This window comes from Mycobacterium sp. G7A2 (assembly GCF_041902445.1).
Lineage (GTDB): Bacteria > Actinomycetota > Actinomycetes > Mycobacteriales > Mycobacteriaceae > Mycobacterium.
In genome coordinates this window covers 114804-172239 of sequence record NZ_CP169251.1, presented here as the reverse complement: position 1 = coordinate 172239, position 57436 = coordinate 114804, and the positions used below count along the sequence as shown (strand labels likewise).

Annotated in this window: 51 protein-coding genes (2 of these 51 only partly in view); 25 read left to right on the top strand and 26 right to left on the bottom strand. The window is 68.6% G+C overall.

Features of this window, described 5'->3' with window-relative positions; genetic code table 11:
- Positions 1-990 carry the 3' portion of an aromatic acid exporter family protein gene (locus tag ACEWX3_RS00775; protein ID WP_374158454.1) on the top strand. 204 nt of this gene lie to the left of the window's left edge, so only the last 990 of its 1194 coding nucleotides appear in the window; its start codon lies beyond the left edge, outside the window; the stop codon is at positions 988-990.
- Between the two features lie 23 nt (positions 991-1013).
- Here ACEWX3_RS00775 and ACEWX3_RS00770 read toward each other — a convergent pair whose 3' ends face one another.
- The gene (locus tag ACEWX3_RS00770) at positions 1014-1529 is read right to left on the bottom strand and encodes a nitroreductase (protein ID WP_374158453.1); all 516 of its coding nucleotides are present in this window, start codon (positions 1527-1529) and stop codon (positions 1014-1016) included.
- A 204-nt stretch (positions 1530-1733) separates the two neighbouring features.
- Positions 1734-2567, bottom strand: a complete 834-nt coding sequence (locus ACEWX3_RS00765) for a lysophospholipid acyltransferase family protein (protein WP_374158452.1) — start codon at positions 2565-2567, stop codon at positions 1734-1736.
- A gap of 108 nt (positions 2568-2675) precedes the next feature.
- On the opposite strand from ACEWX3_RS00765, the gene ACEWX3_RS00760 reads away from it, so the two are divergent.
- On the top strand, positions 2676-5828 hold the full coding sequence (locus tag ACEWX3_RS00760) for a cytochrome P450 (RefSeq protein WP_374158451.1): 3153 nt from the start codon (positions 2676-2678) through the stop codon (positions 5826-5828).
- A gap of 9 nt (positions 5829-5837) precedes the next feature.
- On the opposite strand, the gene ACEWX3_RS00755 is transcribed toward ACEWX3_RS00760, so the two are convergent.
- Complete coding sequence (locus ACEWX3_RS00755; RefSeq protein ID WP_207066142.1) at positions 5838-7319, bottom strand: hypothetical protein; 1482 nt, start codon at positions 7317-7319, stop codon at positions 5838-5840.
- 5 nt (positions 7320-7324) lie between these two features.
- A complete protein-coding gene (locus ACEWX3_RS00750; RefSeq protein ID WP_207066143.1) occupies positions 7325-8488 on the bottom strand; it encodes an NAD-dependent epimerase/dehydratase family protein in 1164 nt (387 codons plus the stop codon).
- A gap of 90 nt (positions 8489-8578) precedes the next feature.
- Here ACEWX3_RS00750 and ACEWX3_RS00745 point away from each other — a divergent pair, with 90 nt between their 5' ends.
- Positions 8579-9298: a bifunctional 2-polyprenyl-6-hydroxyphenol methylase/3-demethylubiquinol 3-O-methyltransferase UbiG gene (locus ACEWX3_RS00745; RefSeq protein WP_207066144.1), complete on the top strand. Its 720-nt coding sequence runs from the start codon at positions 8579-8581 to the stop codon at positions 9296-9298.
- Complete coding sequence (locus tag ACEWX3_RS00740) at positions 9295-9759, top strand: GtrA family protein (protein WP_374158450.1); 465 nt, start codon at positions 9295-9297, stop codon at positions 9757-9759. Before ACEWX3_RS00745 ends, ACEWX3_RS00740 begins: the two co-directional genes overlap by 4 nt.
- Here ACEWX3_RS00740 and ACEWX3_RS00735 read toward each other — a convergent pair.
- The 4 genes from ACEWX3_RS00735 to ACEWX3_RS00720 form a co-directional block, all read right to left on the bottom strand.
- On the bottom strand, positions 9707-10498 hold the full coding sequence (locus tag ACEWX3_RS00735) for a glycosyltransferase family 2 protein (protein WP_207066146.1): 792 nt from the start codon (positions 10496-10498) through the stop codon (positions 9707-9709). The two genes, ACEWX3_RS00740 and ACEWX3_RS00735, sit on opposite strands and share 53 nt — an antisense overlap.
- On the bottom strand, positions 10495-11424 hold the full coding sequence (locus ACEWX3_RS00730) for an NAD-dependent epimerase/dehydratase family protein (RefSeq protein WP_374158449.1): 930 nt from the start codon (positions 11422-11424) through the stop codon (positions 10495-10497). Before ACEWX3_RS00730 ends, ACEWX3_RS00735 begins: the two co-directional genes overlap by 4 nt.
- A 21-nt stretch (positions 11425-11445) precedes the next feature.
- A complete protein-coding gene (locus ACEWX3_RS00725; protein WP_374158448.1) occupies positions 11446-12108 on the bottom strand; it encodes an NAD(P)H-dependent oxidoreductase in 663 nt (220 codons plus the stop codon).
- A gap of 83 nt (positions 12109-12191) precedes the next feature.
- Positions 12192-14537, bottom strand: a complete 2346-nt coding sequence (locus ACEWX3_RS00720) for a sulfatase-like hydrolase/transferase (protein WP_374158447.1) — start codon at positions 14535-14537, stop codon at positions 12192-12194.
- A gap of 148 nt (positions 14538-14685) precedes the next feature.
- On the opposite strand from ACEWX3_RS00720, the gene ACEWX3_RS00715 reads away from it, so the two are divergent.
- Complete coding sequence (locus ACEWX3_RS00715) at positions 14686-15324, top strand: TetR/AcrR family transcriptional regulator (RefSeq protein ID WP_207066150.1); 639 nt, start codon at positions 14686-14688, stop codon at positions 15322-15324.
- A 50-nt stretch (positions 15325-15374) separates the two neighbouring features.
- Here the strand turns inward: ACEWX3_RS00715 and ACEWX3_RS00710 are convergent, their stop codons facing one another.
- Positions 15375-16190 (bottom strand): pyridoxamine 5'-phosphate oxidase family protein, encoded by an 816-nt coding sequence (locus ACEWX3_RS00710; RefSeq protein ID WP_374158446.1) that lies wholly within the window; start codon positions 16188-16190, stop codon positions 15375-15377.
- Between the two features lie 26 nt (positions 16191-16216).
- Positions 16217-16762 (bottom strand): carboxymuconolactone decarboxylase family protein, encoded by a 546-nt coding sequence (locus tag ACEWX3_RS00705; RefSeq protein ID WP_374158445.1) that lies wholly within the window; start codon positions 16760-16762, stop codon positions 16217-16219.
- Positions 16763-16844: 82 nt separating this feature from the next.
- Here ACEWX3_RS00705 and ACEWX3_RS00700 point away from each other — a divergent pair, with 82 nt between their 5' ends.
- On the top strand, positions 16845-17450 hold the full coding sequence (locus ACEWX3_RS00700) for an ABATE domain-containing protein (protein ID WP_374158444.1): 606 nt from the start codon (positions 16845-16847) through the stop codon (positions 17448-17450).
- A gap of 13 nt (positions 17451-17463) precedes the next feature.
- Here ACEWX3_RS00700 and ACEWX3_RS00695 read toward each other — a convergent pair whose 3' ends face one another.
- The 4 genes from ACEWX3_RS00695 to ACEWX3_RS00680 all read right to left on the bottom strand — a co-directional run bounded on the left by ACEWX3_RS00695 (position 17464) and on the right by ACEWX3_RS00680 (position 20273).
- The gene (locus tag ACEWX3_RS00695; protein ID WP_207066154.1) at positions 17464-18456 is read right to left on the bottom strand and encodes a glycoside hydrolase family 6 protein; all 993 of its coding nucleotides are present in this window, start codon (positions 18454-18456) and stop codon (positions 17464-17466) included.
- Positions 18457-18504: 48 nt separating this feature from the next.
- Complete coding sequence (locus tag ACEWX3_RS00690; protein ID WP_221361867.1) at positions 18505-18924, bottom strand: hypothetical protein; 420 nt, start codon at positions 18922-18924, stop codon at positions 18505-18507.
- A gap of 82 nt (positions 18925-19006) precedes the next feature.
- Complete coding sequence (locus ACEWX3_RS00685) at positions 19007-19441, bottom strand: MarR family winged helix-turn-helix transcriptional regulator (RefSeq protein ID WP_207066156.1); 435 nt, start codon at positions 19439-19441, stop codon at positions 19007-19009.
- Positions 19442-19493: 52 nt separating this feature from the next.
- On the bottom strand, positions 19494-20273 hold the full coding sequence (locus ACEWX3_RS00680) for an alpha/beta fold hydrolase (protein ID WP_374158443.1): 780 nt from the start codon (positions 20271-20273) through the stop codon (positions 19494-19496).
- A 112-nt stretch (positions 20274-20385) separates the two neighbouring features.
- Here ACEWX3_RS00680 and ACEWX3_RS00675 point away from each other — a divergent pair, with 112 nt between their 5' ends.
- From ACEWX3_RS00675 to ACEWX3_RS00640, 8 genes are all read left to right on the top strand, one after another.
- On the top strand, positions 20386-20625 hold the full coding sequence (locus ACEWX3_RS00675) for a hypothetical protein (protein ID WP_207066158.1): 240 nt from the start codon (positions 20386-20388) through the stop codon (positions 20623-20625).
- Positions 20626-20752: 127 nt separating this feature from the next.
- Positions 20753-21001 carry a BatC protein gene (locus ACEWX3_RS00670; RefSeq protein ID WP_207066159.1) on the top strand — a complete coding sequence of 83 codons (249 nt, stop codon included), beginning with the start codon at positions 20753-20755 and terminating at the stop codon, positions 20999-21001.
- Positions 21002-21011: 10 nt separating this feature from the next.
- A complete protein-coding gene (locus ACEWX3_RS00665; RefSeq protein ID WP_374158442.1) occupies positions 21012-22226 on the top strand; it encodes a cupin domain-containing protein in 1215 nt (404 codons plus the stop codon).
- Positions 22223-23113: a sucrase ferredoxin gene (locus ACEWX3_RS00660; RefSeq protein ID WP_374158441.1), complete on the top strand. Its 891-nt coding sequence runs from the start codon at positions 22223-22225 to the stop codon at positions 23111-23113. Before ACEWX3_RS00665 ends, ACEWX3_RS00660 begins: the two co-directional genes overlap by 4 nt.
- A 24-nt stretch (positions 23114-23137) precedes the next feature.
- A complete protein-coding gene (locus tag ACEWX3_RS00655; RefSeq protein ID WP_207066162.1) occupies positions 23138-23836 on the top strand; it encodes a proteasome protein in 699 nt (232 codons plus the stop codon).
- Between the two features lie 12 nt (positions 23837-23848).
- The gene (locus ACEWX3_RS00650) at positions 23849-25240 is read left to right on the top strand and encodes a hemerythrin domain-containing protein (RefSeq protein ID WP_374158440.1); all 1392 of its coding nucleotides are present in this window, start codon (positions 23849-23851) and stop codon (positions 25238-25240) included.
- A gap of 164 nt (positions 25241-25404) precedes the next feature.
- Positions 25405-26070 carry an SDR family oxidoreductase gene (locus ACEWX3_RS00645; RefSeq protein ID WP_221361857.1) on the top strand — a complete coding sequence of 222 codons (666 nt, stop codon included), beginning with the start codon at positions 25405-25407 and terminating at the stop codon, positions 26068-26070.
- 142 nt (positions 26071-26212) lie between these two features.
- Entirely contained in the window at positions 26213-28267 is a 2055-nt protein-coding gene (locus ACEWX3_RS00640) for a DUF1214 domain-containing protein (protein WP_374158439.1), read from the top strand.
- A gap of 4 nt (positions 28268-28271) precedes the next feature.
- Here ACEWX3_RS00640 and ACEWX3_RS00635 read toward each other — a convergent pair whose 3' ends face one another.
- Both ACEWX3_RS00635 and ACEWX3_RS00630 read right to left on the bottom strand, forming a co-directional pair.
- Positions 28272-29183, bottom strand: a complete 912-nt coding sequence (locus ACEWX3_RS00635) for an NAD-dependent epimerase/dehydratase family protein (RefSeq protein ID WP_374158438.1) — start codon at positions 29181-29183, stop codon at positions 28272-28274.
- Between the two features lie 43 nt (positions 29184-29226).
- Positions 29227-29427 (bottom strand): zinc-ribbon domain-containing protein, encoded by a 201-nt coding sequence (locus tag ACEWX3_RS00630; protein ID WP_374158437.1) that lies wholly within the window; start codon positions 29425-29427, stop codon positions 29227-29229.
- Between the two features lie 115 nt (positions 29428-29542).
- On the opposite strand from ACEWX3_RS00630, the gene ACEWX3_RS00625 reads away from it, so the two are divergent.
- The 3 genes from ACEWX3_RS00625 (at position 29543) to ACEWX3_RS00615 (ending at position 32210) form a co-directional block, all read left to right on the top strand.
- A complete protein-coding gene (locus tag ACEWX3_RS00625) occupies positions 29543-30574 on the top strand; it encodes a fused (3R)-hydroxyacyl-ACP dehydratase subunits HadA/HadB (protein ID WP_374158436.1) in 1032 nt (343 codons plus the stop codon).
- Between the two features lie 109 nt (positions 30575-30683).
- Positions 30684-31529 (top strand): SDR family oxidoreductase, encoded by an 846-nt coding sequence (locus tag ACEWX3_RS00620; RefSeq protein WP_374158435.1) that lies wholly within the window; start codon positions 30684-30686, stop codon positions 31527-31529.
- 78 nt (positions 31530-31607) lie between these two features.
- Entirely contained in the window at positions 31608-32210 is a 603-nt protein-coding gene (locus ACEWX3_RS00615; RefSeq protein ID WP_221361850.1) for a helix-turn-helix domain-containing protein, read from the top strand.
- Here ACEWX3_RS00615 and ACEWX3_RS00610 read toward each other — a convergent pair.
- Positions 32154-33167, bottom strand: a complete 1014-nt coding sequence (locus tag ACEWX3_RS00610; protein WP_374158434.1) for an NAD-dependent epimerase/dehydratase family protein — start codon at positions 33165-33167, stop codon at positions 32154-32156. The genes ACEWX3_RS00615 and ACEWX3_RS00610 overlap by 57 nt on opposite strands.
- Positions 33168-33202: 35 nt before the next feature.
- Between ACEWX3_RS00610 and ACEWX3_RS00605 the strand changes: the two genes are divergently transcribed.
- Positions 33203-34402 (top strand): NADH:flavin oxidoreductase, encoded by a 1200-nt coding sequence (locus ACEWX3_RS00605; protein ID WP_374158433.1) that lies wholly within the window; start codon positions 33203-33205, stop codon positions 34400-34402.
- On the opposite strand, the gene ACEWX3_RS00600 is transcribed toward ACEWX3_RS00605, so the two are convergent.
- The 5 genes from ACEWX3_RS00600 to ACEWX3_RS00580 are packed head-to-tail and all read right to left on the bottom strand — an operon-like array spanning position 34378 to position 44280.
- Positions 34378-35214 carry a class I SAM-dependent methyltransferase gene (locus tag ACEWX3_RS00600; RefSeq protein ID WP_207066173.1) on the bottom strand — a complete coding sequence of 279 codons (837 nt, stop codon included), beginning with the start codon at positions 35212-35214 and terminating at the stop codon, positions 34378-34380. The two genes, ACEWX3_RS00605 and ACEWX3_RS00600, sit on opposite strands and share 25 nt — an antisense overlap.
- Before the next feature lie 30 nt (positions 35215-35244).
- The gene (locus ACEWX3_RS00595) at positions 35245-36093 is read right to left on the bottom strand and encodes an ABC transporter permease (RefSeq protein ID WP_207066174.1); all 849 of its coding nucleotides are present in this window, start codon (positions 36091-36093) and stop codon (positions 35245-35247) included.
- Positions 36093-36929 carry an ABC transporter ATP-binding protein gene (locus ACEWX3_RS00590; protein ID WP_207066175.1) on the bottom strand — a complete coding sequence of 279 codons (837 nt, stop codon included), beginning with the start codon at positions 36927-36929 and terminating at the stop codon, positions 36093-36095. The genes ACEWX3_RS00595 and ACEWX3_RS00590 overlap by 1 nt, the downstream gene beginning before the upstream one ends.
- Positions 36926-42475 (bottom strand): type I polyketide synthase, encoded by a 5550-nt coding sequence (locus ACEWX3_RS00585; protein WP_374158432.1) that lies wholly within the window; start codon positions 42473-42475, stop codon positions 36926-36928. The genes ACEWX3_RS00590 and ACEWX3_RS00585 overlap by 4 nt, the downstream gene beginning before the upstream one ends.
- Positions 42476-42516: 41 nt before the next feature.
- Positions 42517-44280 (bottom strand): NAD(P)/FAD-dependent oxidoreductase, encoded by a 1764-nt coding sequence (locus ACEWX3_RS00580; protein WP_374158431.1) that lies wholly within the window; start codon positions 44278-44280, stop codon positions 42517-42519.
- A gap of 302 nt (positions 44281-44582) precedes the next feature.
- Here ACEWX3_RS00580 and ACEWX3_RS00575 point away from each other — a divergent pair, with 302 nt between their 5' ends.
- Both ACEWX3_RS00575 and ACEWX3_RS00570 read left to right on the top strand, forming a co-directional pair.
- Positions 44583-45416 (top strand): MOSC domain-containing protein, encoded by an 834-nt coding sequence (locus ACEWX3_RS00575; protein ID WP_374158430.1) that lies wholly within the window; start codon positions 44583-44585, stop codon positions 45414-45416.
- Positions 45417-45460: 44 nt separating this feature from the next.
- Positions 45461-46675 carry an FAD-dependent monooxygenase gene (locus ACEWX3_RS00570; protein ID WP_374158429.1) on the top strand — a complete coding sequence of 405 codons (1215 nt, stop codon included), beginning with the start codon at positions 45461-45463 and terminating at the stop codon, positions 46673-46675.
- Here ACEWX3_RS00570 and ACEWX3_RS00565 read toward each other — a convergent pair.
- Positions 46645-47883: a cation:proton antiporter gene (locus ACEWX3_RS00565; RefSeq protein WP_374158428.1), complete on the bottom strand. Its 1239-nt coding sequence runs from the start codon at positions 47881-47883 to the stop codon at positions 46645-46647. The two genes, ACEWX3_RS00570 and ACEWX3_RS00565, sit on opposite strands and share 31 nt — an antisense overlap.
- 90 nt (positions 47884-47973) lie before the next feature.
- Here ACEWX3_RS00565 and ACEWX3_RS00560 point away from each other — a divergent pair, with 90 nt between their 5' ends.
- The 3 genes from ACEWX3_RS00560 (at position 47974) to ACEWX3_RS00550 (ending at position 51232) form a co-directional block, all read left to right on the top strand.
- Positions 47974-48615, top strand: coding sequence for a TetR/AcrR family transcriptional regulator (locus tag ACEWX3_RS00560; RefSeq protein ID WP_374158427.1), 642 nt, complete (start codon positions 47974-47976; stop codon positions 48613-48615).
- Between the two features lie 116 nt (positions 48616-48731).
- Positions 48732-50612: an alpha/beta fold hydrolase gene (locus ACEWX3_RS00555; RefSeq protein ID WP_374158426.1), complete on the top strand. Its 1881-nt coding sequence runs from the start codon at positions 48732-48734 to the stop codon at positions 50610-50612.
- Entirely contained in the window at positions 50609-51232 is a 624-nt protein-coding gene (locus tag ACEWX3_RS00550) for a DUF3159 domain-containing protein (RefSeq protein ID WP_374158425.1), read from the top strand. Before ACEWX3_RS00555 ends, ACEWX3_RS00550 begins: the two co-directional genes overlap by 4 nt.
- 84 nt (positions 51233-51316) lie before the next feature.
- Here the strand turns inward: ACEWX3_RS00550 and ACEWX3_RS00545 are convergent, their stop codons facing one another.
- Positions 51317-52714, bottom strand: coding sequence for an NAD(P)/FAD-dependent oxidoreductase (locus ACEWX3_RS00545; protein ID WP_374158424.1), 1398 nt, complete (start codon positions 52712-52714; stop codon positions 51317-51319).
- Positions 52715-52840: 126 nt separating this feature from the next.
- Between ACEWX3_RS00545 and ACEWX3_RS00540 the strand changes: the two genes are divergently transcribed.
- Positions 52841-54490 (top strand): DASS family sodium-coupled anion symporter, encoded by a 1650-nt coding sequence (locus ACEWX3_RS00540; RefSeq protein ID WP_374158423.1) that lies wholly within the window; start codon positions 52841-52843, stop codon positions 54488-54490.
- 14 nt (positions 54491-54504) lie between these two features.
- Here ACEWX3_RS00540 and ACEWX3_RS00535 read toward each other — a convergent pair whose 3' ends face one another.
- Both ACEWX3_RS00535 and ACEWX3_RS00530 read right to left on the bottom strand, forming a co-directional pair.
- The gene (locus tag ACEWX3_RS00535; protein ID WP_374158422.1) at positions 54505-55965 is read right to left on the bottom strand and encodes a fatty acid desaturase; all 1461 of its coding nucleotides are present in this window, start codon (positions 55963-55965) and stop codon (positions 54505-54507) included.
- Between the two features lie 14 nt (positions 55966-55979).
- Positions 55980-57077, bottom strand: coding sequence for a ferredoxin reductase (locus tag ACEWX3_RS00530; protein WP_374158421.1), 1098 nt, complete (start codon positions 57075-57077; stop codon positions 55980-55982).
- Positions 57078-57265: 188 nt separating this feature from the next.
- Here ACEWX3_RS00530 and ACEWX3_RS00525 point away from each other — a divergent pair, with 188 nt between their 5' ends.
- Positions 57266-57436, top strand: partial view of a hemerythrin domain-containing protein gene (locus ACEWX3_RS00525; protein ID WP_374158420.1) — the start only. 501 nt of this gene lie beyond the right edge of the window; 171 of the gene's 672 nt are visible here — the first part of the coding sequence; its start codon is at positions 57266-57268; its stop codon lies off the right edge, out of view.

Genomic DNA, 57436 nt, shown 5'->3' with positions numbered 1-57436 from the left:
GCCGAGTCGGTGCAGAAGGCCGTTCACTACACCGGGGCGGTGCTCGTCGGGATCGGACTGGTCAGTGCCGTCGCGCTGCCGTGGGGTCCCGGCCTGTGGCTCTTCCCGCTCATCCTCCTGGCGAGCATGCTGATCGGCCGCTGGTATCGGCTCGGCAGTCAGGGCTTCAACGTCACGGTCGCCGCCGTCTTCGCCTACGGCGTGGTGGCCATGCCCGACGCGGGCACGTCACCGCTGATGCTGATCGGCGATCTCGCGGCCATGGTCCTGCTGGGGGCGGGCATCGCGGTCGGCACCAACCTGCTGATCGCCCCGCCGCTGCGCTATCGCAGCGCCGAAGACGCAGTCGCCGCGTACTGCCAGTCGGTGGTCCAGCTGCTCGACGACATGGTCGCCGGGTTGGGCGACGGGGCGCCCGACGACGACCAGGCCAGGGACTGGCGCAGGCGCAGCGACGAACTGCCGGGCCTGTCCGCTCAGCCCCGCAGCACCATCGACCACGCCCTCCAGACGTCGAAGTTCAATCCGCGAAGGCTGGTGACACGCGGCAGCCCAACGTTCGACGGACACCGGGTCACCGTGCACGTCGTCGAACGGATCTCCCAGCAACTGGTGTTCGTGTGTGCCGGGCTGCTGCGCTTCACCGGGTCCGACGAGGACGAGTCGGCCGGTCGCCGCGCCCGCACGGAGTTCTTCGGTCAGTACGCAGCGGTGCTGTCGGCGGTACGGGACGCGATCGCCGAGAGCGCGTCGCTGCACTCCATGTCGGACCTGCGGGCCGGGACCGCATTGAACACGGTGAACGAGCAGTGCCTGTCGGCGCTGCACACGCTCAGCAGCGCAGCCGCGGTCGACGGTGAGCACGACGTTCCACGGCAGTGGGCATTCTTCGGCGCCCTGTATGCCGACGCGCAGCGCATCTGCGAAGAGATCGAATGGGCCGACGACCAGTTCCAGCAGCTGGCCCGGTCCTCGGCCGGCCGCTCCTGAGAAAGGTATGACGTCGCGGGTCCTCAGTCGTCGAGGATCTCGACGTTCTGCGCGAGCGGATTGCGCGGAACGGCCAGGTGATTGGCGGCAAAGTTCGGGTCGGCGTAGCCGATGCACACTCCGCACAGGACGCGCAGTTCATCCGGTATGCCCAGATGTTCCCGGACGATGTTGGGATACAGCGCGGTCGACACCTGTACGCAGCTGTCGATGCCGCGTTCGGTGAGCGCCAACAGCAGCGTCTGCAGGAACATCCCCACCCCGACCGCGTCGGCCATGCCGAGATCGCGGTGCATGGGATTCGGGCAGTCCATCGCCTTCGGCGGCTCGGCGCGCGCCGCGGCCACCATGGCGGCCGCCAGTCGGTCTCGGCGCTCCCCCACGGCGAGAAAGACCCGCCACGGCTGCACATTGGAGTTCGACGGTGCGCGCATGGCCAGAGTCAGCGCCTCGTTCAACGCGTCGGCGGGAACTGCTTTGTCCGGCAGGAACATCCGGGACGAACGCCGCCGGTTGATGATGTCGTCGAGCTCGGCCATTTCAAGGTCTCCCGTCAGATCGCCGTGCGGCCGCCGTCGACGCGCGCCGTGGTTGCGGTGATGACGCCGGCCTGCGTGAACCTGTCGTCCGTCATCGTGTTTCCTCTCGCGGCACGCGTGCTGCGTCGTCCCGACCTGACAGTGACACGGTCGGTCCGCCGGGGGAATCACGGAAAGTCCGTAGTTGTGCGCCGGGCAGCCGGACTACGGGGTCAGGGCAGCCGGCCAGCTCAGCGGGTTCAGCTGCCGGAACGGGTCCGCCGACCGGATCTGCTGCAGGTCCGCGAGTTCGGCCTCCAGCTGTCGCTGCACCCGCCCCTTGACCGCGGCAGTCCACCTGTCGTCGGCCTCCCCCTCGGTGTGGGTCGTGGCGATCGGCGGACCGAACGACAGGTACATCCGCTGCGGTCTGGGTACCAGGGTCGGGCCGATGCCCCGCACCAACGGTATCCCCATATCGGAGCGGCCACTGAGACGGTGGCTGAGCCACCTGCTGGCGCGACCGAGGCGGCTGTCGCGACTGACCATGCTGGTGTACACGTCGTCGCCACCGACGAGCGCCGCGGTGACGATGGGATAGCCGTGCTCGATCGCGATCCGCGCGAAGCCGTCTCGGTTCTGCCAGCTCAGCATGTACTCCTCGCCTTTGTACTTGGCGATCTCCCGGGCTCCACCGGGGAAGACCAGGATCGTCTCGTCCTGGTCCATCAACCGGTGGGCGGTGTCGGGAGTGCCGACCACCGCTCCGTAGGCGGTGACGAGGTCGGCCTGCAGTCCGCGCATCCGCCCGAACTGCCGGTCCGCCAGCGGGCGGACCCGGGTTCCGATGTGGCTGCGCACGTAGTACGGGATCAGGAGCACCTCGGACGAGTTCTGGGTGTGGTTGCCCACCAGCAGGAATCGGCCATCGGCCGGCAGATTCTGCAGTCCACGGACATAGGGGCGGTACAACCGCATCAGCGGCGACAACGCGCCCGTCGCGGTCTCCAGCAGGGTCTCCAACGCGCGCACGCTCGGCGAGATGGCGGGCTCGGTCATCGGGCGGCGGTCCTGTCGTCTGGGGTCACTTCCGCCATTGTCCACACCGTGGGCACCTGCCTCGCTGATCGCCTTCGGCGACGCAGCGACCGGATTAGGCTCCACCGCATGCAGCCTGGACCGTCCGCACCACCCGAGCTGACCGACGTGGCCTCGGCAGAAGGCCCCCTGCCCGGGCCGGAACTCCTGGCCGGGCGTCCCTACGCACTTCCAATCGATCTGCTCGCAGAACTGCACGGGCCCCTGTTCTACGCCGACTTCAACGGCGAACGGAAGCTCTACGCGTGCTCGGCGGAACTGGTCGAGGAACTCTGTGACGAGACCCGTTTCGCCAAGAACCTGACCGCGTCGCTGGCCAGGATCCGCCCGCTGGCCGGTGACGGGCTGTTCACCGCGTTCTACGGCGAATCGAACTGGCAGAAGGCCCACGATGTCCTGCTGCCGGGCTTCAGCTATGCGGGGTTGCGCACCTATCACTCCGCGATGCTCGACATCAACGCCCAGCTGATCAGCCGGTGGGACGCCGCCGCGGGACATGACGCGGTCGACGTGTCCACCGATCTGCAGAAGCTGGCGATGGACACCGTTGCGCTGGCCGGTTTCGGTGCCCGGTTCGAGTCGTTCGATGTCGACGGTATGGCGCCCATCCCGGCGAGTTTCACCGCAGCGCTGGGCGAAGTCTTCCAGAACGGGGTGACGCCGGCGTTCACCGGCGAGTTGACCACCCTGCACACGTTCTTCGACGAGTTGATCGCCGGCCACCGGTCGGGGCGCAGCGACGATGTCGACGACCTGTTGTCGGTGATGCTCGGCCACGACGCCAACGGCGCCCCGTTGCTCGAACCGGACAACGTCAAGAACCAGATCATGACGTTCCTCATCGCCGGTCAGCTCACCACCTCCGAGCTGATGCCCAACACGCTCTACAACATCGTGCGACACCCCGCCGTACTGGAACGCGTCCGGGCCGAGGTGGACCAGGTGTTCGGCCCCGACGACGACTACCTGCCCAGCTACGACGACATCGGGAAGTTCGAGTATTTGCGCCAGGTCATCAACGAGACGCTGCGTCTGTCTCCCCCGGTGCTGCAGTTCGACCGGATGGCGTTGTCCGACACGGTCATCGGGGGCCGCTACCCGGTCAAGAAAGGTGAGGCGGTCAGTGTCCTCACCGGTGCGCTGCACCGCCAGCCCGGCTGGGGGGACAACATCGAGCTGTTCGACCCCGAGCGATTCTCCCCCCAGCGCAGCCAGTCGCGTCCGGCAAGCCTGTTCAAACCGTTCGGCACCGGCGCGCGCTCGTGCATCGGCCGCCAATTCGCGCTGCACGAGGCCACCATGGCGATCGCCCGAATCGTGCACCGCTACCGCATGATCGACTCGCGACACTATGTGCTGCAGTGGGACGGCCCGGGCAGCCGCCGCCCCGTGGGCTTTCACGTCGATCTCCTCCGGCGCACCGCGGACGAACGGGCGGTCCGACCGGCCCCCGACGCCGCTGGAGAGTCGCGGCCCACCACGGCTGCCGCGACCGCCGTCAAGGCGGGGACGACGCTGGCCGTACTGCACGGCTCGAATCTGGGCACCTGCCGGGCGCTGGCCGCGCAACTGGCCGAGGAAGCCGCCGACCACGGGTGCCTGGCCACGGTGGCGCCCCTCGACAGCGCGGCCGGCGCGCTGCCGTCGGCCGATGCCACTCTGATCGTCGCCGCGTCCTACAACGGACAGCCCACCGACGACGCCCGGGCGTTCATGGCGTGGTTGAACGACCCCGACGCCTCACTCTCCGAAAGCCCGCTGTTCGCGGTGTTGGGGGTCGGCGACCACAACTGGGCCGACACGTACCAGGCCATTCCGCAGCAGATCGAGGAACGCCTCACCGAGCTGGGCGCCACCGCCCTGGTTCCGCGAGCTTCAGCCGACACCTCCGGTGACCTCACCGGAACGGTCGAGGAGTTCTCCGCGAACTTCTGGACGGCAGTGGCACAGCGCTTCGGTGATCCGGACGCCGCGCCGGTCAGCGACGCCGACGAACCGCTCTACGAGCTGCGGACCATCGTCGGTCCTGTCACCAGCGCCATCGACGCCCGCTTCGGGGTGACCCCGATGACGGTTCTGGAGAACACCGAGCTGGTCAGCGACACCGCCTTCGGACAAGCCAAACGCTATGTGCGGATTGCGCTTCCGGAGGGCATCGAATACCACACCGGCGATCACCTCACCGTGCTCGCCGACAATCCTCCCGAATTGGTCGACACGGTGATCCAGTTGTTGGAGATCGAGCCGGACCTACGACTGTCGGTCAACCCTCGACGCAACTCTCGGCGGCTGATCGCGCTCGACCGGGAAGTCAGCGTGCGTGAGCTGCTCACCCATTTCGTGGAATTGCGCAAGCCGGCCAGCCGCAGTCAGTTGACGCGGTTGGCGGCGACGAATCCGTGCGCACCCGAACGACAGCGTCTCGAGCAGCTCGCCGCGGCAGCGGAGCCCGCCGTGCTCAGTCCGCTGGAGTGCCTGCTGGAGTTCCCGGCCTGTGAGATCACCGGCGCCCAGTTGCTGGAACTACTCGAACCGATGACGCCGCGGCACTATTCGATCGGCTCGTCGTCGCGCCTGTCTCCTCAGGTGGTCGGGCTGGTGGTCAGCGTGCTCGACGCACCGGCGCGCTCCGGCCGCGGACTGTTCCAGGGCGTGGCCTCCAATCACCTGGCGGCGGCCAAGCCCGGTCAGGTCGTGCGGGCCCGGGTGGACGCAGCGCGCCAGGCATTCCGGGCGGGCGCCGAACCCACCCGAAACGTCATCCTGGTCAGCGCCGGTACCGGTGTCGCCCCGTTCTGCGGTTTCCTGCTCGACCGCCTGGCCGCCCAGCAGGCCGGTGAGCCGTTCGCCCCGGCGCTGTGCTTCTTCGGCGTCCGAGATCCGGCGGTCGACTACATCTTCCGCGAGCAGTTCGAAGAAGGTGAGGCGCTCGGCGTCGTGCGCATGCGGCCGACGTTCTCGAGGGCGCCGCAGGACGGGGTGCGGTACGTGCAGGACCGCATCGCCGCGGACGCCGACGATGTCTGGGACATGCTGGGTGACCCCGCCAAGGACACCTACGTCTATGTCTGCGGGGACGGCGCGCGCATGGCGCCCGCCGTCCGCGAGGCGTTCACGGACATCTACCGGTCCCGCACCGGTGCCGACGCGGAGGCTGCACAGCGGTGGCTCACCGGGTTGGTCGAATCCGATCGCTACGTCGAGGACGTCTGGGCCGGCTGACCGACGCGGTCACCCGTCCGGCAGCCATGTGGTGCGGCGCTGCCACTGCCATTCACTCCCCACGGGAACAGGCGCCGGGGGCCGGCGCCGGAACGCCCGGATCCCGAGAACACCGGCGAACGGCAGCAGTACCAGCGCGGGAAGCTGGTAGCGCCAGGAGAATTCGAACGCGGCGGAGAGGACGAGCATGGTGAGCGCCATCCCCAGGGCCAGCGCGATCGCCGACCGCACGCCGCTGGTGCGGGCCCGGCCCACTCCCAGCACAGCGGCCAGGGCGATGAGCCCGAACACCGCCAGCAGTGGCCCCGGCGTGTAACCGACGCTGAGTTGGTAGCCGCGCAGGAACGCGGCCAGGCCCGGCACGGTGGTCGGGTCGCGCCCGCTGAACTCCTGGGATGTTCGCCTGGTGAGGTCCTTGTCGGCGTTGGGGTACTCCAGCTGGAACTGCCAGCGGCTCACCGGCACGTCGCCTTCGGCGTCGGTGCGGGTGGGGCGGAAGCCTTTTCCGAAGTCCACCGCGACCGCCGCGGCGAAATCCAGGGGTTGCTGGCCGATCACGGTCCAGCCGAACTCCCGCTGCACCTGGTAGAGATCCGTGCCCGGCGGGAATCGGTCGCGGAACCCCTTCTCCCGCTGGATGTGGGCGTAGTCGTCGAGGCGCCGGCGATCGTCCAACGGCTCGGTGGGACAGGCCCGCTCGAGCAGCGCATCCAACTCGAGGGTGTCGCAGTCGGCGATCACCGCGGCACGCCCGTAGAGCACCTGGCTGGTGGTGCGGGTCAAACCCCACTTGCCGGTCTCGGCGTGGAAATAGGTCGCGTACCCTCCGAGCACCGCGCCACAGGCCAACACGAAGGCCACGATGCGCAGGCCGACGGTCCGCCAGCCGGGTGCGGTGCGCAGCAGCCGCCACGCGCCGCCGGCGATGAGCAGATAGCCGAGGATCGGAACCACCAGGGCCAGCGCCACCAGTCGCAGCATGACCGCCATTCCGACCAGCAACCCGGCCAGCGCCGCCCGGCGGGGGGTGGGGGCCCCGGTACCCAACAGCACCCACAGCAGTGCCACCAGCAGTACCTGTTGCCAGGCATCGGACATGATCAGCTGCTCGATCTGGATCTGATAGCCGTCGAGCAGCAGCGGTGCTGCGGCCGCCGCAGCCCACCAGCGGTTCACGCCGTAGCGCAGCGCCAGAGCCGACAGCGCGACGGCTGAGACGACCCCCGCGAGGTGCTGCACGGCGGTGACGAGCTCCAGTCCGCCGACCGCGAGCAGCGGAGTCAGGACGAACAGCTCGTATCCGATGGGGTTCAGACCGCTGGGATTGAACTCCCCGAGGTTACCCAGGTAGCGGAACGAGTCGACGAACAACAGCGCGGGCTGGTAGGCGAACCAGGACAGCACCCGCAGAACCACACCGGCGAATACCAGCGCGCTCAGCAGCCAGTGTCGGCGAATCAGCCCGCCGGCGCTGCCCAGGACGGCGACCACGCCGCTCAGTTGTTACCGGAGCTCGTCCACTGCACCGTCGGATACAGCTTCTCGGTGTCGACGCGGTGCTTGTTCTGCTCGACGATGGGGAACATCGACTCGATCAACACATCGGAGAGCAGGTGCGGGTCCAGACCGAGCTCGACGAGCCCGGTGTGTTTGACGTTGTAGTAGTGCTCCTGCAGCTCGATGCGCGGGTTGGTCAGGTGCTCGATCTGCACCGGGCCCGGGAACTGCGCCGACACGACGTCGGCGATCTGGCGCACCGACTTCGACTCGGTCATCTGGTTGAACACCCGGAACTCGCCGCGCTCGGCGGGGTTCTCCACGGCCAGCCGGATGCATTCCACGGTGTCGCGGATGTCGATCAGACCCCTGATCTGGTTTCCGGTGCCGTACACCGTCAGCGGCTCGCCGAGCACCGCCTGGATCACGAAGCGGTTGAGAACCGTGCCGAACACGCTGTCGTAGTCGAAGCGGGTGGCCAACCGCGGATCGAGCGCGGTCTGCGGCGTCGTCTGCCCGTAGACCACGCCCTGGTTGAGGTCGGTGGCCCGCAGACCCCAAGCCCGGCAGGTGAACTCCATGTTGTGCGAGTCGTGCACCTTGCTCAGGTGATAGAACGATCCCGGCCGTTTGGGGAACAGCACACGGTCCCTGCGCCCGTTGTGTTCCAGTTCCAGCCAGCCCTCTTCGATGTCGACGTTCGGCGTGCCGTACTCGCCCATCGTGCCGAGCTTGACCAGGTGGATGTCGCGGTCCAGCTCACCGATGCCGTACAGCAGGTTCAGCGTGCCGATGACGTTGTTGTGCTGGGTGTAGACGGCGTGGGCGCGGTCGATCATCGAGTACGGCGCGGCACGCTGCTCGGCGAAGTGCACGACCGCGTCGGGGGCGAACTCGCGCAGCGTCGCATACACGAATTCGGCGTCGAGCAAATCACCCACGTAGGTGGCGAGCCGCTTTCCGGAGTGCTCCTCCCAGGCGGCCACGCGGGTGGTCAGGTCCTCGATCGGCACCAGGCTGCACACGCCGAGTTCGTCGTCGTAACCGCGCCGGGCGAAGTTGTCGAGCACTGCCACGTCATGTCCGCGATCGGACAGATGCAGTGCAGTGGGCCATCCGAGGTATCCGTCACCGCCGAGCACGAGAACTCGCAAAACAGCCATCCCTTTCGCCGCTGGTGAACCTGAGCCTAAGACACGGGCACAACCACGTGCACAATTGCGGCAACACGCGCGATTCACAGGGAGGGTCATATGGCCGAGGACCGGGGGGCGTTCACAGCGGCCACGGGCCGTCAACTCGAGGCCGCCGGACGTGACAAGCCGCGGTACCGCCGCTACCAGTACGACCTGATCGCCCCGCACTGCGGCCGCACGATCCTCGAGGTCGGCGCCGGTCTCGGCGAGTTCGCCGAGCAGTTCGGCGACGTCGACCGGCTGGTGTTGACCGATGTCGACCCCGGCGCCGTCGAACTGATGGCGCGGCGCTTCGCCGGGCGGCCCGAGGTGCAGACCCGGACGTTGGCGCTGGGCGTGGCACCGGAGCTCGACGAGCCCGTCGCCTCCGTGGTCGCGATCAACGTGCTCGAGCACATCGAGGACGACGCGGGCGCACTGCGCTCGCTGGCCACCGCGGTGCAGCCGGGCGGCAGCATCGTGCTGTGGGTGCCCGGCTACCAGCAGCTCTACGGGGAGTTCGACCGCAAGGTCGGCCACGTGCGCCGGTACACACCGTCGACGTTGGCGAGCGCCGTGCGGCGCGCCGGCCTGGACGTCGAGCTGGTCAAGCCGGTCAATCTCCTCGGCGGCATCGCGTGGTGGCTGACGGTGCGCCGGGGTGGTTCGACGTCCCCGGATTCGAAACTCGTGGCGGTGTTCGACCGCTTCGTCGTTCCGGTGACGCGCGCGCTGGAGCGGGTGGTGCGCCCGCCCTTCGGGCAATCGGTGCTGTGCGTGGCCCGGGTCCGGGCGTGAGCCCAGATCTGCGCCGTCACCGCGTCCGGCTGTGGGGCCGCTACACCGGCGCCTCGGTCATCGCCGGCCTCATCAGTGAGGCGGTCTTCCTGCTCACCTACTGGCTGGCCGGGGCGCCGCTGCTGGCCAGCGTGCTCGCGTTCGTCGCCGGTGCGGTCCCCAACTACCTGATGAACCGGTACTGGGCGTGGCAGCAGCGGGGCCGCCCGCACCACCGCAGGGAGGTGTTGCCGTATGCCGTCATCGTCATCGTCACCGCCCTCACCGCGATCCTGGTCACCACCGCCGCCGACAACTGGGTGCGCGAGCACGTCGACTCGCATGCCTGGCAGGTCGTCCTCGTGGGAGCGTCGTTCCTGGGTACCTACGGCGCGATGTTCGTGCTGAAGTTCGTGCTGTTCGACCGGTTCATCTTCGTCGACCGCCGCGCACGTACTCCCGGAACCACGTCCGCACCATGACGCGGGCGTAGTTCGCGCCGTAGACGAGGTTGGCGCCCTTCTTGCTCGCCCCGTGTGCGCGCAGGCGCATCGTCATCGGCACCTCGGCCACGCGTGCGCCCCGGGCGGCGACCCCGACCAGCAGTTCCGAGGACTGGTACTGGGGCTCGGTCAGCGTCACCGACCGCGCCAGCTCGGCGCGCATCGCCCGGAAGCCGAACGAGGTGTCGGTGATGCGGCGCCACGTCAGCAGGCTGGCCAGTACCGCGAACACCCGCACGCCCAGCCAGCGGAAGCGGCTGTCGGATTCGTGGTGGCCCAGCCGGCGCGACCCGGTCACGAAATCCGCGCGGCCGTCGAGCAGCGGCGTCACCAGGGTCTCCAGTTCGGCGCCGTCGTACTGACCGTCGGCGTCGGTGGTCACCACGAAACGCGCCCCGTGCCGGGCGGCCAGCCGGTAGCCCAGCCGCAGCGCCGCGCCCTGGCCGCGGTTGCGGGGTGCGACGCAGGTGTAGGCGCCGTGCGCACGCGCCACCTCGGCGGTGGCGTCGGTCGCACCGTCGACGACGACCAGGACGTCCACCGGCATTCCGCAGCACCGTTTCGGCATCTCGGTCAGCACCGCGCCGATCCCGTCGGCCTCGTTGTACGCGGCGATCACCACGACCAGTTCGGCCAACTCCAGGCTCGGATAATGCCGGTCGAACTCCGCGACCGCACGCGTGTCGACATCGTCGGGGTAGTCGGCGAGCGGGGTCATGCCGTGCCGACCGTGTCGAGGAAGTACCGCCACGTGCCGGCCAGTCCGTCGGCCAGCGCGACGCTGGGGCGGTAGCCGATCGCCTCCGCGCTGTGTGACACGTCGACGACGACGGCGGGCATCTCGCCGCGCTGGGCGGCGACGTGTTCGGTGGGCAGCGGCCGGCCGGTGACGGCGCGGACGGTGTCGACGAGTTCGAGGACCGACACCGACCTGCCGGCGCCGACGATCGCGGTGCCGCTGTAGCTGCTCTGCAGGCCGAGCAGCACCGCGCGCGCCACGTCGTCGACGTGCACCAGGTCGCGACGCTGGGTGCCGTCGCCGTAGATGGTGACGGTGGAGCCGTCCAGGGCCGCGCGCATCAGCCGCGGCACGAAGCTGTCCTTGAGCGCCATCCCCGGCCCGTAGACGTTGCTGAAGCGCAGCGCGCACGTCGTCATCCCGTAGGCCCCGGCGTACCCGGACATCAGCATCTCGCAGGCGGCCTTCGTGGCGCCGTAGGGCGTCAGCGGGCGCAACGGCAACCGCTCGGTGATCGTCGCCTCACCGACGTCGCCCACGACGGCGTTGGTCGAGGCCAGCAGAAACTGGCCGACGTCACGGATGCGGGCCAACTCGAGCAGCTCCTGGGTGACGGCGACGTTGTCGGCATACGTCGGCGCGGGCCGCTGCACGGACTGCAACACCGAGGTCGCCGCAGCGAGATTTACGATCGCGGCGGTGCCCGGTGCCACCGCGTCGTCGCGCACGCCCGCGTCGGTCAGATCACCGACGACATAGCGCACGCCGTCGAGCGGACTGCGGGGCGGCGTGCGGTCCACGACGGTGACGCCCGCCCCGGCGTCCAGCAGCGCCTTCACCACCGCCGCACCGATGAAGCCGCAACCTCCGGTGACGAGCACCCGTCCCTGCTGTTGTGCACCCACGGCGGTCAACTTAGCGTGACGTCATCCGGCGCGACGGCGCAGATGCTCCTCCTTGGCGTCGCGCACCACCCGATCAGGCGCCAGGAACGCACGCCCGATTTCGGCGGCCTGCTGCAGCCCCTCGTCGCGCACTGCCGAATTGTGTTCCCCCTCAACGTCGTAGATGAGATGGCTGGTCACATCCGTGACACCGCAGTAGGCGAAGGTGCCGACGTCGATCTGGGTCCTCATCGCCTCGTCGTAGCCGTAGCGGTCGTACGTGCGCCGAGTCGACCCGCCGATGCCGATCAGCGTGGTGGGGATGTTGCCCAGCAGCGACGTCAGCGGTTGCTTGCCCCGGTCCTCGACGCCCTTGCCGTACTGGTATGCCCAGCCGACCGTGAACACGCGCTCGATCCAGCCCTTCATCATCGCCGGCATGCCCCACCAGTAGACCGGGAAGACGAACGCCATCCGGTCGGCGTCCTCCACTCTGCGGTGCATCGCGGCGATCTCGTCGGGAATGGGTCCGCCCCAGAAGTGCGCATGGTCCTCGGGGGTGAATCGCGGGTCGAAATCCTCGCTGTGCAGGTCCAGGACATCGATGGTGTGACCGGCCGCGCGCACCGGTTCGTGGAAGGCGTTCATCACCGCGGCCGGATACCTGTCGGTGAACGGGTGTGAGTACACGGTCAGTAGATGCATGCCTTGCACTGACGCGGGCGCGCCGCTGCTTATTCCGTCGGTTCGACTCAGTGCGTCGGTTCGGGTCGGTCCGTCGGTTCGGGTCAGTCCCGGGCGAACCCCAGCGCGACGACCGCGTCCTGCAGACTCTCGCCTGCCTCGAGAAAGTCCACAGTGACCTGCTCCAGGGTGGCCTGCCGCAACGGGTTCGGCGAGGCGTAGTCTCGCGACACCGAGTAGGCGACGCTGCGCCCGACCGTGACCGGCTGCATCGGATCGAAACCGGCCATCGTCATCCCGTGCAGCGCGCCGACGGTGCGACCGTCGACGATCAGCTCAAGGTTTCCGACCGCGTTGAGCGGTCCGTCGCCTGATCCTGTTCTACTGAAACGGATTTCGACGCCGTGCCGCCCCGTCGTGATCGGCCCTTCGGACGTCACGGCCTGCTCGGCTCCGCCGTGATTGCAGACGTAGCGCAGGTAGCCACCGGCGAGGAAGAGTGCGTGTCCACCCGACCGGCTGCCCTGGGAGAACAGCACCCCGGCCGCGTCGGAGCCGGTGACCGCCACCTCGGTGCGCAACACGAAGGACCGGCCTCGCACCATGCCGCTCATCGGAGTGTGCACCGCCGGGGTGCCCGGATAGAAGACCGCCCGCGGCGAGCCCCCGGCCAGATCGGCGACGCCGCGGCTGATGAGCTCGAACACGCTCAGATCGTTGAGCGGATAGGCGTGGCACCGCGTCGCCTCGTTCTGCCACAACGACTTGAGCTCTTCGAGCTTGTCCGGGTGTTCGGCGGCGAGGTCACGGATCTGGCTGCGGTCGCTGTCGAGGTGGAACAGTTCCCACCTGTCATGCGGGAACCGGGACCAGCCGGGCCGGCCGGGGACCGCGGACGTCGGTGGGTGCACGGCGCTGGCGAACCACCCGTCATGCCAGATGCCGCGAGTACCCATCATGGCGTAGAACTGGGTACTCTTCTGCCTCGATGCAGCCGGATCATGCAGCGTCGCAGCGATACTCACGCCCTCCAGCGGCCTCTGCGGAACGCCCTTGACCGTTCTCGCCGGTTCCAGTCCCAGCAGTTCGTACACCGTCGGGGTGATGTCACTGACGTGCGTGTATTGTTCGCGCACCTCTCCGCGGGCGGGCAGTCCGGCCGGCCAGGAGACGATGCACGGGTCGGCGATCCCGCCCTCGTGGGACGCGTAGCGCTTGAACAACTTGTACGGCGTGTTGAACGCCATCGCCCAGCCATTGGCGTAGTTCATCTTCGTGCCGGGTCCGCCGAACTCGCCCAGGCGGTCCAGCGTCGGCTCCGCCGACAGGCCGCCGCGAAGCGGCACGAACTCGTCGAGGGTGCCGGTGGGCCCACCTTCACCGCTGGCACCATTGTCGGACATGACGACGATGATCGTGTTGTCGAGCTGGCCGGTGCTGTCCAGATAGTCCACCACGCGGCCGATCTGGGCGTCGGTGTAGCTGAGGAACCCGGCGAAGACTTCGGCCATCCGGCTGGAAACCCGCTTCTGGTCCTCGGACAACGCGTCCCACGGGGTCACCGTGTCATGTTCCGGCCAGGGCAACCCGTCGGCACTGGTGCACTCGGCGTAGGGATTGATCGGTGACACCTCGGTCTCGCCGGGCAGCAGTCCGAGCGCCTTCTGGTTGGCCAGGGCGATCTCGCGGTAGCGCTCGTAGCCCTCGTCGAACCGGCCGCGATATCTGTCGGCCCAGGAGCTGTCGACCTGGTGCGGCGAATGGCCTGCGCCCGGGCACAGATACATGAACCACGGCTTGTCGGGCGCGCAGGAGCGGTGTTCGCGCAGGAAGCCGATCGCGTTGTCGGCCAGGTCTTTCGAGAGGTGATAGCCCTGCTCCGGGGTTCCCGGCGGATCGATCGGCCTGCTGTCGCTGACCAGGTTCGGATACCACTGGTCGGTCATGCCGTCGAGGAATCCGTAGAAGCGGTCGAAGCCCCGGCTCAGCGGCCAGTACCGGCGCGACCCGGCGGCGTGGCAGTCCTCGGGTGGTGTCAGGTGCCATTTGCCGACCGCATACGTCGCCCATCCCCGTTCGGCGAGGACCTCCGACACCAGCGCGGTGTCTGCCGGGATGCGTCCGCTGTGACCGGGATAGCCCTGCGCCATGTTCACGACCGAGGACACCCCCACCGACGTGGCGTTGCGGCCGGTCAGCAGCGCAGCGCGGGTCGGCGAGCACAGCGCGGTGGTGTGAAACTGTGACAACCGGATCCCGCGTTCGGCGATGCGTGTCATGGTCGGCATCTCGACCATGCCACCGAAGCAGTCCCAGGTCGCGATCCCGATGTCGTCCCACAGCAGGTACAGCACGTTGGGGGCGTTGTCGGGAGCCTGCGGAGCTCGGTACGGCCCCCAGTCCGGCACGGAATCGCGGATGTCCTCGTTGATCGTTCCCTGGAAGTGCATCGTCGGCTCGTCTCGCTAGGCGGCCACGAGCACGGGCTCGTCGACCGTTCGGGTGGACCGGAAATCTGTCAGTACTGACACCTTATGGGAAAGTGTCAGAACTGACAATATGTCGTACCCGAGGGTCGTCAGCTGGCATAGTTCTTGCATGTCCGCTGATGTCGGCAAGCGCGAGGCGCACAAAATCGCCACCCGGGGCGCCATCCAGTCCGCGGCCGACGCGCTCTTCGAGCAGCGCGGATACGCCGAGACCACGGTCCGCGACATCGCCGACGCCGCCGGGGTCACCGAGCGCACCTTCTTCCGGTACTTCTCCGGGAAAGAGGCCCTCTTGGTGAAGGACATCGAAGCCGGGATTCCGGTCCTCGCCGACGAGATACGGCGCCGCCCGGCAGCCGAAGCACCGCTGGACGCCGTCGAGAACGCCGTGCTGGTGACGGCCGACCGGCTGCGCGAGGCCCAGCCCAACCTGTCGTGGTTGTTCCAGGACGGTCCGCCCGGGCCCAAGCTGGCCAAGTCGAGCCCGGGGTTGCTGTTCCAGCTCGAGCAGGCGGTTGCCGAGGCTCTGGCGGAACGGATGGAATCGTCGCAGCCGGTGACCGACGACCTGGAGTTCGAGGCGCAGGTGCTCGCCCGATGCGCGGTGGCTGCGCTACGCAGCACCGGAATCAGACGCTGGCAGCTCGAGCGGCGCGGGGTCACGGGAGTCAGCGAGACCCGGCTGCTGGGGCAGGCCTTCGCGATCGTGCGGCGGGGCGGATCGGCAGATCCGCCGCCACGCCGGTGAGCACCACGTCGCCGCAGCGTTCCCGCCCACCTGCCCCGCCGCCGGCTGGTTCAGCCCGTCGTCACCACCACCCGGTCGATCGTCAACGCGACACCGCGTCCCGTGTCATCCGGCTCCCTGGCTGCTGATCGATCCCACTCCACGGTGGCCGCCCCCGAGATCTGGACAACGCGACCGGTTGCCGTGGCGAACATCAGCGCAGCAGTGGGATCAACGGCGAGATTGCCGAGGCTGTTGAACATGTTGTTGCCGGGGTAATCGGGCCAACGCACTGTCCGCGGGCTGACGGTGACGAAGCCGGGCGGCCCTCCGCGATGCGATGCGTCGTTCCCCGCCGTGGGGTGGGTGGTGCCCAGGATGAAGGTCGCGGCGCGCCGGATCTGGTCGATGTCGCTGTCCCGCAAGCTGTCCCCGTCGTGCACCCGCGTGCGGCGCGGCGCCGGCAGCCCGGACCGCCACTGCGCCCGCGGAATGTACTGCGGGCAGTTCCCGTAGGCCTGCGCGATGCTGACCCGCAATTCGCCCTCGTCGCCCCTGTCGAGCTGTCCGTTCACCCGCAACCGGCGTCGGGACGCATAGTCGATCACGATCACACCGACCTCCTGCCCCGACGGCAGGTCGAAAAGCGGGTCGGCATCGGCGATTCCGCCGCGGATCCGCAGGGCCGACGCCGACTCCGGCGTTACGAACCCGGGTTCGCCCAGCAGCGGAGCCGTCCACAACCGGCCGGTGCGGTCGCGTGCGGTGAGCGCCCCGAACGTGGCGCCCGACACGAACGCCGCTGCCCCAGGCGTGAGCCCGCCCGGGCGCACCATGGGTTCGAGTCGCGCCGCGGCGTCGAGGACCCCGGCACGCTGTTGGACCATGAGCTCTCCGCGGTGAAAGCCGGTCGTCACAGCGAGACCACCGGCCAGTCGTTGTCGACGCCGGCGAGCACGTTGAAGTAGTTGGTGAGGATGTTCAAGGCCAGGTTGGCAACCAACTCACCGATCTCCTCGTCCGTGACGCCCGCGCGCCGGGCCCTGTCGAGGTCGCCGGCGTCCACGTCACCGGCGTTCTCGGCGATCGTGTTGGACAACTCCAGCAGGGCCGCCAGGTGCGGATCCTGCGACTGTCCCCGCCGGGCTCGCTCGAGTTCCTCCGCGTCGATCTTGGCGACCTGAGCGCCGACGTAGGTGTGGGCCGAGAGGCAGTATTCGCATCCGTTGAGCTGAGCGGTCGCCACCGCCAGGCGCTCCCGGGCTGCGGCAGGCAGGGCGCCACCGGCGACGGCACCGGACAGCGCCAGGTACGCCTTGAGCAGGGTGGGGCTGTTCGCCATCGCAGCGGTCATGTTCGGCACCGTCCCCAGCGACTTACGAACCTGCGCAAGCAGTTCCGCGGTCGTGCCGGTGGCGGCGGACGGGTCGACGGGGGTGAATGCGGTGGTGGTGGACATGGCGGTTCCGTTCGGTGTCTCGTGAGCTACCGGCGGTGGCTCTAACGGATGGAACACCTTCCATCCGTGATAACATTCCCGCATGCCGGAATCGTCTGCACGGTGGGTGTTGCCTGGCGAGCCGCTGCCCGTGCGGTTGATGAACACCGTCTGGGCGGATACGGCAGGGGTGCACGACGACCTGACCACGGCCACCGCCTTGCGTGGCTGGCTGACCGACGTGGCCGGCTTCGACCCGGGATCCGGTCCCGGGGTCGACCCGGCGCCCGCCGAGCTGACCGAGGCTCGCGCACTGCGGGATTCGCTGCGCCGCGTCGCCGCGTTCGTCACCGACGATCAGCGACCCGCGGCACGCTCCCCGGTCGCATCCGTCGACACCGCGGTGGCCGACATCAACGCCATGGCCGCCGACCAGGCCTGGCCGGCGCTCCTCCGCCGCGGTGACGAGCTGCGCCGCGAGGCCGTCGCCCACGCGCCACCCGTCCGCACGGCGCTCGCCGGGCTGGCGGCGCAGGCGATCGACCTGCTCACCGGGCCGTCGGCCGGCGCACTACGGGCCTGCCACGCCCCGCATTGCGTGCTGTACTTCGTCAAGTCCCACCCGAGACGGGAATGGTGCTCGCAGGCCTGCGGCAACCGGGTACGCGCCGCGCGCCACTACCGGCGTATCCGCAGCGGCCGGCAATGAGCCGGCGCCGCTCTCACCAACCGGCGTTACGGGCGAGGTCGATGGCGTACTGACTGACGAACGTGCCGGCGCTGGGCGCCCCGCGGCACGACCCGTCGGATTCCCCGGGGCGCTTGACCCACAGGAAGGCGTCGACCGTCGGATTGCCGGTGGCCGTAGTCGGGGCCACCCCGAGTGCGCGACCGCTGGGATTGCACCAGTACAGGTCGTCGCCTTCCACCGGTCCGGCGCCATTGCGCGACGTGTCGATCACGTAGTGCGCTCCGTTGGTCATCCCGGAGATGGCCTGGCCGTACCCCATGGACTCCTCGGTCGTGAAGAAGTTCGCCGTGTTCAGGCTGAAGCCACGCGCCTTCTGGACTCCGACCTGGTTGAGCCGGCCCGCCATGACGTCCGCGGGCACCCAGCGCGAATGGCCGGCGTCGACGTACACGGCGGTGGCGGGATTACGGGTCAGCGTGTCGACGGCGTAGCCGATGAGCTCGAGTCGTTCCTGCTGCTGGCCCGGGGACAGGCAGTCGATCATGGCCAGCGCGTCGGGTTCGAGGATGACCGCTGCGGGCCCGGTGCCGATGGCGGCCGCGACACCGTCGATCCACGCCCGGTAGGCGCCGGCCGAACCGAACCCGCCCGCGGCGTAGCTGCCGCAGTCCCGGTTCGGGATGCCGTAGAGCGCCAGGATCGGCATGGTGCCGGCGGCCTGGGCGGTGGCGATGTACTTCGCATCCACAGCCGGGGTGGAGATGTGGTCCATCCAGTACGCGGTCGGGGTGTTGACCACCGCGGCCAGCAGCGGATCGGGGTTGCCCTGCGCCGCACGCATCCCCTTGGACTGGGGATTGACGTAGAACGGCATGCCGGCCAGCGGGTTGGCGTCACTGGCCAGCCGCACTGCCGGGGTGTCCGCCGGGTGGACGGGAGCGGACACCGCCCCCACCGCGGCGACCGCCGCGACTGTCAGGAAGGGCGCGATCCACCGCGCGACAGCAGCACCTGAGAACGTCACGTGAGGAAACCTAATGCGGCCCGCAGCGATCGCCAAACCAGGGTGACGTCACCGCTTGCTGCGCGGAATCCCGGTGGCCCACAGCGCCCAGGCGATCAACACGGGCTGGAAGAACAGCCGCACCAGACGCTTGGTGTCGGTGTCGAGCCCGAAGCCGTCCGCATGGTTGACGTACTGGGCGATATTGCCCGGAAAGATCAGGATGAAGAACGCGGCCAACAACCTGCCGACCAGGACACGGTCCCGGTTGAGGACGGCCAACCCGACGCCGAGCGTGATCTCGACGCCGCCGGAGGCCATCACCACGCCGTCGGGATCCATGGGCACCCAGCGCGGGACCTGCGCCTGGAACTCTTCGCGGGCCCAGAACAGGTGGCTGAAACCGGCGAACACCATCGCGCCGGCGAGAGCCAGGCGCGCGACGGTCCGGGCGCGGGTGGTCGGCGGTGGTGGCGGTGGTTCGGACATCGGTGGTTGGGAGATGGGTGGTTGGGACATGGGTGGTTGAGACATCGGTGCTGCCTTTCTCCAGTGATTCGGGACGGGTGTTTCAGCCGTTCCGGGCGTAGACCTCAGCGGTGACGAGGGTCAGGGCATCACGCAGCGCGGCGAGCTGTGCCGGATCGGCGTCGGTCGAGCCGAGAAGTCGCTCCGGGACACAGGCCGCCCGGTCCTCCAGCGCTCGCCCGTCTGCGGTGAGCGTGACCTCGACGCGTCGTTCGTCGGTGTCGCTGCGCTGCCGCCGTACGAGGCCGGCGGCTTCCAGACGTTTGAGCAGCGGCGACAGCGTGCCGGAGTCCAGATGCAGCCGGTCGCCGAGTTGCCCGATGCTGCAGGCGTCGTCCTCCCACAGCACCAGCAGGACGAGGTACTGCGGATAGGTGAGGCCGAGTTCGTCGAGCAGTGGCCGGTAGGCGGAGGTGACGGCGCGCGACGCCGAGTACAGCGCGAAGCACAGTTGTTCCTCGAGCCGCAATTTCGTCACCGCTCTAATTTATTGCACGCAATCCCATTGCGCGCAATCGGGTGGGCGAGTGTCAGCGTGGCCCGGTCGAGTCCAGGATCAACTGCACGGTTTCGGACGGCCGGTCCCAGTGCGGAAAATGGCCGCAATCCGAGAAGCAGTACAGCGAGGCATCCGGGAAGCGCTCCAGCGCGCGCCGCGCCTGCCGCAGGGGAGTCACCCGGTCGTTGCGCCCCCACCCGATCACCACCGGCGCGCGCAGCGCACCCAAGGGCGCCCCACTCTGCCTGGGGCCGCGGATGAGGGCTTGCAGCGCATCGAACAGACTCGGCGAGCTCGCGAAGTTGCGGAGTTCGCTCAGCACCAGGTCGCGGTCCAGTGCCGAGGGCTTCGCCGAGAACTGCAGCAGCAGCGCTGCGCGGCCGACACGATTGCTCACCAACCTGGGCAGCACCGGCTGGATGCGGCGCACCAGTCCGATCGAGGGCACGACCGTCGCGGCGAAGTACGCCACCTCCGTATCGGTCCAGAAACCGCCCGGGTCCAGTGCGACGGTGGCTCCGCCGTGACCGCGCCGCGCCAACTCCAGCGCCATCCGCGCGCCCATCGAGCTGCCGACGACGTCGACGTCACCGAGGTCGTGCTCGGCGATGAACTCCTCGACGGCATCGGTCAGAGTCGCCACCGACACCTCACCCGGCAGCGGCGGACTCTCTCCGAAGCCAGGTAGGTCGACGGCGATGACGTCACGCTCCCGCGCGAGAGCCGGAATCACCGGGTCCCAGTTCTGCCGATGCGAGATGCCGTGAATCAGGAGAAGGGCCGGGCCGGAGCCGCACCGTTGATATTTCATCCAGGGGGGGATACCCAGCGCGGGTCAGGTGTCACAGCGCGCCGGCCGCCGTTTTACGACGGCGATTTCCGGGGTATCTGCTGAGCACTGTCGACGATGTCGAGGAGGCCACATGTTGGCTCTACTGAGTTCGCCCGTCCGCCGCTGGGTGCTGACCGCTCTACTGGTACCGGCCCTGGCACTGGTGTTGCGCAAGATCGCTCAGTTCCTGCAGCGCCGCAACGACGGCACACCGACGAAGTCGTCCCGAGGGCTCATGAAGGCGTCGTCCGGGTTGCGCAGACTGAGCGGCAAGAAGTCCGAGGAGGCCGAGGCGGACAGGGCGAGCGCGGACAAGAAGCTGTCGGCCTGAGCAGCGGCCCACGCGTTTCGGCTGCGCTGCGCGGGGCAACACTGCAGCGCGGGCATCGACACGGTGCAGCCCCGCAACCGGGGTCGCGGACGGACCCGACCGGGTCGCTGACAGATAAGGAAGCGTCATGGCACTCGACGACAACGACATCACCACCTCCACCGGCGGCGGCGAGGGAGTCGCTGACGGCGGCTCGAACCCGGGCGGCCACGACGGCGGAGCAGACGGCACCGCCGGCGGCGAAGGCCCGGCCGACGGCGGCTCGAACCCGGGCGGCCACGACGGCGGAGCAGACGGCACCGCGGGCGGCGAAGGCCCGGCCGACGGCGGCTCGAACCCCGAAGGTCACGACGGCGGTGCCGACGGAACCGCCTGACTGCTCTCCCATGCTGAGCCGATGCGTCGCGACCGACACGCACACGTTCGCCACGACGTACTGGGGGCGCACACCCCTGCTCAGTTCGGCCGACGCGCTACCCCGCGACTTCGGCGATCTGCTCTCACCCGACGCGGTCGACGAGCTGATCGCTGAGCGCGGGGTGCGCTCCCCGTTCATCCGGCTGGCCAAAGAAGGCGACCTGCTGGCCAAGGATTGCTATCTGGGGCCCGCCGGATTCGGCGCCGAGATGCCCGACCAGGTGGACTCCGCGAAGGTGCTCGGCGAATTCGCCTCGGGTGCCACGATCGTGCTGCAGGGACTGCACCGGCTGTGGCCGCCGGTCATCGACTTCGTCCGGCAGGCGGTCGACGAGCTCGGTCATCCGGTGCAGGCCAACGCGTACGTGACTCCCCCCGGCAACCGCGGCTTCGACTTCCATTACGACGTCCACGACGTCTTCGTGCTGCAGGCCTCCGGCCACAAACGCTGGGTGGTGCACGAACCCGTGCACGCCCACCCGTTGCCGTCCCAGCCGTGGACACAGCACCGCGCCGCCATCGCCGAACGCGTGACGGGCGAGCCCGTCATCGATGCCGTGCTGGCCCCGGGTGACGCGCTGTATCTGCCGCGGGGGTGGGTGCACGCCGCCCAGGCGCAGGACACCACGTCGATTCACCTGACCGTCGGCGTCGCAGCGGTCAACGGCCTCGATGTCGCCCGGGCGGTGATCGAGCAACTGGCCGATGACGAGGCCTTCCGCCGATCGCTGCCGATGGGCGGCACACCCACCGACCGGGATGGCATCATTCCCGCGGTGACCAAGGTGATGGCCCAGATGGTCGACCGGCTGCGCGACGACGCCACCGCACTGAGCACCGCTGCCGCCACCCACCTGACGCACCGCCATGCCGAGCGGACCCGACCTGTCGCGGTACGGCCCCTGGCCACGCTGGACGCTGCCGCGCGCGCGGACACCACCTCCGTGCGGTGGCGACATGCGCTCGCCGCCGCAGTCGAGAACGCCGACGGCCGGGTCGTGCTGCGACTCCCCGACCGCGTCATGACCTTTCCCGAGTCCTGCGCGCCGGCCCTCGCCGCACTGCACCGCGGTCGCGTCGTCACCGCCGCCGGCACTCCCGGGCTGGACCGCGCGGATGCGACGGTGCTGATTCGCCGGCTGTTGCGGGAGGGCGTCGTCGTCCCGGCGGCCGCTGATCGATGAGTCCCAGGACGGTGCCGTGCAGCGATCAGTCGCTGGCCCGCGGGGACCCCATGTACGGCACGGCGTCGGCGGGATCGAAGTGGCTGCTGCTCGAATTGTCCGGCGCCTGGGGACCTTCGGCGTTTCTGCAGTCCCCGGCGATCATCGATCCCGTGCTGGGCCGGGCCGTGGTCCGGCGCGCGGAGAAGGCAGGGATGCGGATCGCGGCCATCCGCCGGCACGGTCGCCGGCCCGCGACGCCGCGGTGGCGTTGGTATGTCGCCCGCGCCGAACCCGGTGACGAGGCGTTGTACGGCGGCGAGGTCGACGACCCGCAGGCCTATGCCGACCTCGCCCTGGACGGCTCGGACGGTGAGCCGTCGACCGGACCGTTGATCGCCGTCTGCGCGCACGGCACCCACGACCAGTGTTGCGCGGTGCGCGGGCGCAGCGCCTGCCGCGCCATCGCCGAGGAATTTCCGGAGAACACCTGGGAGTGTTCGCATCTGGGCGGCGACCGGTTCGCCGCCACGATGCTGGTGTTGCCCGAGGGGTTGTGCTACGGACGGGTGGACACGACGGACTCGGCCGGGCTGGTCCGGCGCTACCTGCAGGGACGGCTGGACAACCGGTTCCTGCGTGGACGGACTTCGCTGCCGCACGCGGTGCAGGCCGCGCAGTACTTCGCGCGGGAACAGACCGGTGAGGATCGCATCGACGCGCTCGCCCCGCTGCACGTCGAGCGCGGCGACGGCCACATCCTGGTGACACTGAACGGAAAGGCAGGCCCCATTGAGGTCACACTCGAAGAGCAGTTGTCGGAGCCGTTGCTGTCCCAGTGCCACGCCAAGGTTGCCGGTCAGGTCAGGGTGTTCACCTGCGCAGCGCTCGCGCCGGTCGCCGGCTGACGTCGCGGTGAGACGAGCCCGGCCATGACCGTGGTGCTGGCGCTGCGCTGCGCCGACGGGCTGGTGCTGGCCGCCGACTCGCAGATCACCGAGCCGGACCGCGGATTGAGTTATCCCGCACAGAAGCTGCACGGCCTGGGTCGGCGCGCCGCGTGGGCGGGCAGTGGCTCACGCGCGGTGCTCTACGACCTCGAGCAGATATTCGACTCCCAGCCCGAGACGATCGTCGAGGCCGGGGACGTCGGGCGGGCGCTGCAGACCCGGGTCGTTCCGGTGCTGCAGCACCATTACGAGAACTTCATCGACGATGTTCCGGGGCAGGAGAAGAGCGGCTCCACGCCGGCGACCTACGTGCTGGCTGCGGGCTATTCGGACGGCAAGCCGTTCATGGTGGACGTCGACCCGCACGGGCTCATCGGCCATTACGAGGAGATCGGCTTCCACGCCATCGGCAGCGGGGCGCCGATGGCGCAGCAGGCGCGTGCCCTGCTCGCCAACTTCCGGATGAACGAGCGCCCGGTCGAGTACGGCGTGCTGGCCGCGCTGCGTGTCCTCGACGCACTCGACGAGACCTCGCCGACCGTCGGTGGACCGATGGACGTCTGCCGGATCACCGCCGACGGCGCCGACCACCTCACTCCGGAGGACATCGACAATGCCCGCGCCGAGGTCCGGCGCTGGCAGGACCGGGAGCGCGACGTCCTCGACACGCTGTTCGGCTGAGCGGGGCATTCGGTGACCGTCGCGCTGTTCGTCATCGCCGTGGTCGAGTTGGCTGCGTTGATCGCGCTGGGCGTCGTGACGCTGGTGATGCGACGGAAGCTGACGTCGGCGCGGCGCGCTCTGCGGGATCGCCCCACCCGAAGCGCCGATAGCCGGCCGCGGCGCAGACCCCGGGGTGTGGCGCCGCTGGCGGTCAAGACGGTCGTCGACACGGTGCAGACCGCCGACTCGCTGATCCGCAAAGGCCTCGGCGGGTCCATCCGCCACTCGATCGACGATCTGGCCGGCTGGGCCCGCGTGGAGCGTCCCGACCTCGCCCGGATCACAGCCGACGGGAGCGTCGTGCTGCTCTTCTCCGACATCGAGGACTCGACGCGGCACAACCAGACGCTGGGCGACCGCGACTGGATCACCGTTCTCGAACGGCACAACAAGCTGGTCGAGCACAGCGTCGCCGCGCACGGCGGATATGTGGTGAAGAATCAGGGCGACGGGTTCATGATCGCCTTCGCCGACCCCGCCAAAGCCCTGCGGTGCAGTCTGGACGTCCAGCGTGCTCTGGGCGGCGACACCGAGCGGTGGAACGGCATCCGGGTGCGAATCGGCGCCCACGCGGGCACGTCGGTGCGCCGTGGACACGACCTGTTCGGGCTCGACGTGGTGATGGCCGCCCGCATCGCCGACCTGGCCCGCGGTGGGAGATCCTGGTCAGCGCGGCGTTGCGCGAGTCGGTCGCCGACGCCGACGGCTTCTCGTTCGCCACGGGCCGAGAGGTCCGGCTCAAGGGCATCGCCGATGCACAAACGGTCCACGCGCTGGAGATGTCCGCGCCCTGACCGGCGTTTCGACCGCCGCCCAGCGGGGAAGTTGTCGCTCATGGCCGACATCATCGAGCTCATCTACGCCGACCACGACTGGCTGCGGCGGCAGTTCTTCCGTCTCGACGACGCGGCGTCCGATGCCGAGCTGCAGGCGATCTGGAGCGTGCTCAGCGCCCGGCTCGACGCGCATGCCGAGGCCGAGGAGGCCGTGTTCTACCCCGCGCTGCTGAAGCACGGCGGCCGGGAGGATCCGGGCAACCCCGAAGGCGACCCGCAGGACGAGACCGAGGACGCGATCACCGACCACAACGACATCCGTGACGCGGTGCGCGAGTCACGGCGGCACGAGCCGGGCAGTGCGCAGTGGTTCGAGGCGGTGAACACGGCGCGCAAAGAGAACGGCTCACACCTCGATGAGGAGGAGCGCGAGGCGATGCCCGATTTCATCAAGAGCGCGACGCTCGAACTGCGCCACCAGCTCGGCATGCAGTGGCTCAGGTTCTACGCCGAGCGCGAGTCCCTGGAAGGGGTCGACAACCGGGACAAGGACGCCGACGAGTACATCGAGGAGCACTCGCCGTAGTGCTGTCGCCGAATTGCTGACCGCCGAGCCGACCGGGGCGCGATCACTTCATGGCCTTACCGTGACCTTATGTAGCCCTTATTTTTCTTAGAAATCGGTGTAGGGTGGCGGCAACCGGCCGCACAGATGCGACGGACGCAGCGGCCGCGACGGAAGGAGTCGGCATGCCACTCGGACCCGAACGGATCGTTCTCATCACCGGAGCGTCTCGCGGGATCGGCGCCCAGGTCGCGCTGCAACTCGCCACCCCCGGCACTCACGTCCTCGTCAACCACCGAAAGAGCGCTGATCGCGCGGCCTCGATCGTGCAGGCGATCCGCGACGTCGGCGGCCAGGCCTCCACGATCGCGGCCGACATCTCCGAGGAGGCCGACGTCACGGCGATGATGGAGACCATCCGGGCGAGGTTCGGGCGACTGGACGCACTGATCCTCAATGCCTCCGACAGCCGCGAGACGGGCGCCGATCCCGAGTACGCGATGCGGCTGAACCGCGACGCTCAGAAGCGGTTGGCCACGATGGCGATGCCGCTGATGCCCGCCGGGGCACGGATCGTGTTCGTCACCAGTCACCAGGCGCACTTCTTCCCCCACAAGGCGGTGCCGAAGGGGTATGCCGCGGTCGCTGTCAGCAAGCGCGCCGGCGAAAGCGCGCTGTACGCCATGCGGCCGGAGTTCGTCCGGGCCGGAATCGGCTTCACGGTGGTGTCCGGTGACATGGTCGACGACACCATCGTCATGCGCGCGGCGGCGATTGCGCAGGCGGCGACAACCGCCCCGTCACCCGGCATCGTCTACGTCGGACGGGCCGACTACCTGACGACCGCCTGAGCGGACCCCGCGGGACCCGAACCGCGACAAAATCTTCCGCTTGTCGCATGAGTGAGACACATCCCGTCAAGTGTTGTGCTTACGCACCGCTACTGCTACACCTAGTGGTGCAATAGTGATCTAGCACACACCAGGAGTCGGGATGCGCCGTTCATCGGAGCCGGTAGCCCAGCAGCATCAGCCACGTCCGGCGCTGGGGTACGCCACGTTCATCGGCAGGGTCGGTGCGCTGGCCGTCTTCCTCGGTGTGGGTTCGGCGCTGGCCATCCCCGCCGCGCACGCCGACACCGACGGCGCGGCGTCGTCCGAGTCGTCCTCTGAGTCCGCGAGCAGTGCATCGACCGGTGAGTCGGGGTCGACGGAATCGTCGTCGGTGAGTGCGCCCTCGCCGAGTACACCGTCGCCGGCCGAAGCCGTCGGTGAAGACGCCGACGAGGATGCGGACGTTCGCGACAGTGAGGATCTGGCAGCAGCCGACGCGGAAGCAGAAGCCGACGCGGAAGCAGAGGCCGAGGCCGAGGCCGAAGCAGCCGAGGCGGAGGCGGCCGCGGAGTCGGACGACGAAGCGGCCGACGACCACGAGCTGGACGCCGCTGCGGTGACCGTCGCCCGGACGGTCGAGGCACCGGCGGTCATCGCCGAGGCCGCCGTAGACACCGGGTCGGATGCCGGGTCCGACGCCGACGACCCGCAGGTTCCGGCTGCGGCCCCGGCGGTTCCGGCACCGGCACCGCGACGGCTGGCAGCCTCGGAGACTGTCGTCGTCACCGAGCAGCAGACCGTCAGCGCCGATGCTGAACTGTCCAACCAGGTCAGCCCGTTGGGCACCCCACAGCAGATCGAACGCGAGAAGATCGCGATGTCGACGGCCAAGTCGCTGCCGGTGGCCCTGATGAAGATCATCCTGCGGTTCGGCTTCCTCGCCGCCGCCAAGGAGCAGTTCGCTCTCGTCGGCGGTCCCGACGCGGCGAACCGGGAGGCCCTGGACAACGCCATCGACGAGTACGCGCTGGCCGCGTCGTTCCAGCAGCAGATCCTCAACCCGCTGGACCCGGCAGTGGTCACCCAGGTAGCGCCCCCGCACAGCTGGTACGGCATCGACGTCGGCGGCTCGCGCCTGCTCTACGACAACCCCGACACCATCTACCGGTTCATCGCGGTCAACAAGACCTCGGAGTACGTGCTCACCGGACGTATCTATGACGGCATCCCGGCCGACACCACCTTCAGCGTGCTCGAGGGCACCGCGGGCACGACGTCGACGATCCTGACCCTGTCCGATCTCGACATCAACGACGACGGATCGTTCGTCATCACCGTCAGCGGTGACCCGGCGGCGCCGGGACAGACCAACCACCTGCAGCTGACCTCCCGGTCGACGCTGATCGCCGCTCGAAACACGTTGGGGGACTGGAACGTCGAAGACCCGATGGAGCTTGCGGTGCAGCGGGTCGCGGGTCCCCGCAACAGCCTGTTCGCCCAGCTGGGCGGCTTCGTCCTGCTCGGCGGTCTGGTCAACGACAGCCCGTTCCTGACGTCGCTGGTATCGCTGATCCCGCCGCTGGGCATTGCCGAATGGCGTCCCGTGCGCGGCACGCTGGCCGCCCTGTTGCTGCTGGTCCGCGGCGCCAACGAGCAGGCCAAGTACATGGCACTGGCCACCACCGACCCCGACACCGGGGAACTGCGTCAACCCAATGTCATGACGCAGCCGGCCAGCAATGCCGAGTTCCTGGCCAACCAACTGCAGAGCAACGGCTACTTCCAGCTCGCCGACGACGAGGCACTGGTGCTGACCATCGACCCGGGTAACGCCGGGTTCTTCACCGTGCCGGTCTACAACGACTGGACCATCACCGATGACTACTGGAACGAGCAGACCAGTCTCAACGACGATCAGTCGGTGGCCAACGCCGACGGCACCTACACCCTGGTCGTGTCGGTCGCCGATCCCGGCGTCGCCAACTGGGTGTCGACCGGCGGCCTGAACCAGGGGATCATCTCGATGCGTTTCCAGAACCTGGATCCGCAATCACCCGCGGTGCCCTCGGTGCAGTCGGTGGTGGTCAAGCTCGAGGACCTCGAAGACGAGCTGCCCGCCGGCACCGTGTTCGTGACGCCGCAGGAGCGGGCCGTGCAGCTGGCCGCGCGCAAGGCCGGCTACGACAAGCGCTGGGCGCCCTACCCGCAGGTGTGAGGGTTCAACGCCGCAACCCGTCCCGGAGCTCGTCGAGCGCCTGCGTCAGAGAGACCCGCGGCGCCCACCCCCAGCCCCGCGCCCGGTCGGCGACGATCTGGCCCGTCCACGCCGGCTCGTCGCTCCAGGCGGGATCGATGCCGAGCGTGTCGGTGACCGCGGTCAGATAATCCCGCTGGGTCGCGGCCTCGCCGGCGACGTTGACGACCGAGCAGCCGCCCTCGATCGGGCCCTGCTGCAGGTCACTCGACGTGGCGATCCGCCCGGTCGCCAGGTCGGCCAGCAGCGCGGCCAGATCGTCGACGTGCACCCAGGCGAACGTCTTGTCCGGGTTGGTCCGGTGCGCCGCTCCGCTGTCCGCCATCTCGTTGGGGCGCAACGTGTTCCAGATCGAGGTGGCGCCGGGACCGAGAATCGCCGGCGGGCGCACCAGCACCCGGGTGATGCCGTCGACGTCGGCCAGCGCCGCGTCGGTGTCGCGCTTGGTGACCGGATAGTCACCGCCGTCGTCGTCGACCAGGTGGGCTGACTCGGCCACGTCGCCCACGCCGGGCGAGCGGTCGTAGACCCCGGCGGTCGACATGTGCACCAGCCGGTCGACGCCGGCGTCGCGTGCCGCGCGGGCGATCACCGGAGTTCCCTCGACGGCCACCCGGTGCTGGGTTCGGCGGTCCGAGCCCATCGGGTGCACGGTCGTCACGACGGCCCGGGCCCCGTCGACGACCTCGGCTGCGAAGGCCGGATCACCGAAGTCGCCCACCCGTTCGTCGACACCGTCGAGCCGCGGCGCCGCGCCGGCGCGCCGGACGACGGCACGCACCCGGGCACCGCGCTCGACGAGCGCGGCACAGGTGCGCGCACCGACGAATCCGTTGGCTCCGGTGACGACGACGGTGAGGGACTGCGTGCTGGTCATGTGCTCCACCATGCCACCGCAGGAACCCTCACCCGGCGGGCAGTCAGACGGTCACCCCGCAGATGCCGCACACCTCGAATTGGCGGCGACTCCACCGCGCGACCGGGATGAAGAACAGCGTGAACTGCTTGAACTGGCGCATCCGCATCCACTGGGTGGTGTTGTGGCAGCGCGGGCAGGTCCGAACCTCACCCGGGCCGAGAGTCTTCTGCTTGGTCCCGTAGCCGAACAGAAGGAACAACACGTCGCCAGCGTAGGCGGGCCGCGCGACAACTGGTCCGCGGCGCCTGATCGCCGGCGCGTTAGTGTGCTGGGGTCGGCGTCAGCTGACCAGTCGAGAGAGAAGTGGGACAGCACACATGACCACAGCAGCAGAGGCGTCGCAGCTCGAAGCGCGGGTCGGCCACTGGTACCGGATGGACGACACCTACCTGGTCGGCCGCGAGAAGCTGCGCGAGTACGCCCGCGCTGTGCAGGACTACCACCCCGCCCACTGGGATGTCGCGGCCGCCGCCGACCTGGGCTATCCGGACCTGGTCGCACCGCTGACGTTCACCTCGACGCCCGGCATGACATGCAACCGGCGGATGTTCGAGGAGATCGTCGTCGGCTACGACACCTGGATGCAGACCGAAGAGGTCTTCGAGCAGCACCGGCCGATCGTGGCCGGCGACGAACTGACCATCGATGTCGAGCTGACGTCGGTGCGCAGGATCGCCGGCAGGGACCTGGTGACCGTGACCAACACGTTCACCGACACCGCCGGGGAGCGGGTGCACACCCTGCACACGACCGTCGTCGGGGTGACGGCCGAAGACGTCGACCCGGCCATCAAGACCGCCGTGCACAACGCGATGATGCACGACGTCAACATCCTGGCTGTCGGGCAGTCCGACACCACCTACGAGAAGACCGTGCGGCCGGAGGGTGAGGTGCGCATCTCCGAGGGCGCCTTCACGCGCACACCGGGGACCCCGTCGTTCGACGAGGTGAAGGTCGGCGACGAGCTCCCGCCGCACCATGCCCGGCTCTCCCGTGGGGATCTGGTCAACTACTCCGGGGTGGCTGGGGATGCGAACCCGATCCACTGGGACGAGGACATCGCCAAGCTGGCGGGCCTGCCCGACGTGATTGCCCACGGCATGTTGACGATGGGTCTGGGCGCCGGCTTCGCGTCAGCGTGGTCGGGCGACCCCGGTGCGGTGACCCGCTACGCGGTGCGGCTCTCGGCGCCCGCGGTGGTGTCGGCCAAGGAGGGCGCCGACATCGAGTACAGCGGACGGATCAAGTCCCTGGACCCGGAGACGCGCAGCGGCGTCGTTCTGGTCTCCGCCAAGTCGGAGGGCAAGAAGATCTTCGGCCTGGCGACGATGCACGTGCGCTTTCGCTGAGCCTCACCCGCCCGGACGGTCGGCTACCCGATATTTCTGAACCAGCGGTACCGTAATGGTGTTGCTGTGGTGAAACAGCAGCGAGGTGCCGTCGAGAAGGGTGCTCTGCGTGGGCCGTTATGTGGTGACCGGCGCCGCATCCGGCATGGGTGCAGCGGCGGCCACGCGGTTGCGTGCCTCAGGACACACGGTCATCGGAGTCGACATCACCGCATGCGACGCCGTCGATGTCGTGACGGACCTGTCCACGGAGCAGGGACGCGACCACGCGGCCCGTCAGGTGGTGCTGTCGACGGACCACCTCGATGGCGCAGTTCTGGCCGCCGGTCTCGGCCCTGCCGCCGGCAGGGACCGGCTGCGTCAGATCGCCGAGGTCAACGTCTCCGGCACCGTGGATCTGCTGCGGCACTGGCGACCGTTGCTGGCCACCCCCGGTGACGCGAAAGTGGTTGTCCTCGGCAGTAACTCGGCGACGACCGTGCCGGGCGTACCGGCGCGGACCGTCGCTGCGCTGCTGGCCGGCGACACCGCCGCGGCCGTGCGGTCACTGCGCATGTTCGGCCCGGTCGCGCCGACGCTCATGTATGCCGCCTCCAAGATCGCAGTCACTCGTTGGTCGCGTCGCACCGCTGTGCTGCCCGCCTGGGCCGGGGTCGGCATCCGGCTCAACGTCCTGGCGCCCGGCGCGGTGCAGACCCCTCTGCTGGAAGAGCAACTGGCCCATCCCCGTCAGGGCAAAGCGGTCCGCCGGTTTCCGATCCCGGTGGGGAAGTTCGGCGATGCCGATGACGTCGCCCGGTGGGTCTGTTTCATGCTCTCCGATGCTGCCGAGTCACTGTGCGGCAGCGTGATCGTCGTCGACGGCGGCACCGATGCACACTTCCGCGCCGACGATTGGCCGCGTGCGGTGTCGCTGCGCCGGTTGCCCCGGTACCTGCGTCAGTTCCGGGGATGACACGGCGGGTCGCGTCGAGACCGTGCTGACATCGAGCTGCGGGCGGCATCCGCCGGCGACACCGCGATACTGAAGGTGATGACAGAAGACGACGCCCCCCGCAGAGCGGCCGGACGCCCGCGGGACGACTCGATCGACGAGCGTGTGCTGGCGGTGACGCGGGAGCTGCTGCTGGAGGTGGGCTGGGACGACCTCAGCGTCAGGTTGGTGGCCGCCCGGGCCGGCGTCGGGCGCGCCAGCCTGACTCGCCGCTGGCCATCGAAGGCCGAGCTGGTCCTGCATGCCATCCTCGGCGAATCCCCCGATTTGGCACCGTTCTCCGGCACAGACCTCAACGGCTGGATCGACTGGGTGGTGCGGGGCAGCCACCAGCTGTTCTCGCGGCCCGATGTGCACGCGGCGGTACCCGGGTTGCTCCTCGCGCTGCGCGAGAACGAGGCGCTTCGAACGACGTTGTGGGCGAACTTCAGCGGGCCCGCGATCGCGCTGTACGCCGAGCACGTGGCTGCCGCGACCCGTGCCCAGCGCCGGAGAACAGAGCTGGACTCCCGGGCCCTGCTGGTCCTGGCCGCCGGTGCAGCGCTGTTCGTCACGACGGTCGCCACCGATGACGACTCGGCGGCACTACTGCGGCGCATCACCGAGTTGCTGACCGCCGCGGTGCAGAGCCGCCTGGACTGACTCGACGATCGCGGCCGTGGGGCTACGCCAACGCATGCCGAGCTCTGAGAGTGTCGCGCTGTCATCCGTCGGGACAGCGGCCGTCAACAGCGTCGCCGCCTCCAGGCTCAGCCCCTCGGCCAGCGGGTGGACCCGCCCGACCTGGTCGGCGACCCGGCCCAGGGTCCGAAATACGCCCGGCGCCAGACCGACCCGCCGTATCCGCCGCCTCGAACCCTGTTCCAGCGCATCGACCATCTCGTCGAACGACACCATCACCCCGCCACACAGATAGCGATGTGCACCACGATTCGGTCGCATCAACCGCGCGTGCACCTCGCCGACGTCGCGCACATCGATCATCTGCATGCCCCCGCGGATGCTCGGCGCGATCCCCCAGCGGATCAGAGGTTGCCAGCCCCGCTCGGTCACCCCGACCGCGGTGTGGAAGGGCGGGCCGACCACACTCGACGGGTAGGTCGTGACCACGGGCGCACCGCTGCTTTGCAGGCGCCGCGCCACCCGGTCCGCGTGAGCCTTGGTCTTGGCGTAGGCACTGCGACCGGCGGCCGTCGGGGTGTAGGGCGTGATGACCCCGGCCGGCGGCGGGAACAGGGCACTGTAACTGCTCACCGACACCACCGGATCCAGCCCCAGGTCCACCCCGCGCGTCAGGACACACTCTGTCGCATACGCGTTGATCTCCCACATCAGGCGCGCATCGCGGTCCCCCGTGCCGACCACGCCCGCGGCGTGCAGCACCGCGTCGGCGTCACGGAGCAATCGCGTCACGACCGCTTCGTCGCGGACGTCGCCGATGAGCACCGAAACCGCTCCCCGCCTGCGCAACCGATCCACCACGGGGGTCTCGCGTTCGTGGGGTGGCACCAGCAGGTCGAGCGTGTGGCCGGCCTCGAGCAACGCCAGCGCCGTGTGGGCGCCGAGGTAACCGGTGGCCCCGGTGACCGCTACGCGCATTGCATGCTCCCCTCTCGAGTGCTATTACGATACCAATGGCATCGCAAAGTGTGTTCGAGCCGGTTCCGCTGGGGCCACTCGTGCTGAAGAACCGGTTCGTCAAAGCGGCGACGTTCGAGGGGGTGATGCCCCGCGGCGAAGTCAGTGACGCCCTGATCGACTTTCACGCCGAGGTCGCCGGCGGCGGCGCGGCGATGACCACCGTGGCCTACTGCGCGGTGTCACCCGGCGGGCGGGTGCACCGCGACACCGTGGTGCTCGACCACACGCGTGTTGCAGCGCTTCGCCGGCTCACCGACGCCGTGCACGCACACGGCGCCCTGGCGTGCGCACAGATCGGCCACGCCGGGCTGGTCGCCAACACGCTGTCCAACAGGATGCCGACCCTGGCGCCGTCCACCCGCCTGAGCGCCCCCGCCATGGGTCTGGTCCGCCGCGCCTCCCCCGAACAACTCGACACGGTCATCGCCGACTTCGGGACAGCCGCGGCCCATGCGGTCGACGCCGGCTTCGACGCTGTCGAGATTCACATGGGCCACGGCTATCTGATCAGCTCCTTCTTCAGCCCCAACCTCAACCGGCGCTCCGACCGCTACGGCGGTGACAGGGTGCGCCGGGCTGAGCTCGGCCGCCGGGTCGCCGAACGGGTGCGGCTCGCCGTCGGCGACCGTATCGCCGTGACCGCGAAGTTCAACATGGACGACGGAGTCCGCGGCGGTTTCTGGGTGACCGACAGCCTGCCCACCGCGCAGCTGCTGGAGAGCGATGGTCACCTCGACGCGCTACAGCTGACCGGAGGCAGTTCGCTGCTCAACCCGATGTACTACTTCCGCGGTGACGTTCCCATGGCGGAGTTCATCGCATCCCAGCCCCGCGCGGTCGGGCTGGGCCTTCGACTCATCGGTCACCGCCTCTTCCGCAGTTACCCCTTCGAGGAGGCGTTCTTTCTGCCGCTGGCTCGGCAGTTCCGTGAAGCGCTGTCGATGCCGCTGATGCTGCTCGGCGGCATCAATCGCCTCGACACCGCCGAGGCTGCGGTCGCCGAAGGCTTCGAGTTCGTCGCCATGGCGCGTGCTCTGCTGCGGGAACCGGATCTCGTCGACACCTTTGCGCGCGGTGAACGCGACGCCGGCAGATGCATCCACTGCATGAAGTGCATGCCCACCGTCTACAGCGGTACCGAGTGCGTGGTCCGGTCGGCCTTGCGTGATCAGCCGAACTCCAGCAGCGTGTAGGCGCCGCGATGGTTCCGCGTCACGCGCCACTGCCAGAACCGCGGGAAGACGTGCGCGAAGAACGGGCCCCGCCCGGCGGGCATGGGCAGGTCGTGCACCGCGCGAATGCCCGGCACGGTGTGGGCCAGCTCGGCCAGTTGTGCCGCCGACAGGCTGAACGGCATCGGTGGGACGCGGTAGCGGCGCGACGACCGCACGCCTTTGGGGGCGAGCTTCTTGACCACGGTGGGCGGCAGGTCGAACACCATCTGGGCGCCGGGAAACCGGCGGGCACACTCTCGGATCAGACTCATCGCCTCGTCGGGCTGCAGGTACATCAGCAGTCCCTCGGCGGTGATGAACACCCCGTCGCCGGTGTCCACCTGGTCCATCCAGCTGAAGTCCAGCGCAGACTGCGCCAGGCACGTCACCCGCGGCGACGGCGGCAGCAACTGTTCCCGCAGCGCCACCACCGGCGCGAGATCCACGGTCAGCCAGCGGAACTGGGGGTCAGCCATCGTGCTGCTCAGCCGCCAGAAGCTGGTCTGCAGCCCCTCGGCCAACGCCACCACCGTCGCGGACGGGTGATCGCCCAGGTAGCGGCTTGCCGCCGCGTCGAAGGCCAGTGAGCGCAGCGCCATCTCCTGGCCTCTGCGGCCGAACTTGGCGAAGTCGAATTCGATCGAGTCCACCAGCCTGATCGCCATCGGATCGTCGATGATGGCGTTGGGGTGACGGGCCTGGTGCGCCCTGCCGTAGAGCGTGAGAAGAGCCGTTTCCGAGACACCGGTCAGGGTGCGGGCGTCCACCTTGTCGTCATCGGCGCGATCCACCTGACCGACAGTACCGACCGATCCGCCGAGTCAGCTGCGGTCCGACCACCGGAACAGCGCCCGGCAGCCCAGCAGTCCACCCACACTCCACGCCGCGAGCACCAGGAAGATCCGCTCGTGCTCCCAGCTGCCGGCCGGTTCGAAAACGACCAATTCGGGGGGCAGCAGCACCGAGCGAAATCCCTGGGCCATCCATTTCACCGGGAAGATCGAGCCGACGATCAGCATCCAGGTGGGCAGCACCATGATCGGCACGTAGGTACCCGAGACGAACTGCAGACCGACTGCGGGCCCGTTGGTGAGCACCGCCGCCGAGACCGCGTTGCTGGCGACGTTGCTGATCAGCACGCCGATCAACGAGCAGCTGACGACCCCCAGCAGGAACACCCACGTAAGGGTGAACCAGCCGAAAGCGGTTGTCGGCAAGCTCAATCCGAAGATGAACACGCCCACGGCCAGCAGCAGCACCGCCTCGGCGAGGCTGACGACGGCGACCAGCATGATCTTGCCGATGAAGTACGACGTCGCGGTCGCGGGCGTACCCCGCAGCCGCCGTAGCGCACCGGTGTCGCGATCCGCGGCGATGCTGATGCCCAGGTTGATGAACGACGTGGACAGGATGCCGTAGGCCAGCATGCTCGCCGCGATCACCGCGCCGGTACTGACGTCGCTGCCCGGCAGCCGCGCGGTGAAGATCGAACCGAGCAGGATGCAGATCGCCGCGGGCATCGAGAAGGTCAGCACCATCTGCTCCGGCCGGCGGTAGAACATCTTCAGTTCCGGCAGCACCCGGGAGAATCCGATGCGCAGCGGCGACGGCAGGTATTCGTCGGCGCGGTGCCGCGACCGCGTGACCCGGGTCGGATCGTCGACGGCCATCACGCCCGACCGATCAGGTGCAGGTAGGCATCTTCGAGCGTGGGGCGGGTGACGGTCAGCTGCGACAGCTCGACGCCGTCGCGGCTGTGCTGCCTGATCAGTTCGGTCGGGAACTCGGTGCGCTCCTCATGGACTCCGGTTCCGTCGACCCACCGCACTGTGGCTGCGGTGTCGACGTGCCCGGTCAGTCGTGTCGGTGAATCGACGGCGACCACCGTGCCGTTCGCGACGACAGCGACACGGTCGGCGAGCGCCGCAGCCTCCTCGAGGTAGTGCGTGGAGAGCAGAATGGTGGTGCCCTCGGCGGCCAGCAACCTGATCAGTTCCCAGAACTGCCGGCGGGCTTCGGGATCGAAGCCGGTGGTGGGCTCGTCGAGGAACAGCAGGTCGGGCAGGCCGACGATGCCCAAGGCCACGTCGAGCCGGCGACGTTGGCCGCCCGACAAGGTCCTCACCGCCCGGTCGGACACCTCGGCGAGCCCGACCAGTTCGAGGACATCGGCGCAGTCTCGTGCGCTGCCATAGCAATTGGTGAACATCTGCACCGTCTCACGGACGGTCAGCATTCCGGCATCGCTGACCTCCTGCAGCACGATGCCGATCCGCGCCCGCCATGCCCGGCCCGCTGTCGCCGGGTCCTCACCCAGTACGAGCACCTGCCCGGCATCGCGGTTGCGGTTGCCCTCCAGGATCTCGATGGTGGTCGTCTTGCCCGCCCCGTTGGGGCCCAGGATGGCGAACACCTCGCCGTGCTCGACGTCCAGGTCGAGGTCACTGACCGCGGGCACCCGTCCGTAGGTCTTGCACAGCCCCCGGACCTGCACCGCAGCGGTCACGGATGCGCCCCTCCCGCATCCGGCTCGGCGGCCGGGGACTCGAGTTCGGCGAGCAGCGCGCGCAGCTCCGACTCGGACAGCTCCCCCAGCAGCTGCTCCAGATCGGCGTCCCGGGACTGCGGCGGTTCGGCCGGAGGCTCGACGCTGACCACGGTGGCGTGGTGGATGGCCTGCAGCTCGGTGTGGATCCGGTGCGCCAACGAGTTCACGCTGACACCCCGGAGGATCTCGAGAACCGGCAGATCGATCGAGAACATGGTGTTGATTCTGACCCGGAACTCCATCGCCATCATGGAGTCCAACCCGATGTCGTCGAGCATGTCGTCGGGCTCGATGTCGGTCGGCGCGCAGTCGAACACCGCGGCGACGACGCCGCGGACGTGTTCGGCGATCACGGCTGACCGGTCACCCTCCGGGGTTGCCGCGAGGATGTCGATCAACGAGACACCGGAATCGTCGGCGGCGCCGGCCGATTCGGTCGCGCCGAGCTCACCGAACATCGCCGGGATGCGGTTGCCGAGTCCGGCCTGCCGCGCTCGGGCCCAGTCGGCGGTGATGGCGACGACGTCGGTGACGTCCTGGCTGATCACGCGATCGAGGATCTTCGCACCGACGGCGGGCGTGATCAGCTCGATTCCCCGGGCTGCGTAGAGCTTCTCCAGATTGAGCTCCTCCACCATGCCCACCGACCACGGACCCCATCCGATGGTCAGGGCCGGCAGGCCCAGGGACCGGCGGTAGTGCGCGAAGGCGTCCAGGTAGGCGTTGGCGGCAGCGTAATTGCCCTGCCCGGGTGAGGCGATGGTCGACCCCGCCGAGCCGAACATCACGAAGAACTCCAGGTCGTGGTCGTGAAAGGCCTCGTGCAACACGCGGGTGCCGGTGACCTTGGGCGCCATCACCTTGGCGAAGTCGGCTTCGCTCATGTTGATCAGGAGCTGATCGGCGACGGTGCCCGCCGCGTGGATGACGCCCCGCACCGGCCGCCCACCCTCACGGTCGTGCCGATCCAACCAGGCCCGCACCTGCTCGCCGTCGGCGATGTCGACGCTGACGGTACGGACGTCCGCACCGAGGCGTTCGATCCCGCGGATCATCTCGACCGTCGCGAACTGCGGATCGGCTGCGGTCAACTCCGGCCATGCGCTCCTCGGCGGCATGGGGGTACGGCTGAGCAGAGTGAGGTGTCGCGCTCCGCGTTCCGCCAGGTACGTGGCCACCACGCGGCCGAGCGCACCCGCGCCTCCTGTTATCACGTAGGTCGCGTCGGCAGAGAGCTTGGTGGGGAAGGGCCGGGTCAGCCCGGTGCACGGCCGCAGCCGCGGGACCAACACCGAGCTGCCTCGAAGCGCGATCTGGTCCTCGTCGGCGTTCTCGTCGAGCAGCTGCCCGCAGATGCGCGCAGCGATGTCGGCCCTGCTGCCGCGCGCCGCCGCGTCGCTGTCGATGTCGATGAGGCCGCCCCAGTACTCGGCGAATTCCTGATGGCCGAGCACGCGGCCCAGTCCCCACATCGACGCCTGCCCCACACCGGTCACCGGCGTGTCGCCGGCCGGCTGCGCGTTCGCGGTGACCACGAACAGCCGCGGCGTGACGGCCTCCCGCGCCGCCAACGCCTTGACCAGCCGCAGCACCGGGAAGGCGCCGAGCTGATCACTCCATTGCCCGGACATGTCCAGCGGCCAGCAGTCGACGATGCCGGTCAGGTCACCGTGGCGGTCGAGGTGGGTGTCCACCAGCATCCGAATCTGTTCCGCTGAGTCGGGATCGACCAGATATCCGGCTTCGGTGCTGGTGAGCACGGGAACGTCGCGATGCTCGACGGTGTGCACCCGGTGCCCGCGGCCGCGGAGGTCGGCTGCCACCGCGGCGCCCATCCCCGTCTCGTCGGAAAGCACGAGCCACGACTGCTCGCCCGGCTGCGCAGTCGGCGCGGCGGACGGCTCCCGGTCGGGCCGTTCGCACCACTGCACGCGGTAGAGACCCTTGTCGATACGGTCGGCCGACATCCGCGAGGACGCACTCAGCGACTGCACGGTGAAGCCGTCGAGAACCGCCAGGACCTCCCCGCCACCACCGACCACGGTGAGGTCGCACTCCACCTGTTCGCGGGTCGCCGACACCACCCGGGCGTGCACGGTCATGCGCGTGTGGGGGCGCCCGTAGACCGCGCAGTGCCGGATCCGTGTCGGCAGGTAGGCGTCCTGGGTTTCCCCCGCCCCGAGAAGCGGTGCGCCGAACAGGGTCTGGAACGCACCGTCGATGAGCGCGGGATGGAAGCGATACTGGTCGAGTTCGGCGGCGACGGCGGCGGGGATGGCGATCTCGGCGACCACCCAGTCCTCTCCGGCGGTCACGCCGCGCACGGTCCGGAACGCGTCACCGTAGTCGAAACCGATGTCGCGGGTATGGGCGTAGAACTCGTCCCCGTCGATGGTCGTCACCGGTCCGGTGCCCTCACGGTGGGGCGCGCTGCGGGGGCGTGCCCGCAGCATCGTCAGTTCGGCGGTGGCCGTGATCGTCCACTTCAGGTCGCCGTCGGCGCTGACGGTGAACGACGCGAACTCGACCGTGCCCGCGTCCTCGTTGAGGGTGGTGCGCAGGATCGGATCACAGCTGTCATCGAGGATGACCGCGCGGCGCAGCTGCAGATTGTCCACGCTGTGCGCCGACCCGTAGACCTCCTCCGCAGCCGCGAGGGCCATCTCGACGTAGACCGCACCGGGCACGACGACACTGCCCTGCACCCGGTGATCGGCCAGGAACGCGTTGAGAACCGCGCTGATCTCGGCTTCCCAGGTCGGATGCACCCCGCTCACCGGTTGTCCCAGCAGCGGGTGCACCGGACGGTAGAACAGCGACTCCGTGGCCTCCTGCGTCTCGTTCCAGTACCGCTTGGTCTGCCAGGGGTACGACGGGAGCTTGACCAGCCGCCCCGACCCGTCGGGGTGCAGGGCGTCCCAGGCGATGTCGTGGCCGGCACAGTGCAGGGCGCCGACGCAGCTCAGCAGCGTGCGCACGTCGTCCTCGTCGCGGCGCTGCGTCGGGGTCACCGAAACACGTTGGGCACCGGCGGTTTCGAAGATCGAGGCGGCGAGCACCGGGTGCGGCGCCAACTCGACGAAGTGTGTGTAGCCATCTTCGAGCATGCGTCTCATCGCCGGCTCGAAGAGCACGGTGGCGCGGGTGTTCTGCCACCAGTAGGCCGCGCCCGCCTCGTAGCCGCCCAGTAGTTCGCCGGTGACGGTGGAGTACAGCGGGAGGGCGGCGTCCTTCGACGACAGTCCGTCGAAGGCGTTCAACAGCTCGTCCTTCACGGCATCCATGTAGTGCGTGTGGTACGGCACCTTGACCGACAGGTAGCGATGGAACACCTCGGTCTCGCCGAGCTGGCGGGCGATGTCGTCCAACACCTCGCCGTCGCCCGCCAGCGTCACCGCCGACGGGCTGTTGATCGCCGCCACCGACACTCGCCGGCCGAACTCGGTGACCGCGTCGGCGTCGAGGGTGCGCAGCAGCGTCTCGGCGTCGAGCCCGACGGCGAGCATGCGGCCCAGGCCGGTGGTGCGCTGCTGCAGCCGGCTGCGGTGGAAGATCACCTGGACCGCCTGCTCGAACGTCAGCAGACCCGCCAGGTGATGGGCAGCGACTTCCCCCGCGCTGTGCCCGATCACGGCGTCCGGGCGAAGGCCGAACTGGGCGAGTTGCTCGGCCAGGGCCAGCTGTACGGCGAAGTTCGCCGGTTGCGCGAACTCGGTTTCCCCCAGCCGCGAGCCGGCCTCGTCGCGGAGCAGTTCGTCGATGAGGGACCAGCTCGCGTACTGAGAGAGCTCCCGGTCGCAGCGTTCGATCGCGTCGGTGAAGGCGGGAAGCGCGCCGAACAGCCCGCGGCACATCCGCCACCACTGCGGGCCCATGCCCGAACAGACGAAGGCCAGTTTCGGCGCGCTGGTGCCGATTCGGCCCGTGGAGATCTCCCCGCCCTCGGCGAGGGCGCGCAGTTGATCTCGGGCATCGGCGACGCTGTCGACGATCAGTGCCTGCCGGTGGTTCAGGTGCGCCCGGCGGCGACTGAGCGTGTGACCCAGGTCTGTCAACGCGATGTCGGGGTGAGTGTCCAGGTGCTGGGCCAGTCGGCCGGCCGTCGCGACGAGCGCCTCGTCGCTGCGCGCCGAGATCGGGATGACGGTCGGCACTGCATTGGGCGGCGTGGATCCCGATTGGCGCGCAGGGGGTTCGGCGAGTACGACGTGGGCGTTGGTGCCGCCGAAGCCGAACGAGTTGACCCCCGCAATCCGGCGCTCGACGTCGGGAAACGGTCGACCGTGTCCTGCGACGTCGAGCTTCAGTTCGCTCAGCGACACCTGCCTGGTCGGGGTCTGCAGATGCAGGTTCGCGGGGATGTAGCCGTGCTTGAGCACGAGCGCGGCCTTGATCAGACCGGCTACTCCGGCCCCGGCTTCGAGGTGGCCGATGTTGGTCTTGACCGAGCCGATCACCAAGGGATGCTCGGCCGGGCGACCGGCGGCCAGGACGCTGGCCAGCGCCCTCATCTCGATCGGATCACCGACCGGTGTTCCGGTGCCATGGGCCTCCACGTAGCCGACCTGAGTGGGTCGGATTCCCGCGCGGTGCAGGGCGGTTCGGATCGCGGCACCCTGGGCGTCCTCCCGGGGCACGGTGATGCCGTCGGTGTGCCCGTCCTGCGACACGGCTGAGCCGAGGATCTGCGCGTAGATCTCGTCGTCGTCGCGCAGCGCCTGGTGCAGCGGTTTGAGGATCACGACCGCGCCGCCTTCACCGCGCGCGTAACCGTCGGCGGAGTCGTCGAAGGCCTTGGATCGTCCTTCGGGGCTGAGGAACCCACTCTTGGACTCGGCGATGGCGGTGTTGGGGCCGATCATGACGTTGACGCCGCCGGCGAGCGCGACCTCGCATTCACCGTTCCAGATGCTCTGGGCCGCAAGGTGAACGGCGACCAGCGAGGACGAGCACGCCGTATCGATGGTCATGCTGGGGCCGCGGAAGTCGAAGGCGTGCGAGATGCGGTTCGCCAGCATGGTCATCATCATCCCGGTGGCGGAATGCGACTTGAACCGGTAGCGGCTGGTGAAGCCCTGGTTCTGCAGGAGCTGGTAGTCGAGCGTGAAGCCCCCGACGAACACCCCGACGTCGGTGCCGGCCAGTGTGTCGGCGGGGATTCCACTGTCTTCCAGCGCCTCCCAGGTGGCCTGCAGCAACAGGCGTTGCTGCGGATCCAGGGAATGTGCCTCGCGCGGCGAGATCCCAAAGAACTGCGGATCGAATTGATCGATCTCACTGAGGAAACCGCCTCGGCGGGTGACGATCTTGCCGGCCTTGCCCGGGCTGGGATCGTGATAGCGGGCCCCGTGCCATCGCGTTTCGGGCACGGTCCGGGTGGCGTCGGTTTCGCTGCACAGCAGATTCCAGAAGCTCTCCGCGGACTCGCCGCCACCCGGGAAGCGGCATCCGATACCGACGATCGCCAACGGCTCGCCGACGCCGCGCTCAGCGCGCATGTTCATTCCCCTACCCTCACCGATCAGACGTCTCGACGAATCCGCGGTCAAGTCGCCTGCAGCGCCGGTGAGGCGGTCACGATCCAGTCGGGGCTGACCGGACGGGTCTTCTGTTCATGGCGGTAGATCGACCTCATCTCCCTGATCAGCGGGTCGCGCTGCCACGCCTGTACCTGATGCATGACTCTGTCCTCACCGAACGCCGACGCCTTGTCGGCGATCACCGTCTCGAACAGCTGGCCGGCCAGCTGGCGTAGCAACTGCGCATTCGTGTCGAACTGGTCGGCGAAGTCGTCGGCCGGGGCGATCATCGCAACGTGCAGCCACGCCATGAAATTCAGCGGTGCGTACAGATCGACGAAGGGTACCGGCGAGGTGTCGTCCTCTACGGCCGCCCACTCGCGGAAGAACTGTTGCACCCGGTTGCTCAGTGCGATCAAGCCGTCCAGCGCAGGGACGAAGTCGGGGTCGTCGGCGATGCGGACGAACCGCCCGTTGATGTAGAGCAGTCCGATGAACCCCCAGTAGAACGCGACGTCCCAGACGATCTTGGCCGCCATCACCGTGGGGGTACCCATCAGCGTGTATTGATCTTGATAGATGGCCAGCCACATGTCGGTCAGCGACCGGAACAGCGTGTCACTGATCTGGGCTCGAACGGCGATGTCCTCGCCGTCGAGGTCGCGGGTGATCATGTCGGTGATGAGGCCGTTGCCGATCGCGACGAGGTCCAGGCCCGACGAGTACAGCGGATCCAGGAAGATCCCCGCGTCGCCGGTCAGGCACCACCGGTGCCGACCGTCGAACACCTTCGACGCGCCGTGGCTGTACTTCTTCATGACCCGGAAGTCGCGGATCTCGTCGTCGTGCTGGGCCAGAACGGCTGCACACTGAGGCTCGTGCTCCTCCAGCCACGCGCGCGCCTTGTCGAGTGTGTTGAACTCGTCGAAGGCGTGGAATGCGGGGTCGGCCACGATGCCGACGCTCGTCGCGCCGGAAGCGAGGCGAATGAGCCAGACCCAGTATCCCTCGCCCATCAGATGGTTCGTGGACATGGCGCGCTCGCCCTCCGCCAGGCGGCTGTGCCAACTCGGATCGTCGCTCCAGGCACCGACGTCGATCTCCGTCGCCACCCGGAACCACGCTGCGTTGCAATGATGTTCGTTGGTACGTCGGAGTTCGAGCTGGCGAGGCAGCACACGGTTGCGCCCCGACGCGTCGACCACCCAGCGCGCCGTCGTCGTCGAGGTCACGTCGCCCTGTTGGAAGGACACGGTGTGCAGTCCGCCCTCGGGTCCGAGGTCCACCGTGCGCACGCGACCGTGCACGATGTCGATGCCCTCGGCAACGCAGCGGCGATACAATTCGTTTTCCAGTCTGCCGCGATCGATTTGGTAGGTGACCTGCGGAACGAATACCGAGCCGCCGACTTCCATTCGCTGCGCGATATCGGTGTTTCCGTTGTGCGAAAAAAACATCCGCAGGCCCATCTTACGAATGTGTGACGTATTCAGGTGTTCGGCCAAATCCAGCCGCTCGCGCAGGTAATGCGCCGACACCTCCACCGTGGACTCGCCCACCGTGTGGGTGACCTCCGGCACCGGATGGGGGGTCGGCTCGATGAGCAGAACACTGGTATCGGGCCGCTCACGGCGCACGTCCAGCGCGAGGGTCAGCGCCGCCGCACCACCCCCCACGATGAGCACATCGTGGCTGCTCGCAGGCGCGCCGTCGCGCGAAAGCTGGCTCCTGATGCGTCGGGCCAGAGCCTCTCGTGCTGTCGGGCCGAGTTGCGAAAGCTGCGCTCGCACGTCCACTCGTATGCCTTTCCGAGAGGGGTCACAACGGTGGCAACGTTACACGCGCAGAGGGCCCCATCTGCGGGGAAAGGACCACAGCAGCCGGCAGCGCCCCGGCCGCACGGCGGACTCCGACACCTCTCGCCCACGACGGTGCCCGCAGGATTCGGCCACCCTTCCCGCGCCATTTTCGAGGGGGCAAAGAATGGCGGGGACAACTGCTGCGCTGCTTGTTGATTCATAGCAGCGTGTTTCTTCGCGGCAATTCTGCGCGGGGCCCGGCGTTGGACACGTGCCCGTAGGCTGAAGAACCGATGACGACACGTACCCACACGGCCGGCCGGGTCGCCGCTCTCTTTCGCTACCCGGTCAAATCGATGGTGGGCGAGGCGTGCGCGACGATCGACGTGACTCCGCTGGGGGTTGGCGGCGATCGCCGCTACGCGTTCATCGACGACGAGACGGGACGAGTCGCCACCGCCAAGAACCCTCGGCTGTGGCGCGGGCTTCTGCAGTGCTCGGCCGGCACCGGTCCCGCCGGGGTCACAGTCACGCTTCCCGCCGCCCAACCGGTGCCGGTCGCCGAGGCCGCCGCGCCGCTGTCGGAGTTGCTCGGCCGTCACGTCCACCTCGCCGAGGAGCGCGCCGCCGGCGCCATGGTCGAACGCTCCGACCCGGTCGACGTACTCGCCCACGGTCTCGACGCCGACATCGAGGCAGCCCTCCTCGAGATCGCCGAGGGCGCCCCCGGCGGCGCGTTCGTCGATCACTCACCGGTGCACCTGGTGACCACCGCGACTCTCGACGCCGTCGGCGTGGGGATGGCCGAGGCGTTGCGCTACCGGCCGAACATCGTGGTCGAGACGCCGCCCGACTGCCCTGCGTTCGTCGAGAACGACTGGGTCGGCCGCACCATCGCCGTCGGGCCCGACGGCGTCGAACTCCGCGCGACGCTGCCCACACCACGGTGCTCGGTGCCCACGTTGCAGCACGGCGAGGTGGGTCGCTCACCCCACTCCGTGCGCTACCTTCTCGAACACAACCGCGTCGAGGCACCGGGTTTCGGTGTTCTGCCGTGTGCGGGTCTCTACGCCGAAGTCCTCACCGGCGGCGTCCTGCGCGCTGGTGACGCCGTCTGTATCGGTTAACACGGCCGCACCGTTCCTTCGACCGCAGACGGGATTCGACATCCATGGCTCCTCACGCCGTCATCTCCGGCGCCGGCATCGCCGGTCCCGCGCTGGCCCACCAGCTCAGTGCCCGCGGGTGGAACACCACCGTGGTCGAGCGCTACCCGGCCCGACGCGACGAGGGGCAGAATGTCGATGTTCGCGGTGCCGCGCGCGAAGTGGCCCGGCGGATGGGTATCGACGATGCGATCCGCGCGGCGAACACCGGCGAGATCGGCACCCGCTTCGTCAAGTCCGACGGCACGACGGCGGCCTCGTTTCCCGTCGCGTCCCGCGGCGGAAACGACGGTCCCACCGCCGAACTGGAGATTCTGAGAGGAGAGCTGTCCCGCATCCTCGTCGAGCGGACCGCCGCCGACACCGACTACCGCTTCGACAGCCAGATCACCGCGGTCGACGACCACGGCGACCGCGTCGACGTGGCGCTGAGCGACGGCACGACCGTCGACGCCGACCTACTGGTGATCGCCGAGGGGCTGCACTCGCGGTCGCGCCGTTTCGTGACCTCGGTCGAGGTGAACGACCTGGGCATGTACTTCGCCTACGCCACCGTGGCCCGCAGCGAGCACGACGACCTGTGGTGGAACTGGCAGCATGCGACCGGTTCGCGGTCGGTGCATCTGCGACCTGACAATCTCGGCACCACCCGCGCGATCCTGACCTTCATCTCCGATGTCCGCGGTTTCGAAGACCTCGACCGCGCCGGGCAACTCACCATCCTGCGCCGCACGTTCGCCGACGTCGGTGGAGCGGCGCAGCGGGTGCTCGCCGAACTCGACAACGGGGCACCGATGTACTTCTCGGTCGCCGGGCAACTCCGCAGTCCGACGTGGAGCAAGGGCCGCGTGGCTCTGCTGGGCGATGCCGCGTTCTGCAACGCCACGTTCGGTGGGGCGGGGACAAGCCTGGCCCTCATCGGCGCCTACATTCTCGCCGGTGAGCTGAGCACCGCCGACGACACGGTCGCGGCACTGCAGAGCTATCAACACCACATGCGGCCCTTCACCGCCGCTGCTCCCCAGGTCCGAGCCGAGGTGCTGCGCCTGGCCAACCCCCGCACCCGGGCGGGTATCCGGTTGTTGCACAGCGCGGTCGGGGTCGCAGCAGGACCGGTCGGCAGAGCCGTGAGTGCGGTGACCGGGAAAGGGTTGGTCGCCATCGGCGGCGACAAGCTGCCGCTGCCCGACTATCCCGACGCGACGCGGCCGCGACCGTAGGCGGCCTCGAAGATCGGTGAGGCCATCAGGGTGGTGACGATCGCCACCAGCACCAGCATCGTGAACAGGGTCGGGGTGATGATGCCCGCTTCCAGCCCGATGTTGAGCAAGATGAGTTCGATCAGGCCGCGCGCGTTCATCAGCGCGCCGAGGGCCACCGCCTCCCGTCCCGGGACCTTGCTCAGCCGCGCCGCCGCCGCGCAGGCGACGCCCTTGCCGGCGATGGCGACCACCAGCAGACCGAACGTCACGGCCCACAGCGCCGGGGTGTTCACCAAACCGATCTCGGTGTTCAGTCCGGAGTAGACGAAGAACAACGGCAGCAGCAGCGCCGTCGTCAACGGTTCGATCCTGTCGGTGAGGCGGCGCGCGAAGTGACCCGACGGCATGGCGACGCCGAGAATGAAGGCCCCGAAGATGGCGTAGATGCCGATCGTGTCGGTGATCCAGGCACACGCCATGAGCAGAATCAGCACCGTACTGAGAACCGGTGCCCCGATCGTCTCCTGTCCGGGCGCACGGTCCAACCGGCGCAGCACGCGCCGCCCCGCGGTCAGCAGCACCACCGCGTACGCGAGACCGCCGACGATGGCGACGACCGCCGTCGCCGGTTTCCCCCCGTGAGCGGCGAGGACGACGGCGAGGATGCACCACGAGATGGCGTCGGTGGTCGCGCCGCAGGCCAGGGCGAGGCTACCCAGAGTCGTTCCGGACAGTCCCTTTTCGAAGATGATCCGGGCGAGCATCGGGAACGCGGTGATCGCGATCGAGGCGCCCAGGAAAAGCATCGCCATCGCGGCGCTGACGTCGGCGCCGAAGTAGCCACCGTGGTTCAGCAGCGGCACCGCAGCGATGGCACCGAGCGCCAGCGGTGCCAGCGAGCCCGCCGCGGACACCGCCGCAGCGGTGCCGGCCCGCTGCCGGATGTGGTCGACGTCGAAATTGAGCCCGATGACGAACATGTAGAGAACGAGGCCGATCTGAGCCGTCGTGTAGAGGATCACGTTCGTCGGACCCGGTGGAAACAGGGCGTCCTGGACCTCCGGCCAGAGACGACCCAGCAGGGACGGCCCCAGCACCACGCCGGCAATCATCTCGCCGATGACCGGTGGCTGGCCGAGTCTCTGCGCGATCAGACCGGCGAGGCGGCATGCCAGCAGGATGACGGCCAACTGCAGGAAGAACTGGATCGCGGTCTCTGCGGGCACGTCACAATCTAGCCCGTCCCTGCCCGTCCTTGACCGCAGTGTCACTTAGTGACAGAGTGGGTGTCACTAAGTGACAGGAGGTGAATCGACGTGTCCTCTCCAACCGTGCCTGCGACCGGCACCGACAAGCAGGCCCAGGCCCGGTTGGAAGTGTCCCGGCACGCCTGCGCGCTGTTCTGGGAGCGTGGGGTCGCGGGGACCAGCGGTGATGACATCGCCGCAGCCGCCGGGCTTTCCACGCGCACCGTCTGGCGGTACTTCCGCAGCAAGGAGAGCTGCGTGGAACCGGTGCTCGCCCAGTCGGCACACCGGTTCATCGAGCTGGCATGGCAGTGGCCGCCCGAGCTGTCGCTGGCCGAGCACATGGCAGCCCACATGGCCGCGCACCCGCTGACCGCACAGGAGATCGCCGATGACGTCAGCGCTCTGCGCATCGCGACGATGTCGACGTCGGATCCCGCGTTGCGCACCGCGTATCTGATGGTGCACGACGAGATGGAACGTGCCTTCGTCCCCGTCCTCGCCCGCCGGCTCGGGCTGGCGGAGGACCATCTGACCGCACGGCTGTGCGCAGCGGCCGTCACGGGTGCCTTCCGGGTGATCGACGAAGACGTCGGACACCGGGCGATCGTCAAGAAGGAGAAGGTCACCCAGGAAGAAGCCCTGGCGCTGATCGATCGCGCCATCCGGGACGCCACCAACGGCCGAGTCGGCGGTCCCGTGTCGCCCTGACATCCACTGTCGAAACACCCTGTACCACAACACATAACGGCACGTAATCAAACCGTCGAGTCGACACCACCTCGACGGCGTACCCCCGTGCGCCGTCACACCCGGAAAGGATTCTCATGGCATTGCCCGCACTGATTCCCGTCGAGGACTTCTTCAAGCCACCGACCCGCGCCGCGGCGACGCTGTCGCCCGACGGCACGAAGCTGGCGTTCCTCGCCCCCTGGCAGAACCGTCTCAACGTGTGGATCGAGGATCTGGACACCTCTGACGCCACCGCCGAGACCCGGTGTGTGACCGCCGATGCCAACCGCAGCATCTTCCACTACGAGTGGACCGACGACCCCCGCTGGCTGATCTACCTGCAGGACACCAACGGCGACGAGAACTGGCATGTCTTCCGCGTCGACCTGGAAGACCCCGGGGCCGACGCCGTCGACCTCACCCCGTTCCCCGGCGCGATGGCGCTACCCGTCCGCGAGGTCAAAGACGGCAAAACCGGCGTGATGGTGAACAACCGGCAACCGACATTGCTCGATCTGCACGAACTCGACATCGTCACCGGTGAACTGACACTGATCGCCGAGAACCCGGGCCAGGTGAACAACTGGCTGAACAACGACAAGGGTGACGTTCTCGCCACGTCGCTGACGCCGGAAGGACATCTCGAACTGTCCCGCTGGGACGGCGAAAACCTCTCACACGTAGCAACGTTCGACGGCAGCGACTACCCGGTGGGAATCGACCCGATGGTCATCACGCCCGACGGCACCGGCGTGTGGATGGGCTCCAACCGCGACACCGACCGCACCCGCCTCGTGCACGTCGACCTGACCACGGGTGAGGAAACCGAGGTCGACAGTCACCCGGAGTTCGATCTCGACCCACGGTCGACCGTCAGCCCAATGATGCCCGCACCTCTCATCCAGCACCGGCGTACCGGCGCGCTGCTGGCGGTGCGCTACCTCGGTGAGCGACAGGTGATTCGCCCGCTCGATCCGGATTTCGCCGAGGTGCTGGCCAGGCTCGAGACACTGTCGGTGGGAGACATCACCCGCCTCTCGTCGGATGAGGCCGGCCGACGCTGGGTGGTCGGCTTCAACGACGACCGTGATCCCGGCGCCACGTACCTCTACGACCACGGCAGCGGCCAGAGCAGGTTGTTGTACCGGCCGCTCCCCCACCTGGCACCGGAGTCCTTGGCGCCGATGCGCCCGGTCACCATCCCGTCGCGGGACGGTCTGGCGCTGCATTCCTATCTGACACTGCCGGTCGGCGTCGAGCCGGACAAGCTTCCGTTGGTGCTGGTGGTCCACGGTGGCCCCTGGTACCGCGACAGCTGGGGCTTCGACGCCGGAGTGCAGATGCTGGCCAACCGCGGTTATGCGGTGCTGCAGGTGAACTTCCGCGGGTCCACCGGCTACGGGAAGGCGTTCCTCAAAGCCGCGGTCGGCGAGTTCGCCGGCAAGATGCACGACGATCTGATCGACGGCGTCAACTGGGCCGTCGAGCAGGGCTACGCCGACCCGGACCGCGTCGCCATCTTCGGCGGATCCTACGGCGGCTACGCCACATTGGTGGGCGTCACCGTCACCCCCGACGTCTTCGCCGCCGCCGTCGACTACGTCGGTATCTCCGATCTGGCCAACTTCATGCGGACGTTGCCCCCGATCGCGCGACCCCATCTGGCCAACAACTGGCACGCCTATGTCGGGGATCCCGATGATCCCGATCAGCTGGCCGACATGCGAAAACGGTCACCGATCACCATGGTCGACCAGATCCGCACCCCCCTGCTGGTGATCCAGGGCGCCAACGATGTTCGCGTCGTCCAGGCAGAGTCGGACAACCTCGTCAACGCCCTGCGCGACCGGGGCGTCGAAGTCGACTACCTGGTCCAGAGCACCGAGGGGCACGGCGCGGTCAACCCGGAGACCGTGATCGAGATGTATCAGAAGGTCTCGGAGTTCCTCGCCCGCCACCTGGGTGGCCGCCCATGACCGAAGCCCAGACGAAACCCAGTCTGCTCACCCAGATGGGCGGCGTGTCGGGGATGGTGTACGCGGGTCTGCCGAGCGTCGTCTTCGTGGTCGCCAACGCGGCGGCCGACCTGCGCGCGGCTGTCATGCTCGGGGTGGGCGCCGGCGCGGGCATCGCCGTACTGCGCCTGCTGCGACGAGAACCGCTGCAACCGGCGTTGTCGGGTCTGCTCGGCGTGGCGGTCGGCGCGTTCATCGCCTACCGGACCGGCGATGCGAAGGACTTCTTCGTCGTCGGCATCTGGGCGAGCCTGCTTCTGGCGCTGGTGTTCCTGGCGTCGATTCTGTTGCGCCGGCCGCTGGTCGGTGTCATCTGGAGCGCCCTCAGCGGCAGCGGGCAGGCGTGGCGCACAGATCGCACCGCCTTGATCGGCTACGACATCGCCACGCTCGCGGTCACCGCGGTGTTCGCGGCCCGGTTCGTCGTCCAGAACTGGCTCTACAGTGTTGACGCGACCGGCTGGCTGGCCTTCGCCCGGATCGCCATGGGTTACCCGCTGATGGGGGTCGCTCTGGTGGTGGTCGTCTGGGCCGTCCGCAGATCCGGCCGACGCGGCGCGGCCCACCCCGCGGGCGCCTGACCGAATCAGCCGTGCGGCTAGGGCGAACTTCCAGAACCCACTCAGGTGGTCGGCGACCCGCAGCAGCGCGGCCGAGCCCTTTCCTCAGCCGGTCCGTCTGCCCGCGGACACCTCGTCGGGACCGGAGCGGTTGCTCTGATGCACCGGTGACTCCCAGGTGTACGGCTCCTCCGGATGCCCGGAACCGCCGAGGATGAAGGTCCGGTCGCTGCGGTTGGCTCGCGCGATACTCGCCAGCCACGTCGCGACGGTGCTGAACCGGTTGCGGACACCGGTCAGGAACGCGATGTGGATCAAGCCCCAACCCAGCCACCCGAGTGATCCGGTGAGCTTGACGGGTCCGGCCTGCAGCAGCGCGTGGCCGCGACTGATGTAGGCCGCCGAGCCCAAGTCTCGGTAGCGGTAGTTCTTGCGGCGGCGACCCGCCAGATCTCGCCGGATGCAGGCGGCGGCGTGGAGCCCGCCCTGCATGGCGTTCTCTGCCACCCCCGGCAGCCCGTCGCGGCCGGCGAGGTCGCCGATGACGAACACGTCGCGGTAACCCGGCACGGAGAGGTCGGCATCCACGGAGATCCGGCCCGACCGGTCGGTCTGAGCACCGAGCGCCTCGGCGGCGTGCCGCGCGAACGGCACCGCCTCGACACCGGCCGTCCACAGCACGGTGCGCACGGCATGGTCGGTACTCGGGCTGCCGTCCTTGGGGGTCACGGTGATCCCGTCGCGGCGCACATCGGTGACGTGCACTCCGAAGTGCATATCGACGCCGAGGTCTTCGAGCACTCGCTGCGCGCTGTCGGTGAGCGCCGGGGCGAAGCTCTTCAAGACCCGGTCGCCGCCGTCGAACAAGAGCACTCGGGCGTCCTGCGGCGAGATGCTGTGGAATTCGTTGGCCAACGCCCGTGTCGCCAATTCGCGGATCTGCCCGGCCAACTCCACACCGGTGGGTCCGCCGCCGGCGACGGCGAAGGTCAGCCACTCGTCTCGCTCCGGCCCCGGCGGCAACGTCTCGGCGATCTCGAAAGCGGCGAACACCCGCCGCCGGATGCTCAGCGCATCGTCGAGGGTCTTCATGCCCGGCGCCCACGTCGCGAACTCCTCGTTCCCGAAGTACGACTGGCGCATGCCCGCCGCGATCACCAGGTAGTCGTAGTCGACGTCGAAGAACGTTTCGTCGGGACGACGGGCGGTGACGCGGCGCGCGTCGGGATCGAGACGAATCGCCTCGCCGAGCAGCGTCGTCACATTGTGGTGATCTGCCAACTCCTCGCGCAGCGACCGGCTGATCTGCCCGATGCTGAGCGTGCCCGCCGCACATTGGTACAGCAGTGGCTGGAACACATGGCATGCCGCCCGGTCGAGCAGGGTGACGTCCACCCCGACCTTGCCGAGCCGGCGGGCGCAGAACAGGCCGCCGAATCCACCGCCGATGATGAGGACCTTGGGCCGGCGCTCGCGCGAGCCGGTCGAGACATCGTGAGTCATGACTGATCCGTACCCGCTCGGCAGCGCTTACCCACCCCGGGCTTCCCGGCGGTAGCCAGTGGGTACACCGCCGGGAAGTGATGTGCATCACGACGAAGAAGCCACGTTCGACGAGGGGAGCGACCGGTGACGACGGACCACGATGCTCGGGAGGATCTGGAACGCCAACAGCGCGACCCTCATGGCGACGAGGAGGTCGACGAACTCTCGGCCGGGGAACGGGCACCGGCGGAGCGGCCGTCGACGTTCCGTCGGCGTTGGCTCGGCTTCGGCGGCGGGCTTCTGCTGTCGGTGCTGGTGTATCTGGTGCTGCCCACCGACCTGTCACACGCGGCCAAGGTCACCGCGGCGATCGCCGTGCTCATGGGCGTGTGGTGGATGACCGAGGCCATCCCGATCCCGGCCACCGCGCTGCTGCCGCTGGTGGTCTTTCCGATTCTCGTCGAGGACGTCAGCGTCGACGACGTCGGCGCCAGCTACGGCGCCGACATCATCTTCCTGTTCATGGGCGGCTTCCTGATCGCGCTGGCAATGCAGCGGTGGAACCTGCACCGGCGCATCGCACTGCTGACCGTGCGGGCGATGGGCACCAGCGCCACGCGCGTCATCGGCGGGTTCATGCTCGCCACCGCGTTCCTGAGCATGTGGGTCTCGAACACCGCGACCGCCGTGATGATGGTGCCGATCGGTGTCTCGGTGCTGATGCTCGCCGGCACGGTGTCGGTCCCCAAGAACGAGGACGAGTCCTCGGACGGCGACGCCGAACCGACCGCAGGTGAAGCCGGCACCGAGGCCGAGACGCAGGCCGACGAGGAGGTCAAGGAGCAGGTCAAGCAATCCAACTTCGGCACCGCGCTGATGCTCGGCATCGCCTACGCGGCGTCGGTCGGGTCGCTGGCGACGATCATCGGGACCCCGCCGAACACACTGTTGGTGGGTTACCTGCAGGACGAGCAGGGCATCGACATCAGCTTCGGCCGATGGATGCTGCTCGGGCTCCCGCTGGCGAGCGTTCTGCTCGTCATCACCTGGGTGTTGTTGGCCAAGCTGATCTTCAAACCGGAGATCGACGAGCTGCCGGGCGGCCGCAAGCTGTTCAACACCGAGTTGGCCAAGCTCGGCAAACCCTCCGGGGGGGAGCGCCGCGTCGCGGTGATCTTCGCCCTCGCCGCGATCAGCTGGATCTCCTTCCCGCTGATCTGGGAAGAGCCGCCCATCTCCGACGCCGGCATCGCGATCGCGGCCGGAGTGCTGCTGTTCATCCTGCCGGCCGGCGCGAAACTCGGTGTGCGGCTGCTGGACTGGTCCACCGCGGTCCAACTGCCGTGGGGGGTGCTGTTGCTGTTCGGGGGCGGTCTGGCGCTGTCCTCACAGTTCAGCTCCTCCGGGCTGACCGAATGGATCGGCACCCAGGCGCAGAGCCTGCAGGGTCTGGCCATCCTCCTGCTGGTCGCGGTGATCACGACCGCGGTGATCTTCCTGACCGAGCTGACCAGCAACACCGCCACCGCGGCGACGTTCCTGCCGGTCATCGGCGGTGTCGCGGTCGGTATCGGGGCCGACCCGCTGCTGCTGACGATTCCCGTCGCGCTGGCAGCCACCTCGGCATTCATGCTGCCGGTGGCGACCCCGCCGAACGCGATCGTGTTCGGCACCGGCTACGTCAACATCGGCAGCATGGTCAAGGGCGGTATCTGGCTGAATCTCATCGCGATCCTGCTCATCAGCGTGGCCACCACCACGCTGGCGGTCTGGGTGTTCGGGATCTCGACCTGACCGAGTCTGCGCGGTCAGTCGTTGCCCCGCGGCGGGGGCTGCACGGCCACCCCGCTGGACACGTGCTCGGGCCCGGCGTCTGGGTGCTCGGCGGGGACGCGGCCCCGGAACTTCGCGGCCTCACTGTCGCGCTGCGACGATCGGGCACTGTCGCGCTGCGACGATCGGGCACTGTCGCGCTGCGACGATCGGGCACTGTCGCCCTGCGACGTGCGCTCGGGTCCGCGGTAGGGGCCCGGCTTCGGGCGGGGCGCACCGCCGGGGAACGCGAGCCGCACGATGGTGCGCTGCACGGAGAACCACTGTTTGCCGAAGGGGCCGGAGTTGTACGGCAGGTCGTAGCGCTGGCAGATGTCTTTGATCTTCGGGGCGATCTCCGCATAGCGACTGCTGGGCATGTCGGGGTAGAGATGATGCTCCACCTGGTAGCCCAGGTTGCCGCTGACGATGTGGAACAGCGGGCTGCCTTCGATGTTGGCGGCGCCGATCAGCTGGCGGACATACCAGCCGCCGCGGGTTTCGTCGGCGACTTCTTCCTCGCTGAACGTGTAGGTCTGGTCGGGGAAGTGCCCGCAGAAGATGATGGCGTGTGACCAGACGTTGCGGACGACGTTCGCCAGTGCATCGGCCACCAGCGTCCGCAGGAACGTGCTCTCCACGCCGGGCAGCACGCGGTCGAGAAACGTTGCGGCAGAACCGGTTCTCCTGCTGCCCGAGAGACGGCGCAGGCGCCGGCCGACCCGGGACCGGGCGGGCTGTGTGATCCGGCCGCGCAGGGCCAGCTGGGCGAGGGCGAACGCGCCGGCGCTGATGAGCGGCCAGCCGACGTAGTCCTTGATGACCTGCTGGCGGGCCTTGCCCGCGATGGACCTGAAGTCGTCTTTGAGGTCCGCCATCGTCTTGTTGCCGCGGAACAGCGCCTCGACGTCGGTGTCGTGCACGGCGACGCCCCACTCGAACAGCATCATGAGCAGGAAGTTGTAGAACGGTTGGCCGAGGTTCCCGGGCCGCCACTGCTGGTTCGGGTCGATCCGCATGATCTCGTAGCCGAGATCCTTGTCCTTGCCGCGGATGTTGGTGAACGTGTGGTGGATGTAGTTGTGGGAGTGCTTCCACGCTTTGGCGCTCGACGCGGTGTCCCAGTCCCACACCGAGGAGTGGATGTCGGGGTCGTTCATCCAGTCCCACTGTCCGTGCAGGATGTTGTGGCCGAGCTCCATGTTCTCCAGGATCTTGGCCATGCTCAGGCAGGCGGTCCCGAGCAGCCATGCCGCAGGCGAGCGCGAGCCGAGCAACAGGACGCGGCCGGCGACGACGATCTGGCGCTGCACCGAGATCATCGTCTTGATGTAGTGGCGGTCGCGATCGCCGAGTTCGGCGAACACCTCGTCGTGGATGGCGTCGAGTTCCTTGGCGAGTTTCTCCAGCTCCTGTTCGCTCAAGCGGGCCAATGGGCTTTCGGTGGCGGCGGTCATGACGCTCCCTTCCTTCAGAGTTCGAGTTCCACGTCGCCCTCGGCGGCGTGGATGCAGATCCGGACGTCGGCGCCCGTCGGTTCGGTGACCTCCCCCGAGCGCAGGTCACGGATGCGGCCGGATTTCAACGTGCCCGTACAGGTGTGACAGATTCCGATGCGGCAGCCGAAGGCCAACTCCAGGCCGGCCTGCTCGCCGGCTTCCAGGATCGGGGTGTCTCCCGGGCATTCGGCGGTTTCATCGCTGTCGAGGAACGTGACCGTGCCACCTTCCCCGGCCGCGGCGCTGCCGCTGATCTTGGGCTGGAAACGCTCGAAGTGCAGCCGGTCGGGATCACCGTCGGTTTCCCACCGCTCGATCAGCGCATCGAGGAGCTCGGCGGGCCCCGAGCAGAACCCCTCGCGCTCCCGCCAGTCGGGACACACGTCGTCGAGCTCTTCGGCCTTGAACCGGCCCCGCTCGGAGGTGATTCGCACATCCAGACGCACGCCGTCATGCCGGCGGTCGAGGTCCTCCAGCACGGACAGGAACATCACCTGCTCACGGGTGCGGTCGGAATGCAGCACCACGACGTCACGTAGTTCGTCGCGGTGATCGAGGCTGCGCAACATGCTCATGATCGGTGTGATGCCGCTGCCTGCGCTGATGAACAGCATCTTGGCCGGTAGCGGGTCGGGCAGCGTGAACTGGCCCTCGACCTCGCCGAGGCGCACCAGTTCGCCGGGCCGGATCCTGTCCACGAGGTACGGCGAGACGACGCCGCTGTCGACCTTCTTCGGAGTGACGCTGACCAGCCCGTCCTCGGGTTGCGGATCGGAGGTCAGCGAGTAGGCGCGCCAGTGGTAGCGGCCGTCGATGACCAGGCCGAGCCGCACGTACTGCCCGGGTTCGTGCCCGGGCCATTCGAAGCTCGGCCGGATCAGCACGCTGGCGGCCTCGGTGCCCTGGGGCTCGATCCGCTCGACCTTGCCGCGCAACTCCTTGGTGGTCCACAGCGGGTTGAGCATCTCCAGATAGTCATCCGGGCGTAACGGCTTGAACAGGTGCGAGATTGCCCGCAGAAGCAGCCGACGTCCTCGTGGGACCTGCGGCTGCGCACCCCGCTCTGCCATGAAGCGACCTCCCTCCCCGGTGGTTGTGAGCTGCACCACTCCTTACTCGCGAGTAACCACGCCCACCTGACTTGAAACGTGGGCAGCGCCGCACCGGGTCAGCGGGCCCCAAGTCGGCGACAAGTCGACACCAACAGCACCGGTCCACAGTGATCGTCACCAGCAGTCCACCCCCGATCGGAGCCACCATGACCACCGAACCCGCCGCCCCCGCGACCACCAGCACCACCCCCGACGTCCTCGGGATGCAGATCGCCCACCGGGTGATGCTGCGCGACCTGGACCGGACCACCGGAGTGGCCATGGCGATGGCCGACGGCGGCGTGCCCATCACCGCGCGCCGAACCCGGACGCTGGTG

Coding starts and splice junctions, on each gene's coding strand:
- ACEWX3_RS00770 (WP_374158453.1), bottom strand. CDS start 1,529: ATGGCCGAGCTCGACGACATCATCAACCGGCGGCGTTCGTCCCGGATG.
- ACEWX3_RS00765 (WP_374158452.1), bottom strand. CDS start 2,567: ATGACCGAGCCCGCCATCTCGCCGAGCGTGCGCGCGTTGGAGACCCTG.
- ACEWX3_RS00760 (WP_374158451.1), top strand. CDS start 2,676: ATGCAGCCTGGACCGTCCGCACCACCCGAGCTGACCGACGTGGCCTCG.
- ACEWX3_RS00750 (WP_207066143.1), bottom strand. CDS start 8,488: ATGGCTGTTTTGCGAGTTCTCGTGCTCGGCGGTGACGGATACCTCGGA.
- ACEWX3_RS00745 (WP_207066144.1), top strand. CDS start 8,579: ATGGCCGAGGACCGGGGGGCGTTCACAGCGGCCACGGGCCGTCAACTC.
- ACEWX3_RS00735 (WP_207066146.1), bottom strand. CDS start 10,498: ATGACCCCGCTCGCCGACTACCCCGACGATGTCGACACGCGTGCGGTC.
- ACEWX3_RS00725 (WP_374158448.1), bottom strand. CDS start 12,108: ATGCATCTACTGACCGTGTACTCACACCCGTTCACCGACAGGTATCCG.
- ACEWX3_RS00720 (WP_374158447.1), bottom strand. CDS start 14,537: ATGCACTTCCAGGGAACGATCAACGAGGACATCCGCGATTCCGTGCCG.
- ACEWX3_RS00715 (WP_207066150.1), top strand. CDS start 14,686: ATGTCCGCTGATGTCGGCAAGCGCGAGGCGCACAAAATCGCCACCCGG.
- ACEWX3_RS00710 (WP_374158446.1), bottom strand. CDS start 16,190: ATGGTCCAACAGCGTGCCGGGGTCCTCGACGCCGCGGCGCGACTCGAA.
- ACEWX3_RS00705 (WP_374158445.1), bottom strand. CDS start 16,762: ATGTCCACCACCACCGCATTCACCCCCGTCGACCCGTCCGCCGCCACC.
- ACEWX3_RS00700 (WP_374158444.1), top strand. CDS start 16,845: ATGCCGGAATCGTCTGCACGGTGGGTGTTGCCTGGCGAGCCGCTGCCC.
- ACEWX3_RS00690 (WP_221361867.1), bottom strand. CDS start 18,924: ATGTCCGAACCACCGCCACCACCGCCGACCACCCGCGCCCGGACCGTC.
- ACEWX3_RS00680 (WP_374158443.1), bottom strand. CDS start 20,273: ATGAAATATCAACGGTGCGGCTCCGGCCCGGCCCTTCTCCTGATTCAC.
- ACEWX3_RS00675 (WP_207066158.1), top strand. CDS start 20,386: ATGTTGGCTCTACTGAGTTCGCCCGTCCGCCGCTGGGTGCTGACCGCT.
- ACEWX3_RS00670 (WP_207066159.1), top strand. CDS start 20,753: ATGGCACTCGACGACAACGACATCACCACCTCCACCGGCGGCGGCGAG.
- ACEWX3_RS00665 (WP_374158442.1), top strand. CDS start 21,012: ATGCTGAGCCGATGCGTCGCGACCGACACGCACACGTTCGCCACGACG.
- ACEWX3_RS00660 (WP_374158441.1), top strand. CDS start 22,223: ATGAGTCCCAGGACGGTGCCGTGCAGCGATCAGTCGCTGGCCCGCGGG.
- ACEWX3_RS00655 (WP_207066162.1), top strand. CDS start 23,138: ATGACCGTGGTGCTGGCGCTGCGCTGCGCCGACGGGCTGGTGCTGGCC.
- ACEWX3_RS00645 (WP_221361857.1), top strand. CDS start 25,405: ATGCCACTCGGACCCGAACGGATCGTTCTCATCACCGGAGCGTCTCGC.
- ACEWX3_RS00640 (WP_374158439.1), top strand. CDS start 26,213: ATGCGCCGTTCATCGGAGCCGGTAGCCCAGCAGCATCAGCCACGTCCG.
- ACEWX3_RS00635 (WP_374158438.1), bottom strand. CDS start 29,183: ATGACCAGCACGCAGTCCCTCACCGTCGTCGTCACCGGAGCCAACGGA.
- ACEWX3_RS00625 (WP_374158436.1), top strand. CDS start 29,543: ATGACCACAGCAGCAGAGGCGTCGCAGCTCGAAGCGCGGGTCGGCCAC.
- ACEWX3_RS00615 (WP_221361850.1), top strand. CDS start 31,608: ATGACAGAAGACGACGCCCCCCGCAGAGCGGCCGGACGCCCGCGGGAC.
- ACEWX3_RS00610 (WP_374158434.1), bottom strand. CDS start 33,167: ATGCGCGTAGCGGTCACCGGGGCCACCGGTTACCTCGGCGCCCACACG.
- ACEWX3_RS00605 (WP_374158433.1), top strand. CDS start 33,203: ATGGCATCGCAAAGTGTGTTCGAGCCGGTTCCGCTGGGGCCACTCGTG.
- ACEWX3_RS00595 (WP_207066174.1), bottom strand. CDS start 36,093: ATGGCCGTCGACGATCCGACCCGGGTCACGCGGTCGCGGCACCGCGCC.
- ACEWX3_RS00585 (WP_374158432.1), bottom strand. CDS start 42,475: ATGAACATGCGCGCTGAGCGCGGCGTCGGCGAGCCGTTGGCGATCGTC.
- ACEWX3_RS00575 (WP_374158430.1), top strand. CDS start 44,583: ATGACGACACGTACCCACACGGCCGGCCGGGTCGCCGCTCTCTTTCGC.
- ACEWX3_RS00570 (WP_374158429.1), top strand. CDS start 45,461: ATGGCTCCTCACGCCGTCATCTCCGGCGCCGGCATCGCCGGTCCCGCG.
- ACEWX3_RS00555 (WP_374158426.1), top strand. CDS start 48,732: ATGGCATTGCCCGCACTGATTCCCGTCGAGGACTTCTTCAAGCCACCG.
- ACEWX3_RS00550 (WP_374158425.1), top strand. CDS start 50,609: ATGACCGAAGCCCAGACGAAACCCAGTCTGCTCACCCAGATGGGCGGC.
- ACEWX3_RS00545 (WP_374158424.1), bottom strand. CDS start 52,714: ATGACTCACGATGTCTCGACCGGCTCGCGCGAGCGCCGGCCCAAGGTC.
- ACEWX3_RS00535 (WP_374158422.1), bottom strand. CDS start 55,965: ATGACCGCCGCCACCGAAAGCCCATTGGCCCGCTTGAGCGAACAGGAG.
- ACEWX3_RS00530 (WP_374158421.1), bottom strand. CDS start 57,077: ATGGCAGAGCGGGGTGCGCAGCCGCAGGTCCCACGAGGACGTCGGCTG.